36 protein-coding genes and 2 pseudogenes (1 of these 38 running past the window's edge) are annotated in these 57,671 nt (G+C 73.7%); 16 read left to right on the forward strand and 22 right to left on the reverse strand.

Features of this window, described 5'->3' with window-relative positions; translation table 11 throughout:
• Positions 1 to 362 (reverse strand): annotated as a pseudogene (locus tag ACF073_RS22180) (CTP synthase); the annotation flags it as partial.
• A gap of 41 nt (positions 363 to 403) precedes the next feature.
• Positions 404 to 1,375, reverse strand: a complete 972-nt coding sequence (locus tag ACF073_RS22185) for an Lrp/AsnC family transcriptional regulator (RefSeq protein WP_392072490.1) — start codon at positions 1,373 to 1,375, stop codon at positions 404 to 406.
• Positions 1,376 to 1,541: 166 nt separating this feature from the next.
• On the opposite strand from ACF073_RS22185, the gene ACF073_RS22190 reads away from it, so the two are divergent.
• The 6 genes from ACF073_RS22190 to ACF073_RS22215 all read left to right on the forward strand — a co-directional run bounded on the left by ACF073_RS22190 (position 1,542) and on the right by ACF073_RS22215 (position 6,595).
• A complete protein-coding gene (locus ACF073_RS22190) occupies positions 1,542 to 2,060 on the forward strand; it encodes a flavin reductase family protein (RefSeq protein ID WP_392072492.1) in 519 nt (172 codons plus the stop codon).
• Positions 2,061 to 2,302: 242 nt separating this feature from the next.
• A complete protein-coding gene (locus ACF073_RS22195) occupies positions 2,303 to 2,866 on the forward strand; it encodes a nucleoside 2-deoxyribosyltransferase (RefSeq protein ID WP_392072494.1) in 564 nt (187 codons plus the stop codon).
• A 51-nt stretch (positions 2,867 to 2,917) separates the two neighbouring features.
• On the forward strand, positions 2,918 to 3,799 hold the full coding sequence (locus ACF073_RS22200; protein WP_392072496.1) for a dihydroorotate dehydrogenase: 882 nt from the start codon (positions 2,918 to 2,920) through the stop codon (positions 3,797 to 3,799).
• Positions 3,796 to 4,662 (forward strand): creatininase family protein, encoded by an 867-nt coding sequence (locus ACF073_RS22205; RefSeq protein ID WP_392072498.1) that lies wholly within the window; start codon positions 3,796 to 3,798, stop codon positions 4,660 to 4,662. Before ACF073_RS22200 ends, ACF073_RS22205 begins: the two co-directional genes overlap by 4 nt.
• Positions 4,659 to 5,972 (forward strand): NtaA/DmoA family FMN-dependent monooxygenase, encoded by a 1,314-nt coding sequence (locus ACF073_RS22210; RefSeq protein ID WP_392072499.1) that lies wholly within the window; start codon positions 4,659 to 4,661, stop codon positions 5,970 to 5,972. The genes ACF073_RS22205 and ACF073_RS22210 overlap by 4 nt, the downstream gene beginning before the upstream one ends.
• Before the next feature lie 11 nt (positions 5,973 to 5,983).
• Positions 5,984 to 6,595, forward strand: coding sequence for a malonic semialdehyde reductase (locus ACF073_RS22215; RefSeq protein ID WP_392072501.1), 612 nt, complete (start codon positions 5,984 to 5,986; stop codon positions 6,593 to 6,595).
• 27 nt (positions 6,596 to 6,622) lie between these two features.
• Here the strand turns inward: ACF073_RS22215 and ACF073_RS22220 are convergent, their stop codons facing one another.
• Positions 6,623 to 6,988 (reverse strand): winged helix-turn-helix transcriptional regulator, encoded by a 366-nt coding sequence (locus tag ACF073_RS22220; RefSeq protein WP_392072503.1) that lies wholly within the window; start codon positions 6,986 to 6,988, stop codon positions 6,623 to 6,625.
• A gap of 89 nt (positions 6,989 to 7,077) precedes the next feature.
• Between ACF073_RS22220 and ACF073_RS22225 the strand changes: the two genes are divergently transcribed.
• Positions 7,078 to 8,673, forward strand: a complete 1,596-nt coding sequence (locus ACF073_RS22225; RefSeq protein ID WP_392072505.1) for an MFS transporter — start codon at positions 7,078 to 7,080, stop codon at positions 8,671 to 8,673.
• A gap of 222 nt (positions 8,674 to 8,895) precedes the next feature.
• Here ACF073_RS22225 and ACF073_RS22230 read toward each other — a convergent pair whose 3' ends face one another.
• From ACF073_RS22230 to ACF073_RS22240, 3 genes are all read right to left on the reverse strand, one after another.
• Positions 8,896 to 9,645 carry an SDR family oxidoreductase gene (locus ACF073_RS22230; RefSeq protein WP_392072506.1) on the reverse strand — a complete coding sequence of 250 codons (750 nt, stop codon included), beginning with the start codon at positions 9,643 to 9,645 and terminating at the stop codon, positions 8,896 to 8,898.
• Between the two features lie 83 nt (positions 9,646 to 9,728).
• Positions 9,729 to 10,388 (reverse strand): response regulator, encoded by a 660-nt coding sequence (locus ACF073_RS22235; RefSeq protein WP_392072509.1) that lies wholly within the window; start codon positions 10,386 to 10,388, stop codon positions 9,729 to 9,731.
• Positions 10,385 to 12,769 (reverse strand): histidine kinase, encoded by a 2,385-nt coding sequence (locus tag ACF073_RS22240; protein ID WP_392072510.1) that lies wholly within the window; start codon positions 12,767 to 12,769, stop codon positions 10,385 to 10,387. The genes ACF073_RS22235 and ACF073_RS22240 overlap by 4 nt, the downstream gene beginning before the upstream one ends.
• A 158-nt stretch (positions 12,770 to 12,927) precedes the next feature.
• On the opposite strand from ACF073_RS22240, the gene ACF073_RS22245 reads away from it, so the two are divergent.
• On the forward strand, positions 12,928 to 14,199 hold the full coding sequence (locus ACF073_RS22245) for a CPBP family intramembrane glutamic endopeptidase (protein WP_392072512.1): 1,272 nt from the start codon (positions 12,928 to 12,930) through the stop codon (positions 14,197 to 14,199).
• A gap of 258 nt (positions 14,200 to 14,457) precedes the next feature.
• On the opposite strand, the gene cpt is transcribed toward ACF073_RS22245, so the two are convergent.
• A complete protein-coding gene (gene cpt / locus ACF073_RS22250; protein WP_392072514.1) occupies positions 14,458 to 14,991 on the reverse strand; it encodes a chloramphenicol phosphotransferase CPT in 534 nt (177 codons plus the stop codon).
• 197 nt (positions 14,992 to 15,188) lie between these two features.
• Between cpt and ACF073_RS22255 the strand changes: the two genes are divergently transcribed.
• Positions 15,189 to 16,085, forward strand: a complete 897-nt coding sequence (locus tag ACF073_RS22255) for an NAD(P)-dependent oxidoreductase (RefSeq protein WP_392072516.1) — start codon at positions 15,189 to 15,191, stop codon at positions 16,083 to 16,085.
• A 471-nt stretch (positions 16,086 to 16,556) separates the two neighbouring features.
• Here the strand turns inward: ACF073_RS22255 and ACF073_RS22260 are convergent, their stop codons facing one another.
• The 4 genes from ACF073_RS22260 to ACF073_RS22275 form a co-directional block, all read right to left on the reverse strand.
• Entirely contained in the window at positions 16,557 to 17,171 is a 615-nt protein-coding gene (locus tag ACF073_RS22260; RefSeq protein ID WP_392072518.1) for a hypothetical protein, read from the reverse strand.
• 399 nt (positions 17,172 to 17,570) lie between these two features.
• Positions 17,571 to 18,215 (reverse strand): FMN-binding negative transcriptional regulator, encoded by a 645-nt coding sequence (locus ACF073_RS22265; protein WP_392072520.1) that lies wholly within the window; start codon positions 18,213 to 18,215, stop codon positions 17,571 to 17,573.
• Positions 18,216 to 18,328: 113 nt separating this feature from the next.
• Entirely contained in the window at positions 18,329 to 19,285 is a 957-nt protein-coding gene (locus ACF073_RS22270) for a MerR family transcriptional regulator (protein WP_392073143.1), read from the reverse strand.
• A 112-nt stretch (positions 19,286 to 19,397) separates the two neighbouring features.
• Positions 19,398 to 20,054, reverse strand: coding sequence for a maleylpyruvate isomerase N-terminal domain-containing protein (locus tag ACF073_RS22275; RefSeq protein ID WP_392072522.1), 657 nt, complete (start codon positions 20,052 to 20,054; stop codon positions 19,398 to 19,400).
• A 139-nt stretch (positions 20,055 to 20,193) separates the two neighbouring features.
• On the opposite strand from ACF073_RS22275, the gene ACF073_RS22280 reads away from it, so the two are divergent.
• The 3 genes from ACF073_RS22280 to ACF073_RS22290 all read left to right on the forward strand — a co-directional run bounded on the left by ACF073_RS22280 (position 20,194) and on the right by ACF073_RS22290 (position 22,815).
• The gene (locus tag ACF073_RS22280) at positions 20,194 to 20,661 is read left to right on the forward strand and encodes a hypothetical protein (protein WP_392072525.1); all 468 of its coding nucleotides are present in this window, start codon (positions 20,194 to 20,196) and stop codon (positions 20,659 to 20,661) included.
• Positions 20,662 to 20,808: 147 nt separating this feature from the next.
• Positions 20,809 to 22,044 (forward strand): glycoside hydrolase family 88 protein, encoded by a 1,236-nt coding sequence (locus tag ACF073_RS22285; RefSeq protein ID WP_392072527.1) that lies wholly within the window; start codon positions 20,809 to 20,811, stop codon positions 22,042 to 22,044.
• 144 nt (positions 22,045 to 22,188) lie between these two features.
• Positions 22,189 to 22,815 carry a pyridoxamine 5'-phosphate oxidase family protein gene (locus tag ACF073_RS22290; protein WP_392072529.1) on the forward strand — a complete coding sequence of 209 codons (627 nt, stop codon included), beginning with the start codon at positions 22,189 to 22,191 and terminating at the stop codon, positions 22,813 to 22,815.
• Between the two features lie 34 nt (positions 22,816 to 22,849).
• On the opposite strand, the gene ACF073_RS22295 is transcribed toward ACF073_RS22290, so the two are convergent.
• The 9 genes from ACF073_RS22295 to ACF073_RS22335 all read right to left on the reverse strand — a co-directional run bounded on the left by ACF073_RS22295 (position 22,850) and on the right by ACF073_RS22335 (position 36,192).
• A complete protein-coding gene (locus ACF073_RS22295; RefSeq protein ID WP_392072531.1) occupies positions 22,850 to 24,064 on the reverse strand; it encodes a M20 family metallopeptidase in 1,215 nt (404 codons plus the stop codon).
• Positions 24,061 to 25,116 carry a methyltransferase gene (locus ACF073_RS22300; RefSeq protein ID WP_392072533.1) on the reverse strand — a complete coding sequence of 352 codons (1,056 nt, stop codon included), beginning with the start codon at positions 25,114 to 25,116 and terminating at the stop codon, positions 24,061 to 24,063. The genes ACF073_RS22295 and ACF073_RS22300 overlap by 4 nt, the downstream gene beginning before the upstream one ends.
• The gene (locus ACF073_RS22305) at positions 25,113 to 25,868 is read right to left on the reverse strand and encodes a 4'-phosphopantetheinyl transferase family protein (protein ID WP_392072535.1); all 756 of its coding nucleotides are present in this window, start codon (positions 25,866 to 25,868) and stop codon (positions 25,113 to 25,115) included. Before ACF073_RS22305 ends, ACF073_RS22300 begins: the two co-directional genes overlap by 4 nt.
• Before the next feature lie 7 nt (positions 25,869 to 25,875).
• Entirely contained in the window at positions 25,876 to 26,796 is a 921-nt protein-coding gene (locus ACF073_RS22310) for a DMT family transporter (RefSeq protein WP_392072536.1), read from the reverse strand.
• On the reverse strand, positions 26,793 to 32,150 hold the full coding sequence (locus tag ACF073_RS22315) for an amino acid adenylation domain-containing protein (protein ID WP_392072538.1): 5,358 nt from the start codon (positions 32,148 to 32,150) through the stop codon (positions 26,793 to 26,795). Before ACF073_RS22315 ends, ACF073_RS22310 begins: the two co-directional genes overlap by 4 nt.
• On the reverse strand, positions 32,147 to 32,968 hold the full coding sequence (locus ACF073_RS22320) for an aminoacyl--tRNA ligase-related protein (protein WP_392072540.1): 822 nt from the start codon (positions 32,966 to 32,968) through the stop codon (positions 32,147 to 32,149). Before ACF073_RS22320 ends, ACF073_RS22315 begins: the two co-directional genes overlap by 4 nt.
• Complete coding sequence (locus ACF073_RS22325) at positions 32,961 to 33,227, reverse strand: acyl carrier protein (protein WP_392072541.1); 267 nt, start codon at positions 33,225 to 33,227, stop codon at positions 32,961 to 32,963. The genes ACF073_RS22320 and ACF073_RS22325 overlap by 8 nt, the downstream gene beginning before the upstream one ends.
• Positions 33,227 to 34,108 (reverse strand): diiron oxygenase, encoded by an 882-nt coding sequence (locus ACF073_RS22330; protein ID WP_392072543.1) that lies wholly within the window; start codon positions 34,106 to 34,108, stop codon positions 33,227 to 33,229. The genes ACF073_RS22325 and ACF073_RS22330 overlap by 1 nt, the downstream gene beginning before the upstream one ends.
• Positions 34,109 to 34,209: 101 nt before the next feature.
• Positions 34,210 to 36,192, reverse strand: coding sequence for an AMP-binding protein (locus ACF073_RS22335; protein ID WP_392072545.1), 1,983 nt, complete (start codon positions 36,190 to 36,192; stop codon positions 34,210 to 34,212).
• Positions 36,193 to 36,781: 589 nt separating this feature from the next.
• Between ACF073_RS22335 and ACF073_RS22340 the strand changes: the two genes are divergently transcribed.
• Both ACF073_RS22340 and ACF073_RS22345 read left to right on the forward strand, forming a co-directional pair.
• Positions 36,782 to 37,426 carry an HD domain-containing protein gene (locus tag ACF073_RS22340; protein WP_392072547.1) on the forward strand — a complete coding sequence of 215 codons (645 nt, stop codon included), beginning with the start codon at positions 36,782 to 36,784 and terminating at the stop codon, positions 37,424 to 37,426.
• An 83-nt stretch (positions 37,427 to 37,509) separates the two neighbouring features.
• Complete coding sequence (locus ACF073_RS22345) at positions 37,510 to 38,460, forward strand: GlxA family transcriptional regulator (RefSeq protein WP_392073145.1); 951 nt, start codon at positions 37,510 to 37,512, stop codon at positions 38,458 to 38,460.
• Here ACF073_RS22345 and ACF073_RS22350 read toward each other — a convergent pair.
• Together ACF073_RS22350 and ACF073_RS22355 are read right to left on the reverse strand one after the other, a co-directional pair.
• Positions 38,424 to 38,897: a hypothetical protein gene (locus tag ACF073_RS22350; RefSeq protein ID WP_392072549.1), complete on the reverse strand. Its 474-nt coding sequence runs from the start codon at positions 38,895 to 38,897 to the stop codon at positions 38,424 to 38,426. The two genes, ACF073_RS22345 and ACF073_RS22350, sit on opposite strands and share 37 nt — an antisense overlap.
• A gap of 353 nt (positions 38,898 to 39,250) precedes the next feature.
• Positions 39,251 to 40,465 carry a glycosyltransferase gene (locus tag ACF073_RS22355; protein WP_392072550.1) on the reverse strand — a complete coding sequence of 405 codons (1,215 nt, stop codon included), beginning with the start codon at positions 40,463 to 40,465 and terminating at the stop codon, positions 39,251 to 39,253.
• Positions 40,466 to 40,932: 467 nt separating this feature from the next.
• Between ACF073_RS22355 and ACF073_RS22360 the strand changes: the two are divergent.
• Positions 40,933 to 51,089: pseudogene (locus ACF073_RS22360) on the forward strand (SDR family NAD(P)-dependent oxidoreductase); the annotation flags it as partial.
• Between the two features lie 70 nt (positions 51,090 to 51,159).
• Positions 51,160 to 57,671, forward strand: the 5' end (the start) of a protein-coding gene (locus tag ACF073_RS22365; protein ID WP_392073147.1) for an SDR family NAD(P)-dependent oxidoreductase. Its footprint extends 8,887 nt past the window's final position; only the first 6,512 of its 15,399 coding nucleotides appear in the window; its start codon is at positions 51,160 to 51,162; its stop codon lies beyond the right edge, outside the window.

Below are 57,671 nucleotides of genomic sequence, written 5' to 3' on the forward strand. Positions count from 1 at the left end.
CCCAGGTACTCGCCGCGGCGCTCCTTGGCGATCACGGTGGAGTAGACCTGGCCGGTGGTGACGTTGGCCGAGCCGTCCAGGTCGCGGTCGAGGAAACGCTCGTAGTGGCCGATGTCCAGGTCGGTCTCGGCGCCGTCGTTGGTGACGAACACCTCACCGTGCTGGAAGGGGTTCATCGTGCCGGGGTCGACGTTCAGGTACGGGTCGAGCTTCTGCATCACGACACGCAGGCCGCGGGCCTTGAGCAGCATGCCCAGGCTGGAGGCGGTCAGACCCTTGCCGAGCGAGGAGGCGACACCCCCGGTGACGAAGATGTGCTTGGTCGTCGTGCTCGTTCGAAAAGCGGCGGGCGGCGTGGCCAAGAGGGGACTCCCGTGGTCGCGGTGATTCGAGGGGCTGGGACCTAGCGGCGCGGGGCGTCCGGGCCGGGGCCGTAGGTGTAGGTGCGGGTGACTATCCCGGTGTCCAGGTCGAGCACGTCCTCGGCCGGCCCGAGGACATCGACGAGGAAGCCGTAGACATCCGTCTCGTGCGGGAGGCACACCTCCGCGAGGAGGCCGTACGGTCCCGCCACGGCGGTACAGGAGTGCACATCCCGGTGCGCGGCCAGGGTCGCGCTCACCTTCTCCAGTCCCGCCGGACGGACCTTCAGCCGCAGCAGTGCCCTGGCCGGCCTGCCCAGCAGGGCCGGGTCAACCAGCGTGCGCAGGCGCAGCACCCGGCGTTCCAGCAGCGACGCGACCCGGCGGCCCGCCGTGGCCGTGGAGAAGCCCAGCTCTCTGGCCAGGTCGGTGAGGGAGGCGCGGGCGTTGTCCCGCAGCAGTCCGGCGACCCGCTGGTCGGTGGGCGTGAGCTGGTACCGGTCCGCGAGCGCGGGCAGGGGCTGGACCAGGCTGGCCCGCAAGAGCTTCTCCTCGTCGTCGGTGAGAACCGGGGCGTACCACTCGGCTCCGGTCTTGAAGGAACGCAGCGTGAGGCACACATCGAGCACCTCCGCGTCGGGGAGGTCCGGGACCCCTTCCGCCAGGGCGTGCAGGAGCGGCCGGGACGGCACCGCGAGTTCGCACCACAGAGGGCCCGTCGCACCGCTCACAGCGGCGACGTTAAGCGCTTCCGCGCGCCGCGCCAACGCGTCACCAACGGCTTCCGGACAACCGGACCGGGACCTCAGGCGCAGCCAGGCGGTATGGCCGAGGGGACAGCGCAATCGGTCGTACTCGGCCGTGAAGCGGATGATTTCCAGGGCCAGCAGGCGCTGGAGCCGACGGGCCACGGAGCGCTCGTGCTCGCCCAGGATGCGCCCGACCTCCGCCACACCGGCCCGCGGGTTGATCTGGAACGCAGCGATGATTCGATGGTCAACTACATCGAGCATGTCGGAATCATTCATCGGGACGCCATGATGGCAGGATCTTTATCAAGAAAAAAAGGGGTGTTGTCGCAACCGATCACATGGGACAGACTGTTGTATCGTCACCAATCCGTGACGCGTGGTGAGCTTCTTGTATCCGCACAGGCCGATCAGGCCGAGAGGACAGAGCTTGTTAGGCGAGAGCACCTCCGCAGCAGTCGACAACCCGGTCACCTCCCATCAGTTCCGCTCCGTGATGGGGCACTTCTGTAGCGGCGTCACCGTGGTCACCGGCATGGGGACCGAGGCGCCGATGGGTTTCACCTGTCAGGCGTTCTCGTCCCTGTCGCTCGACCCGCCACGCGTCGTCCTGTGTGTCAGCCGCACCTCGGCCAGCTGGCCCGCGATCAGCGGAAGCGGTTCCTTCTGCGTCAATGTGCTGGCACAGCAACAGCGGGGGCTCAGCGACCGGTTCGCCCGGTCCGGCGGCGACAAGTTCCACGACGTGGACTGGGATCTGTCACCCGAGGGCTCGCCCCGGCTCGTCGGCGCCTGCGCGTGGATCGACTGCACGGTGTACGCCGAGCACGACGGCGGCGACCATCTCCTCGTCATCGGTGACGTACGCCGTCTCGTCGCGCCGGCCGAGGACCGCCGGCCGCTGCTGTACCACCGGGGCCGGTACGCACGCCTCGACGACATCACATGACCTGACCATCGGTTCCCCGACGGATCCGGACCGCCGTCCGGTCCCGCGGCTCCCCGCGGGTGTCCCGGCGGCCGGCCGGCAGCGCGAGCTGCCCGCCGTGTGATCCACCGGTCCCCGGTGCCGTCGTCCCTCGGATCCTGCACCCCGCACCCCGCACCCCGTGCCGGGCCGCCCGCATGCGGCCCGGCCTCTCGACCAGCCCTTTCCCGGGGCTGTTCCATCCCTGAAGAGGAGCACCGCACATGGCGGAGAACATCGTTGTCAACGTGCCCGAGCCGGCGGACGGCGTCCTGAGCGGCCTCGACGTGTTCGTCGGCGGCCCGATCCAGCACGCCATCCTGAGCACCGGGTTCGTAGGAGGCTTACAGGACGCCATCACCACCGCCATCGGCACCGTCACCGAGCACGGTGCCACCGTCTTCTCGGCCCATGTCGTGGAGAAGTTCGGGGAGCAGACCGCGGCCTTCACCCCGGAGCAGGTGTCGGTGCGTGACTTCCGCTGGATGCGGAAGTGCGACGTCTTCGTCCCGGTCCTGCCGCTGCTGGACGACGGCACGCTGCGCCGCACGGACGGCACCCACGTCGAGCTGGGCTGGGCCACGGCGCTCGGCCGCCCGATCGTGATGATCACCAAGCAGCCGTTCGCCGAGTCCGCGAGCCACCTGCTCAAGGGCCTGCACCGGGTGGGCGCGGTCCAGGTCATCGACTTCGACGACTTCGTGCAGAAGCCCGCACTGCTGGTCGACGCCGTCCTCGCGGCCACCGAACGGCAGCGCGAGGCGATCGGCGCCAGCCTCGTCGCCTGACCCGCCCAGCGCCCCGCAACCATCCGCCGGACGGAGTGAGAAGTGCCCGACATGGCCGTACTGGGCCTGCCGATCGACAACCCCGTGATCGTGGGATCCGGGTTGCTGACGGACCAGGAACGCAACATCCGCAGACTGATCGAAAAGGGCGCGGGTGCCGTGGTCACCAAGACCATCCACCCCAGCCCGCCCACCGGACTCGACGAGCGCATCCTGCGACTGCCCGTCGGCATGCTGAACAGCACCACGTACTCCAAACGCCCCGTCAACCACTGGCTGGGAGTGCTGCGTTCGTTCGCCGAGGACGGCCTCCCCGTCATCGCCTCCCTGCACGCCGACAGCCCCGCCGAACTCGCCGCCCTCGCCAAGGACGTCGAGTCCACCGGCTGCCGGGCGCTGGAGCTGGGCATCTCCTGCCTGAACGAGGAGGACGGCCTCGACGACGACAACCCCGACCGGGTCTACGCCTACACCGCCGAGACCCGCGGCCGCACCAGCCTCCCGCTCGCCGTGAAACTGGCCATCGGCGAGGGTCTGCACGACCGGGTCCGCGCGGCCATCGCGGGCGGCGCGGACGCCATCACCGTCAGCGACACCATCGCCGGCGCCGCCGTGTCACCCGAGACCGGCGCCCTGGAACTGGACGGTGTCTTCGGCTACTCGGGCCCCGGCATCAAACCGCTGGTCGTCGCCGCCATCTGGCAGCTGCGCCGGCGCGGCTTCGACCTGCCGATCCTGGCCAGCGGCGGGGTCACCGGCGGCCGGGACGTCGCCGACTACCTCGCTGTCGGCGCAGGCGCCGCCCAGGTCTACACGGCCCTGCACACCGACATGTACGACACCCTCCAGCGCATCCTCGCGGAGACCCGGGATCTCGTGGGCCCCGGAAGCCAGGCACCGGTGTCCCCCGCGCCCGAGGAGGCCAGGGCATGAGCCACGACCGCACCGCACCGGCGCGGCTGACCGACCTGACGAGCACACAGGTCACCGACGCGGTACGGGGCCGCACGGTGGTGTGGCCCATCGGAGCCGTGGAACAGCACGGCCCGCACCTGCCGCTCTCCGTCGACCTGCTCCTCGCCGAGGCCGTCGCCGACGGGATCGCCCGGGAACTGGACGCCTTCACCCTGCCCGCGCAGGCCGTCGGCGCCCGGTCGCTCCCGCAGAGCGGCGGCGGCCTCTACTTCCCCGGCACCGTGCACGTCACCGGCGGCACACTGATCGACTTCCTGCGGGACACGCTCACCTCCCTGGCCCAGCTGCCCATGGCCCGCCTCGTCGTGGTCAACGGCCACTTCGAGAACGAGCCCTTCCTCTTCGAGGCGCTGGACCAGGTGCGCCAGCAGGGCCTGCTGGACAGCACCGAGGTGTTCGCGTTCAGCTGGTGGAGCCTGGTACGGGACACCTGGACCGACGCCGAGATCGCCGAGTTCCCCGGCTGGCACGCCGAGCACGCCGGCGTGACCGAGACCAGCCTGATGCTGCACCTGCACCCGGAGCTGGTCACCGAGGAGCGCCCGGACCACGACCGGCCGCCCCGGGCCGGTGTCTATCTGCACCCCGTCGACGTCGAGCAGATCAGCAACCGCGGCATCCTGTCCTCGACCTCGGGATCCAGTGCCGCGCTGGGCGAGAAGCTCCTGCGCCATGTGCTCGACGAGGCGGTCGGCCTGATCCGCGGGGGCGAGGGGCTGCTCTTCGCCCAGACCCGCCCCGACCGCCGCTCCCTGCCCAGCGACCGACGTTCCCGCGCCGCCGAGCGCCGCACCGCCCAGCCCGGAGGACAGCACCCGTGAGCCGCAAGTTCCACCTCGCCTTCATCTTCAACTTCACCCCGGACGACTGGCAGGGCCCCTTCGGCACCGGCGGCTCCCCCTGGGACGGCCGGTTCCACACCGAGGTCGCCCAGGCCCTGGAACGCGCCTGCTTCGACTATGTGATCGTCGAGGACAAGCTGATGGTCCCGGAGAGCTACGGCGGCACCTCGGAGGCCGCCCTCAAGCAGGCCATGGTCGTCCCCAAGCACGACCCGGTGCCGCTCGCCGTCGCCATGGGCCTGGCCACCACCCGCCTCGGCGTCGTGGCCACGCTGTCCACCCTGGCCTACCCGCCGTTCATGACGGCCCGGCTCTCCTCCACCATGGACAGCATGCTCGGCGGACGCTTCGGCTGGAACATCGTCACCAGCGCCGAGGACCTGGCCGCCCAGAACTTCGGCATGGACAAGCTGCCGCCGCGGGACGTCCGGTACGAGATGGCCGACGAGTACGTCGACGTCGTCAAGCAGCTGTTCGCGTCCTGGGACCCCGACGCGGTCGTCCTGGACCGGGAGAACGGCGTCTACGCCGACCACACCAAGGTCCGGCCCGTCCACTTCCAGGGCAAGTACTTCAGCGTGCGGGGCCCGCTCAACACGGTCCCCTCGCCCCAGCACCGGCCCGCGTTCGTCCAGGCCGGGGCCTCGCCGCGGGGCCGGGCCTTCGCCGCGCGCAACGCGGACTCCATCATCGCCATCGCCAGCGGCCCCCAGAGCATGAAGGAGTTCCGCGACGACGTACGGCGCAAGGCCGCGGAGAACGGCCGCGACCCGGACTCCATCAAGGTGCTGTTCTGCGTCACGCCGACGCTCGGCGAGACGGAGCAGGACGCCCGCGAGAAGCAGGCCCGCATGGTCTCCTCCCCGCAGTTCATCCAGGACATCCTGGCCCAGGTGTCGGCCCTCACCGAGATCGACTTCGCCCAGTTCGACCTGGACAAGCCCCTGCCGCACCAGCTCACCACCAACGGCGAGCGGGGCACCCTGGACAAGTTCCAGCAGTGGGGGAGCGGCAAGACCCTGCGGGAACTGGTCATCGACGGGGCCGGCGGGCTGGTGTCCTCCGTGGACCTGGTCGGCACCCCGGACCAGGTCGCCGAGCGGATGGGCGAGGTGATGGAGGAGGCCGGCGGCGACGGGTTCATGATCACCACACCGCTGCTCCGGCTCAACCGGCGCTACATCGCCGAGGTCACGGACGGCCTCGTCCCGGCGCTCCAGCGGCGCGGACTGACCCGGAGCGCCTACACACCGGGCAACACCCTCCGGCAGAACCTCACGGAATTCTGACCGGCACCGCGATGCCGACGCCCACCACACAACCGCTCGCGCTGCACCCGGCCGCCCAGGACCTCCTCTTCCGGCAGGCCCGCACCGCGGACCGGTTCACCGACGAGCCGGTCTCCGACGAGACGGTCAGGGCGGTGCACGAACTGGTACGCCTCGGCCCGACGGCGTTCAACCAGCAGCCGCTGCGCCTGCTCCTGCTGCGCTCGGCGGCGAGCCGCGAGCGGCTCGCGCCCCATCTCTCCCGGGGCAACCGGGAAAAGACCCTGCGGGCGCCGCTCACCGCGCTTCTCGCGGTGGACACCCGTTTCCACCGCAGACTGCCGGAACTATTCCCGGCGTTTCCCGGCGCGGCCGATCTGTACACCGGAAATGACGCCCTGCGGGAACGGTCCGCGCTGCTCAACGGTGCGCTCCAGGCCGCTTATCTCCTCATCGGCATACGCGCGGCCGGTCTGGCAGCCGGCCCGATGAGCGGATTCGACGAGGCGGGCGTCAACCGGGAATTCTTCCCGGAGGGCGACCTGCGCGCGCTGCTCGTGGTGAACATCGGCAGGCCCGCCGGGCCACCGCCCCGGCCGCGCGGGCCCCGGCTGTCGTACGAGGAGACCTGTACGACGCTGTGATCCCCGCGGACCGTCCGGCCCCCGCCCTCAGAGCGGGGGCCGGGAGCCGGCCGGTGCCGCCTCGCGCACCTGATCGCGGTACCACTGGCCCCACTTGTCCAGCTCGTCGGTGATGGCGTCCAGGCTGTGGCCGATGTCGGTGAGCGCGTACTCCACCCGCGGCGGCACCTCCCGGTACACCGTCCGGGAGACCAGCCCGTCCTCCTCCAGCTCGCGCAGCTGGCGGGTCAGCATGCGCTGGGTGACACCCGGCAGGGCACGCCGCAGCTCGCCGAATCGATGTGTCCCGGCCACCAGCTGTTTCAGAATGGCCAGTTTCCAGCGGCCCCCCAGAATCTCCATCGCGAACTCGACGGCGCACTGATCCGGTGATTCCTCGACCCTCGAACGCACCGTTGACCTCCATTGGTATACCCAGTGGCACTAGGCCACAGAAAAGACCGTACTTGCGGCCCGAGTCGGTACCTCCAGAAACTGAGAATATGTCACACAAGGAAGCGCCGGCAGCCCCGCGCACGGTCGGCGGAACGGCACAGACGGCAGAGTCGGAAGAGGCGGCCCGCATCCACCGAAGGCGCTGGCTGGTGCTCGCCGTGGTGTCGGGCAGCCTGCTGCTGTGCGGCACCGACCTCACGGTGCTGCATGTCGCGGTGCCCCGGATGAGCCAGGAGCTGGAACCGTCGCCCGCACAGCTGCTGTGGATCGTCGACGTCTACTCCCTCACGCTCGCCGCGCTGCTGGTGACCTGCGGCACGCTCGGCGACCGGATCGGCCGGCGCCGCATGGTGCTCAGCGGCTTCTTCACCTTCGGCCTCGCCTCGACGGCGTGCGCCTTCGCCGCGACCACCGCGCAGCTGATCGCGGCACGCGCCGCGCTCGGCGTCGGCGCGGCCATGATCATGGCGTCCACGGTGGCGATCATCCGGGTCGTCTTCGCCGACGACCGCGAACGGGCCGTGGCCATCGGCATCTGGACCGCCGCGCACAGTGTCGGCGCGACCATCGGCCCCCTGGTCGGCGGGCTCGTCACCGAGAAATGGGGCTGGGGCGCGGTCTTCCTGATCAACGTGCCCGTCATCGTCGTCATCCTGGCCGTCGGCGCCAAGGTGATCCCCGAGTCCCGCAATCCGCAGCCGCGCCGCTGGGACGTGGCGAGCGTGGCGCTCTCCGTCACCGGCCTGGCCGGCGTGGTCTACGCCCTCAAGCAGGCCGGCGAACACGCGGGCGTCGACGCCGTCATCCTCGTCACGGCCGTCGCGGGCGCCGCGCTGCTGTACGTCTTCGTGCGCCGCCAGCGCCGCATCCCCGAACCCCTGCTGGACTTCACCCTGTTCCGCGAGCGTCGGTTCACCACCGCGACCCTGTGTGTGATCGGCTGCTTCGGCAGCTATGTGGCGCTGCTGTTCTTCCTCACCCAGTGGCTCCAGCAGGTCGGCGAGTACTCCCCGCTGCGCGCCGGTCTCGCGCTCATGCCGCTGGCCGCCGCCAACGCGGTCGGCGCCGTCACGGCACCCTGGGCCTCCGGCCGCTGGGGCAACCGGTGGTCGCTCACGGCGGCGCTCGCGCTCTTCGCCCTCGCCATGGCCGTCATCGCCCTCACCGGAGACACCGGCCGGTACGTCGCCCTGCTGGCCCCGCTGGTCTGCGCGGGATACGGCGCCGGCATCGTGATGACCCTCGGCGCCGACTCCATCATGAGCGCGGCCCAGCCGGAGCGGTCCGGGGAGGCGGCGGCGATCCAGGAGACCTCCTTCGAACTCGGCGCGGGCCTCGGCGTCGCCGTCCTCGGCACGGTACTGACCGCCGCCTACCGCACCGGGCTGCCGTCCGTCCCCGGACTCGACCCCGGCGAACGGGCCACGGCCGAGAAGTCCTTCGCGGCGATGGAGGGACTGGCCCCGCACCTGCCGCAGCGCACCGCCGACACCTTGCTGCGCGCCGGACAGCACGCCTACGACCGCGGGTTCACCGCGGTGACCACCATCGCCGCGTTCGGCCTGGCCGGCACCGCCCTGCTGGCGGCCCTGCTCCTGCGCCCCCGCCCGGCCGACGACTCCGCGGCCGGCGGAGAGACCTGAGACCACCCTCCCGGGGTGCCGCACACGCGACGGCGGCACCCCGGCGGGCAACGCGCCTCCCGGCCTGTGACCTTCTGGAGGCCGGGAGCCGGAGGGGACACCCGGTCCGGCCTGTGGCGCCGGCCCCGCCCGGGTCGGGCCGCGTGCCGTAGCCGCCCGCCGCGTACCCGCCCCGGCCGCCTCGGTCAGGCCGAGCGTCGGTCTCCGTGAAGTGTCATCCCGTCAGGCCCCGTACCCCCCGTCCACCGAGAACTCCGCGCCCGTGACGTAAGCCGCGTCCGGACCCGTGAGGAAGGCCACCAGGGAGGCCACCTCCTCGGCCGTGCCGAAGCGGCCGAGCGCCGTCATGGCCGCCTGACCGGAGGCGTACGGGCCGTCCGCGGGGTTCATGTCGGTGTCGGTCGGGCCGGGGTGCACGACGTTCGCCGTGATGCCGCGACCGGCCAGCTCCCGGGCCAGCGCCTTCGTCAGCCCGACCATGGCCGACTTGCTCATCGCGTACAACGTGGCCCCGGGCCCCGGCACGCGCCCGGCGACACAGCTGCCGATGGTGATGATCCGGCCGCCGGGCCCCATGAGTCCGGCGGCGGACTGGGCGGCCAGGAACACTCCGCGCACGTTCACGGCGAGGAGCCGGTCGATGTCGGCGAGGGACAAGCCCTCCAGCGGCCCCATCAGTCCGACCGCCGCATTGCTCACCAGGACGTCAAGGCCGCCCAGTTCCTCCGCCGCGCGCCGCACCGCGCCCGCCGCCTCCGCCGCGTCGGCGGAGTCCGCGCGCAGCGCCACCGCCCGCCGCCCCAGCGCCTCGATGTCCCGTACGACCTTCTCGGCCGCGTCCTTGCCGTGCACATAGGTCACCGCCACGTCCGCGCCGTCGCGTGCCAGCCGCAGTGCCGTCGCCGCGCCGATGCCCCGGCTGCCGCCGGTGACCAGTGCCGTCCTGCCGTTCGGTTCAGTTCGTGAAGTCATGACCCCATCCCACCCGAGGGCCATGGCGGACACCGGCGGCGAACGGACGTCGACCTCGGCGGCCTCGGTGCGGTGGCGCCCGGTCAGCCCTGCCCCGCCCCGCGCGGGCTGATCAGTCCGGTGTCGTAGGCGAGGATGGTGGCCTGCACCCGGTCGCGCAGGCCGAGTTTGGACAACAGGGCGTTCACATGGCTCTTGACCGTGCCCGTGGTGACACCGAGTTCGGCGCCGATCTCGGCGTTGGTCAGCCCGGAGGCGATCTTCAGCAGGACCTCCCGCTCGCGCTGGGTGAGCTGACCGAGGGGCCCGGCGGCGGACGGCGGGGGCGGGGCACTGCGCGCGAAGGTGTCGATGAGCCGGCGGGTCACGGCGGGTGCCAGGATGCCTTCGCCGTCCGCGACCACCCGGATCGCGGACAACAGGTCCTCGGGCCTGGCGTCCTTCAGCAGGAACCCGGACGCCCCGGCACGCAGCGCCTCGTACACGTACTCGTCCAGGTCGAACGTGGTGAGCACCAGGACCCGCGGGCCGCCGGCCGACGCCGTGATCAGCCGGGTCGCGGTGAGTCCGTCCATGCCAGGCATCCGGATGTCCATCAGGACGACATCGGCCTCCCGGGCCGCGGCGAGCGACACGGCCGTCGCCCCGTCGCCCGCCTCGGCGACCACCGTCAGATCGGGTTCGGCGTCCACGATGGCCGCGAACCCGGCCCGGACCACGGCCTGGTCGTCGACGACGATCACGCGTATGGCGACGGGAACACCTCCTGGACGGGGGCCGGAACGGCTCCGGCCGGCAACGACACCCGTAGCGTACCGGCCGGCTCGCACTGGATCCGCCCCTCACCGGCGGCGACCTGCACCCGCAGGCGTTCGGCGACCGGGCCCGCGACGGCGAGCCGGACGCCCTTCACGGTGATCCGCAGTGTGCCCCGGCGGCGCCGCAGGCTCACCCGGGCCGGTCCGGGATCGCCCGCGCCCAGCGCCGCTTCGACGATCCGGTAGACCGAGACCTGCACGGACGGCGGCAGGTCCCGGGCGGCCTCGGGCAGGCCCCGCAGCCGTACGTCACGCCCGCCGCGGCACAGCGCGTCGCACAACGCGTCCAGGTCGGCCGCTGTCGGCGAGGGGGCCAGCCGGCCACCGGGCCCCGTGCCGCCGCCGTCGCCGTCGCCGTCCGCACCCGCGTCGCCCAGGCTGTGCAGCATCTCCCGCATCGCGGCCAGCGCCGCCCTGGCCGTGCCGGCCACCTCCGCCAGGTCACCGCGCCCGGCCGCGCCCATGAGGGCCCGGGTGTGCGCCAGCACGGCGTCGTGCAGCGTCGCCGCCAGCCGCTGCCGTTCGGCGGCGGCGGCCCGGTCCGCGTGCCACATCGAGCTGGCGAACGCGAAGTCGTCGTAGGCCAGGGCGCGCAGCCGCCGGCGCCGGACGATCAGCCCGGCACCCCACAGGGCCGCGAAGAGCGGGGCGGTCAGGACGGACAAGAAGCAGGCCAGCAGCACGGCCTCGCCCGGGCCCGTGGGCTCACCCGCCATCGAACCGTCGGCGTACGACGCGAGCGTCAGGGAACCGGCCGCACTGAACGCCGCGACGAGCGGCACGGGCCAGGTGCGCCCCGCCCCCTGCCCGAAGGCGGCGATCGCGTACACGGCCAGTGTCTCCACGAGCAGCCCGCAGGCGAGGAACTGCGCGGCGTGGGACGGAAGACGCAGCGCCGAGACGGCCACCGGCCCCAGCCAGGCCGTCGCCAGTACGGCGAGGAAGGCGGCCCACGGAGCACGCCTGCGCCACAGCAGCGGCAGCGCGTGCAGCACCAGAAGTCCGCACACCACCAGCAGCGCCGGGAGCGCGGCCCTGCGCATGGCGGCCGACCAGTCCTCGGTGAGCCCGAGTATGCAGGACACGGGCAGGATCATCGCCGCGAAAGCGAGGGCGGGATCGGCGAGCCGCTGCTCGCGCAGCACATCACGCCGCCAGCCGTGCTCGTCGGGCCGTCGTGGTGCGGCGCCGTCGGGCAGCGTCGCGCGGACCAGCCAGCCGCCCTCCCGGGTGGGGCCTGCGGTCAGTTCGCCCCCCGCCGCGGCGGCCCGCTCCCGCATCCCGGCCACTCCGCGCCCTCCGCCGAGGTCCCCGGAGCCCTGCGGTGCGGTGCGCGGCGGCGCGTTCTCCACGGTCAGTTCGAGCAGGCCGTCCGTCCGCCGCACCAGCACCCGCGTGGCGGCGCCCGGCGCGTACCGCAGCGTGTTGGTGAGGGCCTCGCGGACGATGCCGTGGACCGCCTCGGCAGGCGGACCGGCCAGGTCGTCGGGGAGCTGTGCGGTGACCGGCCGCCCCAGCCTGCCGAAACCCGCGACCAGTTCCTCGATCCGCCCGCTCATCGGCCGGTGGTCAGGGCGGTCGGCCACCCACAGCAGTCCGACGAGGCGTTGCAGCGCCGTGAGGGTCTCGGCACCGGTGCGTTCCGCGAAGGACAGCGCCTCGGCGGCCAGGTCGGGCCTGCTGTCCTGCAGCCTGCTGGCGGCATCGACTGTCACCACGACCGAGGTGAGGTGATGGGCGCTCACATCGTGCAGCTCCCGGGCGAGACGCCGGCGTTCGTGGTCGCCCGCCAGCCGGCGGGTGTGCTCCGCCCCGGCCAGCCGCCGGGTCGCCGTCAGCCGTCCGGCGAGCCACTGCCGCCGGGTCTCGCCGAGCCCCGCGCACAGCACGTACACGCCCAGGGCGACCGCCATGGACGACAGCAGCGGGGCCCGCGGCCCCTCCTGCACGGCGGACAGCAGCCACTCGACGCCCACGGCCCCGGCGAGGGCGCGCACCGTCACCGGTACCGGGCAGCGCACGGCGACGGAGTACAGGGCGATCAGCGGGCCGATGCCGAGGTAGCCGTCCGGCCGGACGAGCCCGCCGAGCACCAGGGCGGCCAGGGTGCCGGCCAGCGCCCGCAGGGGAGCGCTGCGGCGCCACCCCAGCGCGACGGCCTCCACGGCCGACGCGCTCACCAGGCCGAGCATGCCGAGAAGGCCCGGCGGGCCCGTCGGGCCGTCCGGGCCGACCCCGGACCAGAGCAGGGCGCCCTGCCCGGCCGCCAGCAGCAGGGGCAGAAGCCAGGTGCGTGTCGTCTCCATGTCACCCACGAGCGTAAAGTCCGGCTCGTGCGGCAGGCACCGGGCCTGAGGCCGAGGTCCGTCTCCACCCTGGGATAGAGACACCACCCGAGGATGGAGACACCGGATCATGCCGGGGGTCGATGGCGCGCGGGGGCGTCTTCGGTCAGGCTGACGGCATGACACAGCCACTGCTCGCCGAGCAACTCCCGTACCACCGCCTGGCCCGCCTGGCCCGCCTGGCACCGCGCTACCGGTGGTGGCGCCCCCTGCTCGGGACCGTGGTCGTGGCCGTGGCATACATGATCACTCTGATCGTGCTCATGATCGTCGTCGCGGCCCTGGGGGCCGGCATGGGCTACGCGGAAGACGCCGACGGCTGGCCGGAGTTCGGCCCCGTCGCCGGCACCGCGGTGGACCTGCTCACGATCGCGGCGGGCATACCCGTGCTGCTGCTGATCGTGCGCTGGATCGGCGGCCGGCCCGCCGGCACGGTCTCCTCCGTGACCGGGCGGCTGAGATGGCGCTGGCTGGCGCTGTGTGCGCTGACCGCCGTGCCGATCCTCGGCCTGGCGATGGGCGCCATGTTCCTGCTGCCCGCTGAGCCCGGTGACCCGGAGGGCCAGTGGGTGGGGTGGTCCGCCTTCGTACGGGCCCTCGCCATGCTGGTGGTACTGGTGCCGCTGCAGGCAGCTGCCGAGGAGTACGTCTTCCGCGGCTGGCTCACCCAGACCGCCGGGGCGTTCCTGCGCTCACCCTGGATCGCGCTCGTACCCCAGGCGGTCCTGTTCGCCGCCGCCCACGGCTGGGGCACCGCCTGGGGCTTCGTGGACCTGGTGGTGTTCGGAGTGGCCGCGGGCTGGCTGACCTGGCGGACGGGCGGCCTGGAGGCGTCCATCGCCCTGCACGCGGTCAACAACGTCCTCGCCTTCGGTGTCTCCGCCGCCGTCGTCGACGGGCTCAGCAGCGACGAGACGGCGGCCGACGCGAGCTGGCAGCTGGTCGTGTTCGACGTAGTGGGCATCGCGCTGTACACGGCGGCCGTGGCCTGGTGGCTGCGCCGCCGGCGACTGCAGCGGACGGCCGCGGCCCCGCAGCCACCGGCCTTCCCTGCGGCCTACGCCGGCGTCCCCATGCCGCCGCAGTGGCCCGGGTACCCGGCTCCCGGTGCGTCGGTACCGACACCGTGGCCGGTCCATCCCGGCGGCCATGGGCCGTACGTCGCTCCGCCGGGGGCGGGCGGGCCCGGGCAAGGCTCGTTCGTAACTCCGCCGGGGGCGGGCGGCCCTGGGCAAGGTTCGTTCGGTGCTCCGTCGGCGGCGGGCGGGCCGGGGCAGGGTAGGTCCGCTGCCGCGCCGTGGCCGGGTGAGTCTGGTCAGGGTGCGGCCCTTCCGCCATCGGCTCCGAACGCGGGCGGGGGTGAGGGCGGGGGCAGCTCGGCTCGCGCTTGAGCCAGGGCGCCTGCCGGTGTCGGCGCCGCGGCGGTCTGCGGGGAGGTGCGCCGCGTAAGGGTGGCCAGGGTGGTGACGGCGTCGGTGGCGTCCGTGCCGCGCGGGCGAACTCCCGGTCCACGGCCGCCAAGTGCGGACAGCAGTCTGCGCGGCGTGCCGAAGGACGTCCACGATCCGGGTCATCCGCACCGCTCGTCCTGCCCGCACGGCCCGTACGGCCCACCCCGCCCGTACAGTCCGCACAGCCCGCTCTGCCGGTCAACCGAGGCGGGTGGCGATGATCCGCGCGCATGCGAGGGACTCCTGGTGGGGCGTGTCGACCTCCAGGTCGTACTCCACGCCCTCGTGCACCACGTCGGCCTGGGAGGCGGCCATGCCCTGGTCCCGGTCTCCTCGGGCGATCTCACGTTCCGCGGCGACCGAGGCCGCACAGCGGACACCGACCCACAGCACCTCAAGCCCGTCCAGGGCCTTCCACCACCGCCGCTGGGAGGCCGCGCCACCGAGGAACACGTCGTCGACGACGACCCTGGCGCCGGCGCGTGCCGTCGCCGCGACGCCTGCCATCCAGGCGGCCTCCAGCGTCCGGAAGTCGGCCCCGACGCGTACCCCACCGTCCGTGGCGAACTCGATCCCGCCGTCCGCTCCCCTGAGCTTCGCGGGCAGCGCGTCGACGAGCGAGTCGATCCCGAAGGCCAGCCAGGGATCGGGCAGCAGTGTTTGCAGACAGCGCACGATCCCGGACTTCCCGGAGCTGGAACCACCGTTGAGAAGGATCACCTGAGTCGTCACCGTGCCACAGTACGGAACCTTCGCCGACCACCGTGGTCGGTCTGGCAGGACGGCACGCCGGAGCGGCGGCTCGACGTGCCGCGCGCCCGGCTGGTGGAAGATCTTTCCGGCGGCCGGGGGTCCGTGTCCTCACCCGGGTGACGCGGATCGACCGGACCGACAAGCCTGAGTCCCGTAAATTGCAGGGAGTTGACGTCATGACCGACAAGCTCACCGTGAGTGTCCTGGGCACCGGCATCATGGGCGCCGCGATGGCCCGCAACCTCGTGCGTGCCGGACACACCGTCCGCGCCTGGAACCGCACCCGTGCCAAGGCCGAACCGCTCGCCACCGACGGCGCACACATCGCCGGTACGCCCAGCGAGGCCGTCGAGGGCGCTGATGTCGTCCTGACCATGCTCTACGACGGCCCAGCGGCCCTGGACGTCATGCGCGAGGCGGCTCCCGCGCTGCGTCGGGGCGCCGCCTGGGTGCAGTCCACCACCGCCGGGATCGAGGCCATCGGCGAGCTGGCCGCGTTCGCCCGCGAGCACGGCCTCGTCTTCTTCGACGCGCCGGTGCTGGGCACGCGCCAGCCGGCCGAGGCCGGGCAGCTCGTCGTCCTCGCCGCGGGTCCTAGCGAGCACCGGGCCGTCGTGACCCCGGTGTTCGACGCGGTCGGTTCCCGGACCGTGTGGACCGGCGAGGACGGTGCGGACGGGGCCGCGACCCGCCTGAAGCTGGTCGCCAACAGCTGGGTCATCGCGGCCACCGCTGCGGTCGGCGAGGTGCTGGCCCTGGCGCAGGCGCTCGACGTGGAGCCGCAGAGCTTCTTCGACACCATCGCGGGGGGTCCGCTGGACATGGGGTATCTGCACGCCAAGGCGGGGCTCATCCTCAACGGCCAGTTGTCCCCAGCCCAGTTCGCGGTGGCGACGGCGGCCAAGGACGCCCGGCTGATCGTCCGGGCCGGCGAACGGAACGGCGTACGCCTGGACGTGGCCGCCGCGAGCGCGGAGCGCCTGGAGCGCGCCGCCGCGCAGGGTCACGCCGAAGAGGACATGGCCGCCGCCTATTTCGCCAGCTTCGACGCCACCGGCGGCCCGTCCGCCTGACCCGCATCGGCTCGTCCCGTCAGCGCTCGGGAAGCCATCGGCGGGCCGGTCCGGTGGGCCGGCCGTCGCCGGGTGCTGACGCGACGGCCCCGGGTCGCGGCCTCGGCCGCCGTACGGCGCGAGGCCGTCCCGGGAGTGCCGCGGCCGTCGCGGCGACCGCCCCGGGCATCCGAGGATCCGGCGGCGCACCTACGACGTGCCCGACACCCGGCCAGCGGCAGAGCGGCTGAGGACGACACCCATGGAGCCCGCTTGCGCGTACACCCGGCATCGGGCGTGCGAGGCCGCTCCGAACCGGATGCCGGGCACACCGGCCCCGCGCCTGCCGTCCGGAGGGCCTGCGGCTCAGCAGCCGCCACCACCCGCAGCAACAGCTCGCACGGCGGCACACCCCCGCGCCGGGCACCCCGCACCTCGCCCCCGACGACACCCTCGTCGGTGTACGCGCGCGCGTGTCCGAGGCGGCCAGGATCATGTGACGGTGTCGGGCTCCTTCGCCGGTGCCTTCGCCGGTTCCTCCGGCATCGTGTAGAAGACGGACGAACCCTGCTTGGTGCGTTGGGCGCAGTTCCGCGCCACGAGGTTCTCCAGAGTCGTGCGTACGACCTTGGTCTGGACCCCGCGGTCCGGGTGTGCCTGGCCCAGCGCCTCGGTGACCTCCGCGGCGGACCGCGGTTCACTCTGCTCGGACAGGTACCGGCGGACGAGTTCGATCAGCGTGGGCGCAGTGGCCTCCGACGCGGCCTTCTTGGGCGTGGACTTGGCGCTCGCCCCCTTCTTGGCCGCCGGCTTCTTCGCGTCGGTCCGCTGTGTGCCGCCGCGCTGTGTGCTTCCGCCCCGTGTGCTGCCGCGCCGCGTGCCGGCGTGCTGTGTGTCGCCGCTCTTGTTGCGCGGGGCGGGAACGACCGCGCCGCCGGCCGGTGCGGCGACGCCGAGAGCCTGCTGCATGCTGAGCAGAATGGTGTGGTCGTGCTGGAGTCCGGCCAACTGCTCCTGCAGCGCGGTGATTTCGGCCGTGACGCGTTCCTGCTCCTTGAGATTGTGTTCGAGGTCGTTGGTTACTTGGCTGACGTACTGAGAGGCCAATTCGGTAACGGCCCCAGGGGTTTCCGGCATGTTTCCCTCCGCTCCTGACGGTGCGACACCTGGATGATACGGGCGGGTCGACCGGTTTTCACCGTTGACGAGGCAGTAATAGCCGATCGAGGCCCGCTCCAGCCCCAGGTACCCGCCGTGTCGGCATCGAGTCGGGGGCGCCATGTTCCCCTGGTGGCGGGACATGCACGGCCCGCCGTCAAGGGAGTTGCCGTCCACGGAGTCGCCCCGGGCGGCACACATGGCTGGCACATATGTCCGACGCCGATGTCCGCAAGATGCCGCCCTTCTGTGGCGACTGGCTCGCCGCACCCCCCTCCTGAGCGGATACGGCCACCACGTCCCCGTGTGGACGACCCGCGCGAGAGCGGCCTCGGTGGCCTGTGTCTATCAGGACATGTCCGGCGCATCGTTGTGGGCGCGGATCGCCGCCGCGAGCGCGGTGTCATGGCTTCGTCCGCGCGCCGACAGGCCCGCGACGACTCCCTCGACGTTCTCGCGAGGCTGGTTCTGGCTGAGCTTGAACTTGGCCTCGATCCGGCTGATGACCAGTTCGATGCCGACGATCGCGCGGAGCCGGCCCTCGACGTACCTCGCCGGGGCCTGGTCGACGGACCACGGTTCGGCGGAGCCCGCTTCATGCCGGTCGGTCAGCCGGCGCAGCTGCGCGGCGGTCCAGTCGGGATCGTCGTGGACGACCAGTTCCCCGTACACATGGGCCACTATGTAGTTCCAGGTGGGCACCACCCGGTGGTGCTCGGCCTTGGCCGGGTACCAGGTGGGCGTCACATAGCCGTCGGGTCCGCGCACGATCGCCATGGCGTCGCCCCGCACCGGCTCCCGCCACTGGTCGTTGCCACGGGCCATGTGCCCGATCAGGGAACCGTGTGCACCGGCCTCCGGGTCGTACACGAACGGCAGCACCGTCGCCAGCAGGCCCTGCGGGGTCATGGTGACCAGGTCGGCCGCGCCGTGGTGGGCGAGCAGGTCATGGACGGCGGCCTCGTCGGCCGTGAAGTGCTTCGGCAGGTACATCAGTACGTCTCGGTCCTCGGGTATCTCGGTCCCTGGGCCCTTGGATCCCTGGATCCCTGGGTGGCTGGGTGTCTGGATTTCTTGGTCGCCGGCAGGGGATGGGATCGCCCGGCTCACATCGGGTTCTCGCGCAGCCAGGCCAGCACCTGCCCGGCGTGCGCGTTCGGCGGGAAGACCGGGTAGAAGGCGTGCTCGATCTCCCCGTCGCGGACGATCAGCGTCAGCCGGCGGAACAGCCGCCTCCCGTCGGCCTCGAAGGTGGGCAGGGCGAGGGCGTCGGCCAGGTGGAGCGCGGGATCGGAGAGCATGTCGAACGGCAGTCCGAGCCGCTCCACGACCTCCCGCTGGTACGCCGAGTCCTGGCTGGACAGCCCGTACACGCGCCCGGCCCCGGCGTCGAGCAGCTCCTGGAAGTGGTCGCGGAAGCCACAAGCCTCCGGGGTGCAGCCACGGGCCCCGGGGATGGCGTTCCAGCCCTCCGGCAGATCGGTGCCGGGGCGGCCGGTGAGCGGATAGAGGTACAGGACCGTCCGCCGGGGTCCCAGTGTGTCCAGCCTGACCTCCTTGCCCGCCGTCGTGGGCAGGGTCAGGCGGGGGACCCTCGTGCCGGGCAGCTGGGACGCGGCGCCGTCGTCCGCGGGGACGGGCAGGTCGGCGGGGAGGGTCAGATAGTCCTCGTCGGGTGTTGCGGTCCGTGCGGCCGGTGCCGCCGAGCTGCCCCGGTGTGCGGCCGTGTGCAGGTGGGTGATGAGTGTCGTGCGGCGGGCGGCGAGGGCCTCGATGCGCTCGGTCAGCTCGTCGATGGCGGCGCGGTAGCTCGCCAGCGAGGCCGGGCAGTCGTCGGCGTACTGCCGTCCGGCCGCCAGGCACTCCAGGAAGGGCCGGGTGCCCTCGGCCGGGATCCCCAGCCGCTGGAGCGCGCGGATCTCGCGCACGAGGCGGACGTCGTCCTCGGTGTAGGTCCGGTAGCCGTTGGCGAGCCGCTCGGGCGTGATCAACCCGAGCGATTCGTAGTACCGCACCGCCTTGGTCGTCGCACCGGCCCGGCGTGCCAGTTCGCTGATCTTCATGTCGTTCACCACCGACCACGCTAAACCTTGCCCCGGGGGGCAAGGTCAAGCGTGGGCCCCGGGGACCCATGGGCCTTACCGGTGCCGCCCCCGCGCGCTCATCCCCGCACGCTCAGCCGAGAACGAGCGGGATCCTCTCGGCGAGACCGCCCAGTTCGGCCCGCTCCCCGGCGGTGGGGGCCCGGCGCCCCGTGCCGATCCGCAGCGCGTCCTGGTCGGACCACGACGTGGGGAACGACGCCCCGGCGATCTTCTCCAGCAGGACGCGCGCTCCCGCGAGGGTCTCGGCGGGCGGCTGGGCCGCGTCCGGGAGGTGGGCGATCAGGTCCAGGTGGTGCAGGGTCCACTCCAGGACGTACGCGTGCAGGTAGTCGCCCGCGGTGAGGACCATGTCCTGGGTGCCGACCAGCAGCCCAGGGTCGGCCAGCTCCGCCGCGCGGCCGGCGGCGGAACCGACGTCGTCCAGGTGGAACTTGAGAAGGCCCGGCTCCTCGTACGCCGCGGCCAGCCGCACGGTCAGCGCGTCCAGCGGATCGTCGCCCGCGGGCGGCGTGTCCGAGACGTGCCAGTAGGTCACCGCGTCGTGGGTCGGCTCCGCCGAGGCGGGTGTCACCAGGGTGATCAGTACGTCCTGGGCGTCGATGACCAGATGGCACACCAGATCCCGGACCTGCCAGCCGCCGCACCCCGACGGCAGCGCGAAGTCCTCGTCGGAGAGTCCGGCGACCGTCGTGCGCAGCGCCGCCCAGGAGCGCGAGAAGAGGTCCACGGCCGCAACCTAGCAGTGGCCGTCCGGCGCTTCGATCGATTTCCCGTGGAGCGGGCGGTGGCCGCAGGGGGGAGAAACCCACTACCCGACCGGGTGGTCGTGCGGCATGATCGGGTCATGTCCGACCAGCGAAAGGGCGATGCCGCGTAGGCAGCCCGGCGCCCTGCGCGCCCGACAGGTTCCCCGTGTCCCGCGCGGCCTGCACGTCGAGCGGATCCATGGACTCTCCCTCCGGACCAGCCTGGCGATCGAGCGCGTGGAGAGGCTCTCCGGCGACTACTACCTCTACGCAGGCGCCACCGACCGCGCCCTGCGCCGCTACCGGCAGTTCCTGCGACCGCCCGGACGCCGGCCCAGGTATCCGCAGGAGGAGGGGTGCGGCTGCCGGGGCTGTTCCTTCCGCGACGTACGGCACGCCCGTGACGTGCTGGACGACGTCCTGCGGCGGCTGCCGCCCGGCCCGCGTGCCGAACTGGGGCACCGCGTGAGGGCGCTGGACGCCGAGTACGTCGCGCGCACCCTCCCGGACCCGCTCGCCGAAGGGCGCCGGTGGCGGGCGGACCTGTGGTGGCGGCGCCGACTGGCGAACGGCCCCGAAGGCACGTGACCGCGGTGGCCCGCGTCGTGCTCAGGGAAGGATCCCTCGATCCGCCGTTCACATGGATGAACCTTGCTCACGTGGGTGTACATGTGTGCGTGTGGTGTGCGAAGCTCAGCCAACTTCCCGTCCGCACGGCCCAGTTGGAGAGCGAGTATGAGCGTTTCCCGGCGTACGGTGCTGGCGACGGCGGCCGGTGCCGCGGCCGTAGGTGTCTCGGCCGTGCCTGCCGCCGCGGCGGACCGCACGGACACGGAGGCCACCCTGCGGACGCTCCGCGCGGCGGCGGACTACGCCGTGGAGAAGGTCCGTGCCGTCGCGCCCGGCGTGACGGGCTACCCGGTCGGCACCAAGTTCGAGAAGTGGACGTACTCGCGCAACGGGGACTGGGTGGGCGGCTTCTGGCCCGGGACCCTGTGGATGGCCTGGCTCCACAGCAGGGACGACGCCTTCCGCGCCTGGGCCGTCGAATCCGCCCGGAATCTCGCGCCTCGCCAGTACGACACGAGCACCCACGACCTCGGCTTCCTCTTCTACCCCTCCTGGGTCACCGCCTGGCGGCTGACCGGCGACGACATGTGGCGGGCCGGCGCGATACGGGCCGCCGACTCCCTGATCCAGCGGTACAACCCGCGCGGGAGGTTCATCCGGGCATGGGGTGCGCTGACCGACACCGCCAACGCCGGCCGGGTCATCATGGACACGATGATGAACCTCGACCTGCTGGCGTTCGCGAGCCGGCAGACCGGGGACAGTACGTACCTCGACATCGCCGTGGAACACGCCAGGACCGCCCAGCGCGTCTTCCCACGCCCGGACGGATCCACCCCGCACGTCTTCGACTTCGACCCGGACACCGGTGCGGCCGTCGGCCCCGGCACCGTCCAGGGCTACAGCCCCGCCTCCTGCTGGTCGCGCGGACAGGCATGGGGGATCTACGGGTTCACCACCATGTACCGCAGGACCGGCGACACCGGGTTCCGGGACACCGCGCGCAGACTCGCGGACTTCGCCGTCGCCGCGCTCGGTCCGGACCATGTGCCGGTCTGGGACTACCGCGCGCCCCAGCAGCCGTACGACATCAAGGACGCCTCCGCCGGGGCCATCATGGCGTGCGGTCTCCTCGACCTGCACGCGGCGACGGGCCGGCACACCTACCGCGAGGTGGCGCTGCGCCTGCTCACGGCTCTGGCGGACACCTGCCTCACGAAGGACTCGGCCCGCGCCGAGGCGGTCGTGGCCCGCTGCACCCGCAACCGCCCGGCCGAGGACGGCATCGAGGTCTCCCTGCCCTACGCCGACTACTACCTGCTCGAAGGCATCCTGCGGGTACTCCGCCCCGCGGACGTCGACCGCGCGATCGACCTGTCCGCCCGGCCTCGAAAGGAATGAGCCGAACGCCGCCGCCACCACGCCCGGTGCGCAACACGGTGTTCACGGAACTCATGGAGACACCCAGGACGTCTGAACTAAACTGTCCGTAACCGCTCTTTCCGCTTGCCGAGCTGTTGTTCTTCCGAATGGAGGCAGCGCCGCATGAGCCGTTACGCCCACGTGGCCTTCACCGATGACGTCCGACGCGTGCAGGAAGAGCGGGGAAGCGCCGCCGCCATGGAGCGGCTGCTCGGCACGGACGCCGGGCGTGCCGATCGGCTGGGGCCCGCCGAGGCCGGGTTCATCGGGGCTCGTGACGGGTTCTACCTGGGCACCGTGAGCGAGACCGGGTGGCCGTACATCCAGTTCAGGGGCGGCCCGCCGGGATTCGTCCACGTCCTGGACGAGGAGACGCTGGCCTTTCTCGATGTGCGCGGCAATCGGCAGTACATCACGGCCGGGAATATTCGCGGCAATGACCGCGTCTCGCTGTTCTTCATGGATTACGCACACCGGACCCGGCTGAAAGTCCTCGGCCGGGCCGAGATCAGGGACGCCGGCGAATTCCCCGGGACGGGGGGCCGGCCGGAGGACGTGCGGACCGAGGGGCATGAGGAGTGGCTGATGGTGGTGCGGGTCGAGGGCCTCGCCTGGAACTGCGCCAAACACATCACTCCCCGCTTCTCGGAGGCCGAACTCGCGGACGCGCTCGCAGGGGTGTACGAGCGCATCGCGGAACTGGAGGAGGAGAACAAGGAGCTGCGGTCGCGGCTCGGGGCGCGCGACTGATCCGCGCCCCGGGCCGCCACGGCGTTCCGGGCCGTCAGCCGGCCGAGGCCAGCCGGTCCTCGGCGAGGCAGGCGAGGAGCAGGGCACCGTCGCCGAGCACCTCGCTGCCGAAGGCCGCGTCGGCACTGTGGTTGAAACTCGCCGTCCCCGGATCCCGGTCGGGCGGGCAGGCGCCCAGGAAGAGCATGGCCCCCGGCACCTCGCCCAGGACGAACGAGAAGTCCTCCGAAGGGCTCAGCGTGTTCGGCGCCCACAGGAACCTGCCCGGCCCGAGCACCCGCTCGACCGTGCCGGCCGCGAAGTCCGCCTCCGCCGGGTCGACCACCGTGACCGGGTAGTCCATGGAGTGGTCCACCGTCACCGACACCCCGTGAGCCGCGGCGATCCCCTCCAGGACCCGCGTCACCCCCTCGATGACCTCGGCCTTGGCACCCGGCCCGAAGGTGCGGACACCGATCTTCAACTCCGCCTCGTCCGGGATGATGTTGGCCGAGGTGCCCGCGTGGATGCTGCCCACCGAGAGCAGCACCGGATCGAACGGGTCGAATCCCCGGCTCGCGTACGTCTGCAGCGCCAGGGTCATCTCGCACGCGGCCGGCACCGGATCCCTCAGCAGCTGGGGCTGGGAATCGTGGCCGCCCCGGCCCCGGACGGTCACCCGGAGCACATCACCGCCCGCCAGCAGCGGGCCCTTACGGGTCAGCACCCACCCGGCCGGCAGCATCGAGGAGGCCACATGCACCGCGTACGCCGCCACCGGGCGCCGACCGGCCGCGTCCAGCACCCCTTCCTCGATCATCAGCCGCGCACCGTGGTGTCCCTCCTCTCCCGGCTGGAACATGAAGACCACGTCACCGCGGAGCCCGCCCCGGCCCTCGGCGAGCAGCCGGGCGGCGCCGACCAGCATGGCCGTGTGCAGATCGTGCCCGCAGGCATGCATACGGCCCTCGATCTTGGAGGTGTACGGGACACCGCTGCTCTCCGTGAGCGGCAGCGCGTCCATGTCGGCGCGCAGCAGCACGGCGGGACGGTCGCCGTCCCGGTCGTCCCCGGCCCCGCCGCGCAGCACCGCGGTGACGGAGGACAGCCCCCTTCCCGTCGTGATCTCCAGGGGCAGTCCGTCGAGCGCCGCCAGCACCTTCGCCTGGGTCCGCGGCAGATCAAGCCCCAGCTCCGGCTCCCGGTGGAGATCCTCGCGCAGCCGCACGAGGTCCTCCACCAGGGCGGGATCGAGCTGCCGGCCGGTCACTTGACCGCCGTGATGATGCCGTGCGGGGTGATGGCCTCGGTGCAGCGGGTACGCCGCACCCGGTCGAACCCGACTTCCTTCAGCGACTTCTCGTAGCCCTCCCAGGAGTAGATCATCCCGCCCTCACCCGCCACGGCGGCGAAGAACGGGCTGGCCAGGGCGGCCATGAGCGGACCGTCGTAGTCGTCCTCCGACATCGAGTTCAGGATCAGCGCCCGGCCGCCCGCGGGCAGCACGGCGTGGGCGTGGCCCAGCAGCACGCGGATCCGCTCCTGGGGCCAGATCTGCAGCTGGTGCACGAACATCACGGTGTCATGCCCCTCGGGGTAGTCACCCGCGAAGATGTCCCCCTCGACGACCCGCACCCGGTCGCTGAGCCCCGCTTCCTCGACCCGCTTACGGGCGAGGTCGACCACCTTCGGGATCTCCAGCACCGTGACCTCGACGTCCGGGTGCGCACCGGCCACCGCGATGGCCATCGTCGCGTCCCCGCCGCCGACGTCGAGGACGCGCCGGGAGGAGCTGAAGTCGCCGTACTTGATGAGGTGCTTGCTGGCGACGGCCGACCAGGTGCCCATGAAGTGGTAGAAGACCTTGAGCAGTTCGGGATCCTCGCTGAGCCGGTGGTAGACCGTGGCGCCGTCGCCCGGATAGCGCCGCAGCCCGATGTTGCTGTTGGCCCGCAGCGACTCGGTGAAGTCGACGAGGCCCGGATAGGTGACGTACGCCTCGAAGCCGACGACCGCCTTGACCAGCTCCCAGTGGCCGCCGGTGAACAGGTCCGAGATCGACTTGGCGTTGACGTACCCGTCCTCGGTGCGCTCGACCAGCCGGAGCGAGGTGACGCCGAGCAGCAGGATGTCCAAGGAACGTTCCGCGAGCCCCAGTTCGGCGCCGATGCGCGCACGCGGTGTGCCGGGGTCGCGCTCCAGCAGGTCGAAGAGGCCGAGTTCGACGCCCGCGCGCGTGAACTGGAAGGCGTTGTGGCCGAGCAGCACGGTGGTCAGGGCGTCGGGGACGACGCTGTCGGGCCTGGTGGGTACCTCGCTCATGGTGCTTCTCCCTGGGATGAGAGGGTGTCGATCAGGTCGTCGAGGGTGAGTGACCGTATGCCGGAGGCGGCCGGGCAACCGCGGCCGGCCGGATGGCCGGGGGCGGTGACGGCGACCGCGCCGATCACGTCGGACCCCGTGCCGGACAGGTCGTAGAGGAGCAGCCGGCCGATCCGGTGCGGTCCGCCCGGGCCCGCCTCGCACAGCGGCAGCTGCGCGAGGTCGATGCCGGCCATGCCGGGCAGGCCCGCCGCGGTCAGTTTGACCAGTGCCTCCTTCCGTACCCAGATGCGCAGGAACGCCGAACGGGGAGCGGGGGAACCGCGGACGCGGTCCAGCTCGCCGCGGGTCAGGAACTGCCCGGGCCGGCCGAAGCCGGGGCCCGGGTCCGGTCCTGGCAGCCGCTCGATGTCGATGCCGACGGGGTGATCCGCGGCCGAGGCGGCCACCACCCCGTCCGCGTACGCGAGGCTGACCCCGCACCGCGAGCCCCGGACGCGCGGCCGGCCGTGCGGCCCGGCGCAGCGCGGGCACCGCTGCTCCAGTACGACGTCCCGCACGGCGCCGCCGGTCCGCCACGCGACACACAGCCGGGCCAGGAGGCGGGCGGCGACGAAGTCCGCGCGCGCCCGCTCGGTGCGCACGGCGGCGAACCGGCGCCGCTCGGCGGCGCTCAGCACCGACGCGCCCGCACCCGGCAGGGCCAGGAGGCGGTCCGTCTCCGCGACCGCGACGGTCAGGGCCGCCGGCACGGATGCCTCACTTCTTGCGCTGGCTGTAGACGACACCGGCGAGCGACAGCGCACCGCCGGCCACCGCGAGCCACGGCGGCGTCTCGTCGAGGATCAGCCAGGCCAGGGTCACCGCGATCGGCGGGGAGAGGTAGGTGAGCGCGCCCATCTTCCCCGCGGTGGACCGGGCCAGGGCGTATCCCCAGGTGGTGAAGGCGACCGAGGTGGGGAAGACACCGAGGTACAGCGTCCAGCCGATCGCCTTGCCGCTCGCGTGCGAGAGGTTGTCGATCAGCTGGGGCAGGAACGGCAGGCAGAGCACGGCGCCGACGACACAGGCCAGCCAGGTGATGACGAGGGCCGAACTGTTGCCCAGCAGCGGCTTCTCCGTGACGACGCCGCCGGCGTACGCGGCGGCCGCCAGCAGCGCGAGCGCACTGCCCGTCCCCGCCTCCACTCCCTTGCTCGACGTCGCGAGGCCGATCAGCAGCACACCGACGAGCGCCACGACGCCGCCGACGACCAGCGGACGCGGGAAGCCCTCCTTGAGCAGAAAGGCGGCCAGCACGGCGATCAGCACCGGACCAAGACTGATGATCATCGACGTGGTGCCCGCGTCGATCCGCTGCTCGGCGGCGTTCAGCGCGACGTTGTACACGCCGAACCAGAGCAGACCGCACAGGAACAGCCGCGGCAGGTCGGCGCGGGGCGGCAGCGGAACCCTGCGGATCAGGACGACCACTCCCAGCAGCACCGCACCGATGAACAGCCGCGCCAGCGTCAGCGCGCCGGGATCGAGGTCCTTGCCGGCCGCGCGGATGCCGATGAACGCGGAAGCCCACAGGAAGACGGTCAGCAGTCCGGCCGCGACGGCGAGCGGCGGCGTGCCCGAGGACGGGGCGGGAGACTCCGGTGAAGCGGTCCCCTGATTGGCTTGCGCAGAGGTCACGGATGTTCACTTCCTTGTCGGTCTACGGGGACGGTTCGCTCAGCCGTGTCCAGGGCCGCCGCGAGCCGCTCGGCGACCTGCGCGACATGGGGCGGGCGGAGCAGGGTGAAGTGGTTGCCGGGGAGGGCGGCCTCCGTACGGACACCGCCGCGGGTCTGCCGTGCCCAGGAGGTGTCCGCCTCGCGGAGCCGGTCGCGGGCCCACCACAGCGTCAGCGGGGCGTCGATCACCGAAGGCTGATGGGCCAGCACCAAGCGCTCGTGCCGCTCGGCCAGTTCCGCCTCCCGGAGCAGGGCCTCGGACGGCGGCACGCGCGAACCGCGCTCCTCGGCCCAGCTGATCATCAGCTTCAGCCGCTCCGCCAGCGGCAGTCCGCGCACCCGGTCGCGGAGCGCCGCGGTGTCGGCGGCCGTGACACCGAGCCGGGGCAGGGAGTCCGCCAGGGCGACGGCCGGGGCCAGCAGCGGATCGGGGACGCCCGTCCCGGGGACGGCGGAGTCGAGCAGCGCCACCAGCGCGACCCGCTCGCCCGCCGCCTCCAGACCGGCCGCCACCTCGACCGCCAGGGCACCGCCCATGGACCAGCCCGCGAGATGGTACGGTCCGGACGGGCGGCGCTCCCGGATGAGATCCACGTACCGGGCGGCCATGGCGGCGAGGCTGTCCGCCTCGGCCTCGCCGGACAGGGCGCGGGACCGGATGCCCAGCACCTCCCGGCCCGCGGGCAGCAGCGCGACCAGCCGCCGGTACGCCATGACGTCGCCGCCCGCGGGATGCAGCAGGAACAGCGGCGCCGGCGTGAGCGGGGCACGCAGCGGCACGATCAGCGAGTGCTCGGACCCCGCCGCGACCAGCTCGGCGAACCGGGCCACCGTGGGCGCCTCGAACAGCGCGGTGAGCGGCAGCCGGACCCCGAAACGGCGGGCCACCGCCGCCATGAGGCGGGCCGCGAGCAGCGAGTGGCCGCCGAGTTCGAAGAAGTCGTCGTCGGCGGAGACGGTGTCCGCGTCCCGCCCCAGCAGCTCGGCCCACAGCCCGGCGACGGTCCGCTGGAGCCCGGTGTGCGCCGGACGGACCCGGGCCGCTGCGGCGGGCGGGCCTGGCTGCGGCAGTGCCTTGCGGTCGAGCTTGCCGTTGGCGGTGACGGGCAGGGCGGCCAGGGGGACGAAAGCGGCGGGCACCATGTGCTCCGGCAGGGAGCGTGCCAGGAAGGCGCGCAGTTCGCGCGGTCCGGGCGGCTCGGATCCGCCGGCCGGGACGACGTACGCGACCAGCCGCTCCTCCCACACCCGCACGGCGACGGCCTGCACCGAGGGGTGGGCGGCCAGCCGTGTCTCGATCTCGCCGAGTTCGATGCGGTAGCCGCGCAGCTTGATCTGGCCGTCCGCGCGGCCGAGGAACTCCAGGGCCCCGTCCGGGCGCTGGCGCACCAGGTCGCCGGTCCGGTACAGCCGCCCGCCGGGCCGGCGCGGATCGGGCACGAAGCGCTCCGCGGTGAGGTCGTCGCGGCCCCGGTACCCGGCCGCGAGCTGCACCCCGCCGATGTGCAGTTCACCGGCGATACCGAGGGGGAGCGGGGCCAGCCGGTCGTCGAGCACGTCGAGCGTGGTGTTGGCCACCGGGCGGCCGATGGGCACGGAGCCGTCGGCGTCCTCGGGCCCGCACCGCCACGCCGACACGTCGACGGAGGCCTCCGTGGGGCCGTACAGGTTGTGCAGCTCGACGGCGGAGGGCGGGAAGACCTGGAAGAACCGCCGGACGAGGTCCCCGGGGAGCGCTTCGCCGCTGGCGATCACCCGCCGCAGCGAGCCGCAGCGCCCGGCCGCCGGGTCGGCCAGGAAGACCCGCAGCATGGACGGGACGAAGTGCGCGGTCGTCACCGACGCACGGCGGATCACCTCGGCCAGATAGCCCGGGTCCCGGTGTCCGCCGGGGCGGGCCACGACCAGCCGCGCCCCCGTCATGAGCGGCCAGAAGAACTCCCACACGGACACGTCGAACGTGTACGGCGTCTTCTGCAGCACCGCGTCTGCCGAGGTGAGGCCGTAGGCGTCCTGCATCCACAGCAGGCGGTTGCAGATGCCCCGGTGGGTCAGCATGACGCACTTGGGCGTGCCCGTGGAGCCCGAGGTGTAGATGAGGTACGCGAGCTGGCCGGGCGCCACCGCGACCTCGGGTTCCGGGCCCTCCGGCTCCGGCTCGCCCGCCTCGTCCAGGTCCGCCCGCAGGACCGGTACGTCGTCCGGGAGGCCGTCGGGTGGTCCGGTGGTGAGGAGCAGAGCGGTGCCGGCGTCGGCCAGCATGAACGCCAGGCGCTGCGCCGGGGTCGCCGGATCGAGCGGGAGATAGGCGCCGCCCGCCTTGAGGACCGCGAGCAGGCTGACGACCAGCTCCAGGGAGCGTTCCATGTGCACGGCCACCGTCGTACCGGGCTCGAAACGGTCGTCCCCGACGGCCCGGCGGATCCGCCGGGCCAGCCGGCCGGCCGCCGCGTCCAGCTCCGCGTAGGTGAGGGTGCGGTCCTCGAGGACGACGGCGGTCGCGTCGGGGGTGCGCCGGGCCTGGCGCTCGATGTGCGCGTGCAGCGGCAGGTCCAGGTCGTAGGGGCGCGCGGTGTCGTTGAAGGAGTCGAGCTGCTTCAGTTCCTCGTCCGACAGCATCCCGGGGGCCGCGACCGCCTCGTCGGGGCGGCTCAGCAGGGCGTCCAGCAGGGCCAGGTAGTGCCCGGTGGTGCGGTCGCGCTGGACCTCGCCGAAGCAGGCGGTGTTGAAGTCGAAGTCGAGCACGAAGCGGGGTGCCGCGCCCGGCTCCGGGCGCAGCTCACGGACCTGGAGGGTGAGCCGGTCGGGGGAGTGCCCGGTGTCGATGAGGTCGAAGCCGACCGCCCCGCCGAAGCCTTCGAAGACGGCGTTCTGATAGTTGAGGTAGACGTCGTAGAGCCGGGCGCCGCCGCGATGCCGTGGCACATGGTCCTGGTGGCGGGCGGCCTGCAGGAAGGACCGCTGTGTCTCCCGGGCGAGAAGCCGGAGCGAGGTGTCCCCGGCGACCCGCAGCTGCAACGGCAGTACGTTCATGAACAGGCCCGCCGTGCCGCGGAACTCGGCGGGGCGGCTGGCGAACGGTGTGCCCACGCGCAGGAGTTCGCCGCCACCGACCCGGTGGAGGTAGGCGAAGAGTGCCGTGGCGAAGGTGACGGCGGGTGAGGTGTGGCCCTCCTGGCGGGTGAACTCGGCTATGCGGGCGCTGCGTTCGGCGCCGAGGTCGACGGTGCGCCGGTCGGTGCGGGTCGTGCCCGCGACCTCGTCCTCCCTGCCGTAGAACGCAAGCCGCTCGACCGGGGTGGCCAGTGTGTCGCGCCAGTGGCGTTCGGCCCTGCTCCGGCGGCGCGCGCCGGTCGGCGACCGCTCGTGGTCGACGTACGCCTGGAACGGCGGCAGCGGCGCGGCCTCGTCGAGGGTGCCGCGCCGGTCCAGCTCGTAGTACGCGGACAGGGTACGCAGGAACAGGGACATCGACCAGGCGTCGCAGACCAGGTGGTCCACGTTGAGGTACCAGGCGAACGCGGTGTCGCCGAGCCGGAGCAGCGCGGAGTCGAAGACGGACCGGGCGGGGTCGGGTGCGCGGCCGCCGCGCCGCCGGGCCCAGCGCCGGGCGGCCTCCCGGGGGTCCGGCTCGCCGGCGAGGTCCACCAGGTCCACCGGTGCCGGGACGGTCGCGGCCACCCGGCGCAGCGGGATGCCGTCCACCTCGTGGAAGGTGCTGCGCAGCGCGTCGCTGTGGTCCACCAGCTTCTGGAAGGCCCGCTGGAAGCGGTCGTGGTCGAGCGGGGCGGCGATGGTGTAGAGCGCGGTGACGTTCTCGTAGTACAGCCGTACGTCCCCGGCCGTCTTCTTGCCGAACCACAGGGCGAGTTGACTGTCCGTCAGGTTTGTCTCGGTCTGCTGTGCGCCGGTGACGGCGGTCGCCTCCGGTGTGCGGACGGCCTCGCGGACCGCCTCCTGGAACGTGTCGGCCCATCGGGCGACGGTGCCGGCGTCGAACAGGTCGGTGCGGTACTCGAAGCAGCCGAGCAGCTCGCCGTCCTGCTCGCGCAGGTGCAGGCTGAGTTCGAGGGGCGCCACACCGAGGCCGAAGTCGTCCGGGGCGGCCGGGGTGAGGGTCAGCCGCCCCGCCTGCCGGCCTCCGGTGACGGCGGGCTGGAGCGAGAAGGCGGTCTGCCGCAGCACCGCGCGGCCGGGCAGCCGGGGCGGGTTCGTCTCCCGCACGATGTCCCCGAACGGGAGGGCGTGCGCCAGCGCGTCGCCGAGCACCTCGGCCGCCTGCCGAGCCGTCTGCGCGAACGTGCCGCCCGGTCGCAGGCGCAGCCGCAGCGGCAGCGTGTTCACGAAGAAGCCGATCAGCCCCTCCTCGTCCGGGCCCCGCCGCTCGTCCACGGGGGCGCCGACGACGAAGTCCGCCCCGCCGGTGATCCTGTGCAGCGTGACGGCGTACGCGGCGAGCAGCAGGCCGTAGACGGTGGAGCGGTCCCGGCCGGCCGCCGTGCGCAGCTCCTGGTGCGGGCCGGCGGGGATCCGGAAGCCGTGCCGGGCGCCCGGGAACGTCTCCTGCGCGGGCCGCGGGCGGTCGGTGGGGAGGTCGAGGACGGGCAGTGCGCCGGAGAGCGCGCCGCGCCAGTGCGCGACCGACCGCTCGCGCTCGGCGTGGGCGACGGCGTCGCCGGCGGGCCGCCGCCCGCCGGCCGGCCGGGCGGCCGGGGCCGGCAGGGGAGACGGCCGCCCCTGGGAGAAGGCGTCGTAGAGCGCGGCGAGTTCGGTGGTGAAGACGGCCGTCGACCAGCCGTCGCAGACCAGATGGTGCGCGACGACCGTCAGTACGTGCCGCTCGGCCGCGAACCGGTAGAGCGTGAAGCGGACCAGCGGGGCCAGGTCCAGCGCGAAGGGGCGCCTGCCGCTCTCCGCGTGCAGCTCGCGTGCCCGGCGCTCCCGCTCCGGCGACGGCCGGTCGGCCAGGTCCACCAGGGGCAGTTCCACGGGCCCGGGCGCGATGACGTGCCGCACCGGGCGCCCGTCCTGCTCGCTGAAGGCGCTGCGCAGCGCCTCGTGCCGCGCGGTGATCTCGGTGAGGGCGGAGCGCAGGGCCTCGGTGTCGAGCGGTCCGTCCAGGTGCAGGGCGGCGGAGAGGTGGTGCGCCGGGCTGCCGGGGTCCAGGCGCTGGAGCAGCCACAGCCGCTGCTGCGCTTCGGAGACGGCGCCGGGGCCGGCGGGCCGCTCGGCAGGCCCCTGACGCAGCCGGGCCATCACCTGGGCCCGTTCCGCTCCGCTCAACCCCGCCAGGCGGCCGAGGAGATCGCTCACGGACCCGCCTCCGCCACCCGTTCGGCGATCTCGTCGACTCCGGAACACGTCTCCAGGAGCGCAGCTAGCCACCGCTCCAGACCGAACGCGACACATCCGGTGTAGGCGGGGCCGCCGTCGGCCAGGGAGATGTCGCACCGCTCGCCGAAGAAGTTCCGGTGGAAGTTCAGGGAGCCGATGGCCAGGGAGCCGCCGTGCACGAACTCCTCCTTGACCGGGAAGAGCTGCGCCAGCAGCGCCCGCCCGCCGTCCTTCGCGAAGAAGGGGTCCGACGCGGGCTGTACGGCGAGTTCGAGCCCGAGCCGTGCCGCGAACTCCACCACCTTCGGCCGGAACGCGGCCAGGTGGTCCAGAACGGCCTCGCGCGGCCCGAGGCACACGATCTCCCGCATCGTGAAGCCGTGCAGCCGGCGCAGTCCGTCGTAGTGGTCCTCGTTGCGGAAGCACTTGGCGACGGTGGTGATGTACCGGGGAGCGGCGAGGGCGGTGGAGCGGTGGTGCAGATAGACGTTGTAGCAGGCGGCGGAGACCAGCCCGTACGCGCTCGCGCCGAGCCGCTCGGCGGCCAGCGGCGCCTCGCCGTCCGTCTTGTCCGCCGGAAGCCGCAACGGGGCCGTCATCAGGGCGAGATGGGGGAAGTTGTCGAAGTAGTCGATGGACGCGAGGTCCGCGGTGCTGAGCAGCGGCGGGAAGAGCATCGGGGCGGCGCCGCACTCGCGGGCCCAGTCCTGGAAGCGCTGGTCCAGCAGGTCCATGAGCCGGACGAGCTCCGGACCGAGGACGACGAGTCCGCCGCGCGCCGTGTAGAGGTCAGTCATGGCTCACCGCGTCGGCGCCGGGGGTGTCCGCCAGAACCGTGTCTCGTATGCCGCGCAGGGTGCGGAACCCGACCACGTTCTCGGGGGTGAGTTCCAGCTCCCGGCCCGCCAGTTCCTCCAGGAGGAGCAGCAGCTGAGGGAAGTCGAGGGAGTCGATGAACCTGCTGTCGATGAGGTCCTCGTCCCAGCCGATGGCGGAGACCTCCGGATTGCGCGCCAGCAGCCATGTGCGCACCTGCTCGATCACGTCCGCCGCCATCAGGCCGCCGCCCCCTGGAACGGGGACGCGCTGATGATGTCCTGGCTCACCAGGAACCGGATGACGCGTTTGAAGAACGTCTCGTGGTACGCGACGCGCGCCGGGTCGCGCAGCAGCTCCTCGCGGAGGGCGAAGGGCTCCGCGATGCCCGCGTCGCGGTAGACGGTGGGGTTGTAGAGCGACTGCGCGCTCGCGGTGATGTAGCGCCGGAGGTAGACGTCGAGCCGGTCGAGCAGTTCCTGGTCCCCGCGCTCGCGCAGCGGCGCGTACAGGAGCCCGACCAGCTTGCGGCCCATGATGATGTGCCGCCACTCGTCGTCGTGATGCACCTGGTTCACCTCCCTGATCAGGGGGTGCAGCGCGGCATCGCGTCCCATCCGGATGTTGAAGTGGTCCACCAGCTCCTCGAAGACGAGGATGCGGGCGAAGACGAGGAAGTTGGCGACGGCGGCGTCCTCCTCCGCCGTGGGCACCGGAAGCGACTTGTCCGGGTAGATCTTGCCGCCGTAGCGCCGGCAGAACTGGGCGAAGAACCACATGTGCCCGTTCTCCTCGCCCAGGAAGCGGTGGAAGAACTCGGAGGGCAGCTCGAAGCCCCGGGTGTGGATGCGCCGGGTCACCTCGATGAGCAGCTCGCGTATGCCGTGGATGTTGAGGCTGAAGAAGTTGACGCTCTCCCACTTGCTCAGCCTCATGAGGAGCTTCTCGTCCAGGGCGCGCGCGTGCCGGGTGCCCGCCACGGTGAGCAGGTCGGGTGTCATCCACCACTGTTCCTCGGCCAGCTCGTCGACCCAGTCGAACCGTGTGTAGGGGCTGTAGTGATGGTCCGTCGCGTCGGCGACCAGATGGCCGAGCGTTTCCACCACGTCCGTTGTGTCCATGCGTCCCCCTGGGTTCGGCGTGCGTCCGGAACGGTGAGGCCCTCGGTCGAAGGAGTGCGGTGTGTGCTGTCCAGCCGTTGAGGTTCGGCGCGTGTGCGTGTTCAGCCGTTGTCGCGTGCGATGAGTCCGGCGATCTGCTCGTCGTCGACGGTGAGCGGTCTGCTCTCCAGCAGCTCGGCCAGTTTCGCGACGGTCGACGCCTGGAAGAGGTCGCCGGCCGTGACGCGTACCGGCAGCTCCGCCTCGATGCGTACGGCGAGCTGGGAGAGGAGGAGGGACTGCGCGCCGGAGGCGAAGAAGTCGTCGTGGACGCCGACTTCGGCCTGTCCGAGCAGCTCCGCCCAGATGCCGGCGATCAGCGCCTCCAGCGGCGTACGCGCGGGTGCGGATACCGGAGCACCGGAGGCCGCCGGCGTGGCCTCGGGCCGCCAGCCGCCGGTCCGGGACAGCGTCCCGGACAGGTACGCCTCGCGGGTCGCACGCCGCTGGATCTTGCCGCTGGAGGTCTTGGGGATGGTGCGGGGCGGGATGAGGACCAGTTCATGGAGGTCGGCGTCGCACTCCTCGCGCACCGCGCGGCGGCAGGCGAGGGCGACGGCGCCGGTGTCCGCGCCGTCCGCGACCTCGCACACCAGGACCAGCCGCTCCTCGTTGTCCACGGGGACGGTGAAGGCCGCCCCGCAGCCCGGGCGCAGGGCGGGGTGGCCGCGCTCGGCGGCACTCTCCACGTCGTCCGGATACACATTGCGGCCCCGCAGCACCAGCAGGTCCTTGAGCCGGCCCGTGACCGCGAGCGCGCCCTCCCCGTCCAGCGCGCCGAGATCGCCGGTGCGCAGATAGGGGCCACGGCCGTCCGGCAGGGTGGCGCCGAACAGCGCCGTGCTCTCGGCGGGGCGACCCCAATAGCCCGTGGAGACACTGGGACCTGACACCCAGATCTCACCGACGCGTCCCGCCTCGGCCGGTGCCAGCGTGCCCGTGTCCACCACGACGACGGACTGGGCGCCGCGAGCGGTCCCGCAGCCGATCCTGGAGACACCCTCGACCGGGAAGCGGCGTACGCTCTCGCCGACCGGGTCGGCCGTCACCAGCAGGGTCGCCTCCGCCAGTCCGTAGCTGGGGCGCATGGCCGCGGGAGCGAAGCCGGCCGGGGCGAACCGCTGGGCGAACCGCTCGACCGTCTCCACCCGCACCGGTTCGGCGCCGTTCACCGCCGCACGCCAGGAGCCGAGATCGAGAGAGGCCCGCTGCGCGTCGTCGATCTTCCGCAGGCACAGCTCGTATCCGAAATTCGGGGATGGACTGATCGTGCCCCGGTGTACAGAGATCGCCCGCAGCCAGCGGTACGGCTTCTGCAGGAAATGCAGCGGTGACATCAGAATGCCCGGAAATCCGCCGTAGAGCGGTTCGAGGATGGCGCCGATAAGTCCCATGTCGTGATACGGGGGAAGCCAGCTGACCATGACGTCGTGAGCGGTCCCGGCAAACGCCTGATAGATGGCCGCCAGATTGTGCATGAGGTTCGCGTGCGTCAGCATGACGCCGCGGGGAAGCCGGGTCGAGCCGGAGGTGTACTGGAGAAAAGCGAGATCTTCGGACGCCGCCGTGACGGGGTGGGTGCCGGCCGCGCCCGCCGCCGGCGGCGCGGCGTCGGCCGCCGGCGCGTCGGTGGCGATCCACGTCAGCGGGGCGTCCAGCGCCGACCGTGCGAGCGGCAGCAGATCGTGTGTGGTCAGAGCGGTGGCCGCGCCCGCGTCGGCCACGATGGCGTCCAGTCGGCCGAGGCTGCGCGCGTCCTGCGGCGGGTAGGCCGGTACGGCCACGACCCCCGCGAGCAGGCAGCCGAAGAACGCGGTGATGTAGTCGAGGCCCGGCGGGAACAGCAGCAGCGCCCGCTCGCCCCGCTCGCCGAGCGCGCCCGCCACGTCGGCGGCGCCGGCGAACAATTCCCGGTAGCTGATCGTCCGTACGTCGTCCTCGCCGTCGGCGAGAAAAACGTATGCGGTGGCGTCGGGCTTTTCCTGCGCTCTGTGCTGAAGTAAATGAGCGAGAGTGGGGGGTGCCGGCGACGAGATTGCGGGCATACTGACCGCTCCTCCGGGCGCGAATGAGATTGTTTCGTTCAGCTACCTGCTGGCCGCACGAGGGGCAACACTAAAACCAGGTCCAGGCCGCGTCAATCCAGTCGTCGGAGCCCGTGAACAGCGGTCGCCGATATTCTGCCACCGAGGCGGGGGAATAGATCTTGTTTTGGCATTGCCGAAATGTTTCGACGTGCCCGGCGGAGCGGCGAGGCGCGTTCCGGCGCGGGCGACGGCGGCTGGCGGCCTGAAGAACCGTTCCCGCAGGCAGGGCGAGCGGACCGCACCCCCGGCACGGGCGCACCAGCCGCTTCCCTGGCACCGCGCTACGGCCCCGCCGGGCGCGGGGGCGGCGCGGTCGGGACCCGGCCCCGCGCAGATGGTCGTGTCTTAAACATGACAGGAGACCGATGGGTTTCGGCCCTGTACACCGGGGCGCTCGGCGGGCACGGCGCGGGCCGCGTGTCCGGTGGGTGTCCGGATGTGTGGGCTGCCTGTCCCCGCGGACATGGTGCCGCCGTGCCGCGCGGCGAACACTGGGATGACAGCGCGACCGCGCTCGTACCCCTGGCAGACACGAGGTGCAAAAGCGATGACGGACGAGTTCGCAGTCGGCGGCGTCAGCGTGCCGGACACCAAGCTGGCGCGGGAGGCGACCCAGCTGGTGCGGGACGAGACGAACGATCTGATCTACCACCACTCACGCCGTGTCTATCTGTTCGGCGCGCTGCAGGGCCGCCGACGCGACCTCGGCTTCGACCCGGAGCTCCTGTACATCGGCGCCATGTTCCACGACCTCGGCCTCGGCGAACGCTTCCACGACAGCGGCCGGCGCTTCGAGGTCGACGGAGCGGACGCGGCCCGCGCCTTCCTCCGGGACCACGAGGTCCCCGAGGACAGCATCCGGCGGGTGTGGACGGCGATCGCCCTGCACACCACGCCGGGCGTCCCGGAGTTCATGGAGCCCGAGGTGGCGCTCGTCACCGCGGGCGTGGAGTACGACGTGCTCGGCATCGGATACGCGGACCTCCCCGCCGCCGACCGCGAGGCCGTCGTCCGGCTGCACCCGCGCCCCGACTTCAAGCGGCGGATCCTCGACGCCTTCACCGCGGGCATCCGCCCCAAGCCCGAGACCACCTTCGGGAACGTGAAGGCGGACGTGCTGGAGCACTATGTGCCAGGATTCGAGCGAGGTGACTTCGTGCGGACCATCCTTGAATCGCCGTGGCCGGAGTGAGCGACACGCGACACGGCGCGGCCCCGGTGAGCGACACGCGACACACCGCGGCCCCGGTGGGCGGCCCCCGCCCACGGCACGTCGTGGCGGTCCTCACCTTCCCGGGCGTACAGCTGCTCGACGTGGCCGGACCCGCCGAGGTCTTCACGACGGCGAACACCTATGGCGCCCGGTACGACGTCCGGATCGTCTCCGCCACCGGCGGATCGGTGGCCACCTCCGCCCAGGTGCTGCTGGACGCCAGCACCCGGTCGCAGGACCTGCCGCGACGGCTGGGCACGCTCGTGGTGCCGGGCCGGCGGAACTGGCGCGAAGCCGTCGCCGACCCGGCCCTGGTCGCCGGTACGGCGGAACTGGCCGGGCGGGCCGACCGCGTGGCCTCGGTCTGCGCCGGCGCCTTCATGCTGGCCGCGGCCGGCCTGCTCGACGGCCGCCGGGCGGCCACGCACTGGCGGCTGGCCCGGGAACTGGCGCTCGCCTACCCCCTGGTGACCGTGGAGAGCGACGCGCTGTTCGTCCGCGACGGCCATGTGATCACCTCGGCCGGAGTGACGGCGGGCATCGATCTCGCCCTTGCCCTGGTCGAGGAGGACCACGGCCCCGACATGGCCCGCGAGGTGGCACGGGAACTCGTGGTCTTCATGGCACGGCCGGGCGGCCAGTCCCAGTTCAGCGCGCGGCTGACGCTGCGCGAATCCACACACCCCGTCGTCCGGCAGGTGATGGACTTCGTCGGCACCGACCCGAGCGCGGCCCATGACCTGACCGCTCTGGCGCGCATGGCCGGCGTGAGCGTACGCCACCTGAGCCGGCTGTTCCGGGCGCACACCGGGATGACGGTCGGGCGCTACGCCGAGTCGGTCCGCCTCGAAGCGGCACAGGCCCTGCTGGAGGCCGGCACCGAGCCGGTCGACACCATCGCGGCGCGGGCCGGCTTCGGTTCGGCGGAGGCGATGCGGCGGACGTTCCAGAACGCGCTGGGCATCTCGCCGACCGTCTACCGGGCGCGCTTTCGGACGACGGCTCCGCGGTGACGCGCACGGCAACTCCGCGGTGGAGACGCTCCGTCGGCGGCCCGGCGGCCCGGCAGCCCGGCAGCCCGGTTGTCGGCACGGTGGGGGATCAGCCGCGCACCCGCGCCGGGCGGAGCGCTCAGGCGCGGCGACGGCCTGAGGCCCCGCGCCCTGGCCGGGGAGGGGGCGGGGCGGTCGGGGCGGCGGTCGAGGAGAAGCACCCCGGCGACGACCACGGCACCGCCGAGGACCTCCACGACCCGCGCAGTCTCGCCGAGCCGGACGAACGACACGACCAGCGCCGCGGGCGGCACGAGGTACAGGGCGCCCGTGGACACGGCGAGCGGCAGCCGCGCGACGGCGCAGCCCCGGACGGCGAAGCCCAGCGCGGACGGCAGCGGCCCGAGGGACCCGAGGGAGAGGACCGGCGGCAGCGCGCCCGCCGGGGCATGGGCCACGGCACCGAACGTCGTGGGCACGAGCGGCCCAAGGCGAACCGGCGCCCGCCGCCGTGGCGTACGCGGCGGCCTCCACGCCGGTGTACCGCGGCGGCGGCTTGCCCGCGAAGTGGTGGACGCCCTGGACGACAGCGGCGGCCAGGACCGCCGGCGAAGCCGCCGTGCAGCCGGACACCCCGCCGGCCAGGGCGACCGCAGCGGTCCCGGCGAGCGCGACGACGCTGCCGACCACGTTGGTCCGGGTGCGGGGCTCGGCCAGGAAGGCACTGCCCGGCAGCACGCCGAACCAGGGCGCGACGGCGATCAGGAGTGTCGCACCCGCCCGCGGAGCGCCGCGCGGACTTGGGCGGCCGTCAGCGGGCGGCCGTGTCGAGCAGGAGTCTCGCGGCCACCGCAGCCCCGTCGGTACGGATCCGGGCGGCCACGGTGGTCGCGCGGGCGCGGGTCGCGGGGGCCAGCGCCGTGCGGAGAGCGGCCGACAGGGACTCCACGGTCGGGGCCGGGCCGTCGTGCGCCGCGCCGATGCCCAGCGCGGCCACCCGGCCGGCCCAGTACGGCTGGTCCGCGATCTGGGGCACCACCAGCTGCGGCGCACCGGCCACGGCGGCCGTGGTCGTGGTGCCGGCGCCGCCGTGGTGCACGACGGCCGCCACCCGGCGGAACAGCGCCTGATGGTTGACGTCACCGACGACGAAGCAGTCGTCCCGGTCGTCGATCAGGGACAGGCCGGCCCAGCCGCGGGCCAAAAGGACCCGGCGGCCCTGCGCGCGGACCGCCTCGATGGCCACCCGGCCGAGGTCCGGCGAGGTGTGCAGGGCCATGCTGCCGAAGCCCACGTACACCGGGGGCGCACCGGCGTCCAGGAACGCCTCCAGCTCCTCGGCGAGCGGGCGTTCGTCCGGCAGGATCCACGGTCCGGTCGGTACGAGGTCGAGCTCCGTCATGCCCTGCCACGGGGCCAGGACCGGGTCCGCCGCCAGCCAGGGCCGGTCGGTGAGGACGTGGTCGCGGACGTTGTCCACCGGTGGCAGTCCGATCGCCGCCCGGTGCCGGTTGAGCGCCCCGCCGTACAGCGCGTCGACGCGTTCGGCGTCCTGCCGCCACAGCACCTTGAGGTCGGTCTCCTCCGGTGCGGACGGCAGTCCGGGCCGCCGCCCCGGAGGGAAGCGCCGCGAAGGCAGCCCGAACGTGTGGAAGACCGCGAGCACGTAGGGGATGCCCAGCTTCTCGGCCACCGAGCGCGCGCCGGCCGGCATCAGGCCGGTCGCCAGCAGCGCGTCGCACCCCTCGGCCGCCGCGGTGAGCGTGTCGAACCGCGCGGCGACCAGCTCGGCCGCGAGCCGGAACGCGTCCTCCGTCGTCGGCGGGCGCTCGCCGCCCACCACCGAGCGCACCGTCGGACCGAGCGGCACCAGCGGCACCCCGACCCGGTCGAGCAGCGCCGCGAACTCCTGGTCCGGCGGGGCGCACACCCGCACCTCCGCGCCGAGTTCCCGCAGCCGCACGGCGAGTCCCGCCACCGGTTCGACATCCCCGCGCGATCCCCATGTAGACAACACCACACGCACGTTGCAAATCTCCGATTTCCCCAGGTTCTGGCTTCGGCCGCCCATCTTGAGGCACGACGGGGGCCTTGCCGCAAGCCCCCCGGTGCGCTATAGGTTGATAGTGGCAAGGAGTGGGAACTCCTTGCCTTTGTCGTGCGCCGCGCGGAGTCACCCGGCCCCCGACACCCCCCGCGGGCCCGTGATGCCTTCCGAGACCTCCATGCGATCCCCCCGCCCCCCGGCCCCTGGTGAGCCCCCCGTAGGGGTACCCGCCCCTTCCCCCCACCCCGGAACAGCCGTTCAGGGGGACCCCTTAGCAGTCGCCGGGGCCCCCTGGGGGCCGTAGGGGTGTCTTGCGTCATCGCCGCTTGCCTAGCCTCCGACAGCGGAGGGGAAGCGGACCGGAATCCGTCCGGAGGCTGTCCGCACGGCCGAGGCCCTCACTTCGATCTCGATCGGATGGCGCGCTGGTGACTAAAGAAGAGCAACTGCTCGACTACCTCAAGCGGACGACCGCGGACCTGCGGGAGGCGCGGCGACGGCTGCGCGAGAACGAGCAACGCGCGCACGGCCCGGTCGCCGTCGTCGGCATCGGATGCAGGTACCCGGGCGGCGTCACCACCCCCGAGGAACTGTGGGACCTGGTCGCGTCGGGCACCGACGCGGTGTCGGACTTCCCCGCCGACCGCGGCTGGGACGTGGACGCCCTCTACGACCCCGACCCGGCGCGGCCCGGCAGGACCTACGCCCGCACCGGCGGATTCCTGCACGACGCCGCCGACTTCGACTTCGACTTCTTCGGCATCAGCCCCCGCGAGGCCCTCGCCATGGACCCCCAGCAGCGGCTGCTGCTGGAGACCTCGCACGAGGCCTTCGAACGGGCCGGAATCGTCCCCGCCTCCCTGCGCGGCAGCCGCACCGGCGTGTTCGCCGGCGTCATGTACAACGACTACGCCACCCGCCTCGCCTCCGTACCCGACGACCTCGACGGCTACCTCGCCAACGGCAGCGCCGCCAGCATCGCCTCCGGACGCGTCGCCTACACCTTCGGCCTCGAAGGCCCGGTGGTCACCGTCGACACCGCCTGCTCCTCCTCCCTGGTCGCCCTGCACTGGGCGGTGCGCGCGCTGCAGTCGGACGAGTGCTCGCTCGCCCTGGCCGGCGGGGTCACCGTGATGTCCACACCGGAGACGTTCGTCGACTTCAGCCGACAGCGCGGACTCGCGGCCGACGGCCGCTGCAAGGCGTTCGCCGCGGCGGCCGACGGCACCGGCTGGGGCGAGGGCGCCGGCATGCTGCTGCTGGAACGGCTCGCCGACGCACAGCGCAACGGCCACCCGGTGCTCGCCGTCATCCGGGGCAGCGCGGTCAACTCCGACGGCGCGAGCAGCCGGCTGACCGCCCCCAACGGACCGTCCCAGCAGCGCGTCATCCGGCAGGCACTGGCCGGCGCCGGCCTCACCCCCGCCGATGTCGACGTCGTCGAGGCACACGGCACCGGTACCTCGCTCGGCGACCCCATCGAGGCCCAGGCGCTGCTCGCCACCTACGGCCAGGACCGTACGGAGCCGCTGCTGCTGGGCTCGGTCAAGTCCAACCTCGGGCACACCCAGGCCGCCGCGGGCGTGGCCGGCGTCATCAAGATGGTGCTGGCCATGCGGCACGGCGAGGTGCCGCCCACCCTGCACGTCGACAGCCCCACCGATCAGGTGGACTGGAGCGCGGGCGCCGTCGAACTGGCCCTGGAACGACGCCCGTGGCCCGACGCCGGACGGCCCCGCCGCGCCGCCGTCTCCTCCTTCGGCATCAGCGGCACCAACGCCCACGTCGTCCTGGAGCAGCCGCCCGCCCAGGAGCAGGAGACGGCGCGGGAACACGACGCGGACCACCCGCCCGTACGGGAGGGCGGTCACGTCCCCTGGATCGTCACCGGCCGCACCCGCAAGGCCCTCGCCGGGCAGATCGCGCGCCTGCGCGACCACCTCGACACGCACCCCGGCGCGCGCCCGGCCGACCTCGGTCTCGCGCTGGCCACCACCCGCGACCGCTTCGAGCACCGCGCGGTCGCCGTCGGCCGCGCCACCGGCGAACTGATCGCCCAGCTCACCGCCGCCGCCCCGCTCACCCGGTCCGCCGGCAGGACCGCCTTCCTGTTCACCGGCCAGGGCGCCCAACGGCTCGGCATGGGCCGGACCCTGCACCGGACGTTCCCCCGGTACGCGGAGGCCTTCGACGCGGTGTGCGCGCTCGCCGACCCGGACCTGGAGCGACCGCTCGCCGACGTGATCGACACCGACGCCGGCCTGCTCACCCGCACCGACTACGCGCAGACCGCCCTCTTCGCCACCGAAGTCGCCCTGTACCGCCTGCTGGAGTCCTGGGGCGTGACCCCCGACTTCCTGGCCGGGCACTCCGTCGGCGAGCTGGCCGCCGCCCATGTCGCGGGGGTGCTGTCCCTGCCGGACGCCGTCCGGCTCGTACGGGCGCGCGGCGCCCTGATGGCGGCCCTTCCGGCGGGCGGCGCCATGGCCGCGCTGCGCGCCACCGAGGACGAGGTGACCCCCCACCTGGACGACCGGGTCGGTCTGGCCGCCGTCAACGGTCCCCGGTCCGTGGTGGTCTCCGGTGCCGAGGACGCCGTCGACGCGCTCGCCGCCCGGTTCGACAAGAGCAAGCGGCTGAAGGTCTCGCACGCCTTCCACTCGCCGCTGATGGAGCCGATGCTGGCCGACTTCGCCGAGGCCGCCGCCCAGTGCTCCTTCGCCGAGCCCCGCATCCCGATCGTCTCCACGCTCACCGGCGCCCTCGCCGGACCCGGCGAACTGGCCACGCCCGGCTACTGGGTGCGCCACGCGCGCGAGGCCGTACGCTTCGCCGACGCCGCCGCCACCCTGCACGAGCTGGGCGCACGGACGTTTCTCGAAGTCGGCCCGGACGCCGCCCTCACCGCCCTGGCCGCGGACTGCCTGCCCGAGGACGCCGTGACCGTCGCCGGGCTGCGCCGCGACGGCGACGAGGAGCACGACCTGGTCACCGCCGTGGCCCGGCTGCACGCGGCCGGCACCGCCGTCGACTGGGCGGCGTTCTTCGCCCCGCACGGCGCCCGGCCGACCGCTCTGCCCACCTACGCCTTCCAGCGCGAACGCCTCTGGCTGGAGGCCGCCGCCGGCAGCGGCGACGCCGACGGGCTGGGCCAGAGCGCCACCGGCCATCCGCTGCTGACCGCCGCGACCGACCTGCCCGACAGCGGGGGAGCGGTCCTCACCGGACGGCTCTCCCTCGCCTCCCACCCGTGGCTGGCCGACCACGCCGTGCACGGCACCGTGCTGCTGCCCGGCACCGCCTTCGTGGAGATGGCCCTCCAGGCCGCAGAGCGCACCGGCTGCGCCACCATCGGCGAACTCACCCTGCACGCCCCGCTGATCCTGCCCGAGCAGGGCGCACTCGCCGTCCAGGTCGCCGTCGGCGGCGAACGGGACGGGCGCCGGGAGCTGAGCGTCTGGTCCCGCCGCGCCGACAGCCCCGATGCCCCGTGGACCCGCAACGCCGCCGGCATCCTCACCTCGGACGACGACACCTCGGACGACGACACCGGCGCGGCGGACCTGACCGCCTGGCCGCCCGCCGACGCCGAACCCGTCGACCTGGACGGCCTCTACCCCGGCCTGGCCCGCACCGGCTACGGCTACGGCGAGGTCTTCCAGGGCCTGCGCGCCATGTGGCGCCGCGGCGACGAGCTGTTCGCCGAGGCGGCGCTGCCCGAGAGCGCCCGCGCCGGCGCCGCCGCGTTCGGCGTGCACCCGGCGCTCCTGGACGCCGTCCTGCACGTCAACCTGCTGGACCTGCCCGGCGGGCAGGCCGTGCTGCCGTTCGCCTGGGGCGGCGTCACCCTGCACGCGGCCGGCACCGACGCCCTGCGCCTGCACCTGGCCCCGTCCGGCGCCGACGCCGTCACCCTCGCCCTCGCCGACGCCGCCGGGGCACCCGTCGCCACCGTCCGCAGCCTCGTGGCCCGCCCCGTCTCCGCCGAACAGCTCGCCGGGGACGGCGACGACCCGCTGTACCGGGTCGACCTCGTCCCGGCGGCCGGCCCGGTGGCCACCGGCCTGCCCGCCCTGGCCGTGTGCGGCCCCGACGACCTCGGGCTCGACGCACCCCGGTACCCGGACCCGGCCGCCCTCACCGCCGCCGGCCCGCTGCCCGGCCTGGTGGTCCTGTCCGTACCGGCCGCCCCCGACACCGTCGCCGACCTGCCCGCCGTGGTCCGCGAGCGGCTGAGCGCCGCCCTGGATACCCTGCGCGACTGGTCGGCCGACGAACGCCGCGCGGGCAGCCGGCTCGCCGTGCTGCTGCGCGCCGGCGACCTCACCCACGCCCCGCTGTACGGGCTCGTACGGGCCGCGCAGGCCGAGAACCCCGGCCGGTTCCTGCTGATCGACAGCGACGGCAGCGCCGCCCCCGGCCCCGCTCTCGCGACCGCGCTCGCTGCGGACGAACCGGAGGTGGCGGTCCGGGACGGCGAGGTCCGGGTGCCGCGGCTGGCCCGAGCCAAGCCCGGCGGCCCGCTCTCCTGGGACCCGGACGGCACCGTCCTGATCACCGGAGGCACCGGCGGCCTCGGCGCCCTGATCGCCCGTCACCTGGTCACCGAGCACGGCGTACGGCGGCTGCTGCTGGCGGGCCGGCGCGGCGCCGACGCCCCCGGAGCCGCCGAACTGCGCCGCGAACTCGCCGAGTCGGGCGCCGAGGTGACCCTCGCCCGGTGCGACGCCGCCGACCGGACCGCCCTGGCCGCGCTGCTCGACGAGCACGGGCACGGCCTCCGGGCCGTGGTGCACGCCGCCGGTGTCGTCGACAACGGCGTGCTGGCCACCCTCGGCGCCGACCAGGTCGACCGGGTGCTGCGGCCCAAGGCGGACGCCGCCTGGAACCTGCACGAACTGACCCGCGACAAGGACCTCACCGCCTTCGTCCTGCTGTCCTCCACCGCCGGACTGCTGGTCGGCGGCGGCCAGGCCAACTACGCCGCCGCCAACACCTTCCTCGACGCTCTCGCCGCCCACCGCCGCGCGCTCGGCCTGCCCGCCGTCTCCCTCGCCTACGGCCTGTGGTCCGGCTCCGGCGGCATGAGCGCCGGCATCGACGCCGCCGACCTCGAACGGCTGCGCCGGCTCGGCCTGCCGCCGCTGACCCCGGCCCAGGGACTGCGCACCTTCGACGCCGGCCTCGCGGGCGAGGACGCCGTACTGGTGCCCGTACGCCTGGACGCGGCCGCGTTGCGCGCCCGGCCCGACGGCGTGCCCGCGCTGCTGCGCGGCCTGGTGCGGCCCGCCAGGCGGCGCGGCGCCGAGACCGTCGCGGGCGCCCCCGCCGACTCCTGGCGCGAGCGCCTCGCGGGGCTCGCCGACGACGAACGGGACCGCGCCCTGCTGGAACTGGTCCGCACCCATGTCGCCGCCGTGCTCGGGCACCCCTCGCCGGAGTCGGTGGACCCCGGGCGCGCGTTCCAGGAGATGGGCTTCGACTCGCTCGCCGCCGTCGAACTGCGCAACCTCCTCGCGGGCGCCACCGGCCTGACCCTGCCGGCCACGCTCGTCTTCGACCAGCCCACCCCCCGCACCCTCGCCGCCCGCCTCAAGTCCGCGCTCGTGCCCGGACCGGCCGACCTCACCCGGTCCGCGCTCACCGAGCTGGACCGCCTCGAAGCCGCCCTGCACGGCCTGCCCGACCAGGACGGCAGCCACGCCCGCGTCACCGCGCGCCTCGAAGCGCTGCTGCGCAGCTGGCAGGACACCCACGGACGCACCGGCACGCCCGAGGCGCCGCAGGACTTCCGGGAAGCCAGCGACGAAGAACTCTTCGCCAGGATCGACAACGAACTGGGAGCCCAGTGATGGAAGACTCGGCCACGGCCGGCAAGCTCCGCGACTACCTGAAGCGGGCCACGACCGAGCTGGAGCGCAGCCGCCGCCGCGTACGGGAGCTGGAGGAGCAGGACCGCGAGCCCGTCGCCATCATCGGCATGGGCTGCCGCTACCCCGGCGGGGTGCGCACCCCCGAGGACCTGTGGCGCGTCGTCGACGAGGGCATCGACGTCGTCACCGAGTTCCCCACCGACCGCGGCTGGGACGTCGAGGCGATCTACGACCCCGAGCCCGGCGCCCCCGGCAAGTCCTACGTCCGGCACGGCGGCTTCCTGCACGACGCGGCCGAGTGCGACCCCGCCTTCTTCGGCATCAGCCCCAAGGACGCGCCCGGCACCGACCCGCAGCAGCGGCTGCTGCTGGAGGTCACCTGGGAGGCGTTCGAGCGGGCCGGCATCGACCCGGCCACCGTGAAGGGCACCCCGACCGGCGTCTTCGTCGGCCTGATGCACCACGACTACGTCGGCGGCACCATCTCCGGCAGCATCGTCTCCGGCCGGATCGCCTACACGCTGGGCCTGGAGGGCCCCGCCGTCACCATGGACACCGCCTGCTCCTCCTCGCTGGTCGCGCTGCACTCGGCGATCCAGTCGCTGCGCAAGGGGGAGTGCTCGCTGGCGCTCGCGGGCGGCGCCGCCGTCATGGCGAGCCCCGAGATGTTCATCGAGTTCAGCGAGCGTCGCGCGCTCTCCCCCGACGGCCGCTGCCACTCCTTCTCCGACGACGCGGCGGGCGCCGCCTGGGCCGAGGGCGCCGGCATGCTGCTCGTGGAACGGCTGTCCGACGCCCTGCGCAACGGCCACGAGGTGCTGGCCGTCGTCCGCGGCTCCGCCGTCAACCAGGACGGCGCCTCCAACGGGCTGACCGCGCCCAGCGGGCCGGCCCAGATCCGCGTCATCCAGCAGGCCCTCGCCGACGCGCGGCTCGCCCCGCATCACATCGACGCGGTCGAGGCGCACGGCACCGGCACCACCCTCGGCGACCCCATCGAGGCCCAGGCCGTCATCGCCGCCTACGGGCAGGACCGCCCGGAGAACCAGCCGATCCGGCTCGGCTCCATCAAGTCCAACATGGGCCACCCGCAGGCCGCCGCCGGTGTCGGCGCCGTCATCAAGATGGTCATGGCGATGCGCCACGGCACCCTGCCCCGCACCCTGCACGTCGAGCGGCCCAGCACCGCCGTCGACTGGAGCGCGGGCGACATCCAGCTGCTCACCGAGGCCCAGCCCTGGGACACCCCCGACGGACGCCCCCGGCGCGCGGGTGTGTCCTCGTTCGGCATCTCCGGCACCAACGCGCACACCATCCTGGAGCAGGCACCCCCCGCGGACGCCGGGCAGCCGGTCCCCGAGCGCGCCGCGCTGCCCGTGGTGCCGTGGGTGCTGTCCGGCAAGGGCTCCGACGCCGTCCGGCGCCAGGCCGAGCGGCTGCTCGCGGTCGCCGGCGACCTCGACCCGTACGACGTGGGCTTCTCGCTGGCCACCACCCGCGCCCGGTTCCCGCACGGCGCCGCCGTCACCGGCCGCGACCGGGACGAGCTGCTGGCCGGTCTGCGGGCCGTCGCCGACGGCAGCCGGGCGGCCGTGGTGGCTCCCGAACCCGGCCGGCTCGGCATGCTCTTCTCCGGCCAGGGCTCCCAGCGGCCCGGCATGGGGCGCACCCTGCACGCCGCCTTCCCGGTGTTCGCCGCCGCCTTCGACGAGAGCTGCGCCGCCTTCGACGCCCACCTGGACCGCCCGCTGCGCGAGGTGATGTTCGAGGAGGCCGCCGACCCCGCCGCGTCCCCGCTGAACCAGACCGTCTACACGCAGGCGGCCCTGTTCACCTTCGAGACCGCCCTGTACCGGCTGCTGGAGCACTGGGGCGTCCGCCCGGACCTGCTCGCCGGGCACTCCATCGGCGAGATCGTCGCCGCGCACGTCACCGGTGTCCTGGACCTGAAGGACGCGGTCGCCCTGGTCGCCGCCCGGGGCCGGCTGATGCAGGACCTGCCGGCCGGCGGGGCGATGGTCTCCTTGCTGGCCTCGGAGGCCGAGGTCGCACCGCTGCTCGTCGACGGCGTCGACATCGCGGCCGTCAACGGCCCCCGCTCGGTGGTGATCTCCGGTGACGAGGAGGCCGTACTCGCCGTTGCCGCGCAGGTGGAGAAGTCCACCCGGCTGAAGGTGTCGCACGCCTTCCACTCCCGTCGCATGGACCCGATGCTCGACGCCTTCCGCCAGGTGCTGGCGGGCCTCACCTTCCACGAGCCCGCGCTGCCGGTCGTCTCCAACGTCACCGGGCGCATGGCCGACGCGCTCACCTCGCCCGACTACTGGGTGCGGCACGTCCGCGAGGCCGTCCGCTTCCACGACGGCGTCACCACGCTCGCCGCCGAGGGCGCCACCCGGTTCCTGGAGGTCGGCCCCGACTCCGTGCTCACCACCATGGCGCAGGACGCGGTGCCCGAGGCCATCGGCACCCAGCGCCGCGACCGCGCCGAGGACGCCGCCCTCGTCGACGCCGTCAGCCGCCTGCACCTGACCGGCACCGGCCCGGACTGGAAGGCCGTGTTCGCCGGGGGCCGCAAGGTCGACCTGCCCACCTACCCGTTCCGCCGCGACCGGCACTGGGAGGACGCCCCCATCCTCCAGGCCGAGCGCTCCGCCGCCGCCCGCGCGGGCGGCGACGCGGCCGACCCGTTCTGGGAGCTGGTCCGGGACCAGGACGTGACCGCCGTCGCCGCCACCCTCGGAGTCGACGACGAGACGTCCGTCGCCGCCGTCGTCCCCGCCCTGGCCGCCTGGCACGAGCAGCGGCAGGCCCATGCCGCCGCCGACGGATGGCGGTACCGCGTCGGCTGGGAGCCGCTGGCCCCCGCCGCCACCCCGGCGCTCGGCGGCCACTGGCTGGCCGTCGTCCCCGCCGCCGACGACCCGTGGACGACCGCCGTCCTCGCCGGACTCACCGACCGCGGCCTGCGCCTCGACATCCTCACGGCACCGGAGTCCGCGGACCGCACCGGACTGGCCGCGCTGCTCGCCGGCCGGGACGGCGTCGACGGTGTGCTGTCCCTGCTGGCGCCCGCGACCGGAGCGGCCGCCACCGCGGCCCTCGTGCAGGCCCTCGGGGACGCCGGGATCACCGCCCCGCTGTGGTGCGTCACCCGCGACGCCGTCGCCCACGGCTCCGCCGACGAGGTCACCGGCCTCGCCCAGGCCCAGGTGTGGGGCCTCGGCCGGGTCGCCGCCCTTGAGCACCCCGACCGCTGGGGCGGCCTGGTCGACCTGCCCGCCGCGATCGGCCCCCAGACCCTCGCCCGGCTGGCCGCGCTGCTCGGCGACGCCGGCGGCGAGGACCAGGTCGTCGTCCGCGAGTCCGGCGCCTACGGCCGGCGCCTCGAACACGCCCCGGCCCGCGCCGGCGCCCCCTGGAAGCCGTCCGGCACGGTGCTGGTCACCGGCGCCACCGGCGCGGTCGGGGCGGCCGTCGCCCGCTGGCTGGCCGCCGAGGGCGCCGGGCATCTGCTGCTGGCCTCCCGGCGGGGCGCGGACGCGCCGGGCGCCGCCGACCTCGTCGCCGAACTCACCGGCACCGGCACCCGGGTGACCCTCGCCGCCTGCGACGTCGCCGACCGGGCCGCGCTCGCCGCGCTGCTGGACTCCGTACCGGACGAGCACCCCCTCACCGCCGTCATGCACCTGGCCGGCGTCCTCGACGACGGCGTGCTCGACGCCCTCACCCCCGAGCGGTTCGCCGGCGTCCTCGCCCCCAAGGCCGACGCCGCCCGGCACCTGCACGAACTGACCGCAGGCCGGGACCTGTCGGCGTTCGTCCTGTTCTCCTCCCTCACCGCCACCGTCGGCGGCGCAGGACAGGCCAACTACGCCGCCGCCAACGCCTTCCTCGACGCCCTCGCCGAGCACCGGCGCGCGGCCGGACTGCCCGCCACCTCGGTGGCCTGGGGCCCCTGGGGCGGCGACGGCATGGCCGCCCACGGCACCGTCCGCTCGGCCGCCCGCGCGATGGGCATGTCCCCGCTCGACCCGCAGCGCGCCCTCACCGCACTGCGCCGGGCTCTGGACGGCGGTGACACCACCGTCACCGTCGCCGACGTCGACTGGTCCGTGTTCGCGCCCGGGTTCACCTCGAGCCGGCCCAGCGCCCTGCTGTCCGCGCTGCCCGAGGCCCGGCGCGGCACGGGCGGCGGCGCCGAGGCGAACGCGGCCGACGGCTTCGCCGAGAAGCTCGCGGGACTCACCGGCGGCGAACGCGACCGCGCCCTGCAGGACCTGGTCTGCGGCCAGGCCGCCGCCGTCCTCGGCTACGGCGGCGCCGACGCGGTCGAGCCGACCACCGCCTTCCGCGACCTGGGCTTCGACTCGCTCACCTCGGTCGACCTGCGCAACCGGATCAGCGGCGCGGCCGGGGTGCCGCTGCCGGCCACGCTCATCTTCGACTACGCCACCCCCGCCGCCCTCGCCAAGCACCTGGGCACCGAACTCGCGGGCGCCGACACCTCCGTGGACTCGGTCGTCGCCGAACTCGAACGGGTCGCGGCCCGGCTCGGCGACCTCACCGCCGAGGACATCGAGCAGGGCCGCATCACCACCCGCCTGCAGGCCCTGCTGGGCGACCTCGGCAAGACGCTCGGCCAGGACGCCGAAGCCGTCGCCGGACGGCTGGAGGACGCCTCCGCCGACGACGTCTTCGCCTTCATCGACAACGAGCTCGGCTCGGCGTGACCCCACCCTCCCACGAGCCCCCGGCCCCACCGCAGTCCACCTCTTCGCACAGGAGTGGCGACACCCGATGACCAACGACGAAAAGCTGCTCTCCTACCTCAAGCGGGTCTCCGCCGATCTCGCCCAGACCCGTCAGCGGCTGCGCGAGGTGGAGACACAGGACCGGGAACCCATCGCCATCGTCGGGATGAGCTGCCGCTTCCCCGGCGGCGTGACCACTCCGGAGGAGTTCTGGCGGCTCGTCCACGACGGGACCGACGCCATCGGCGACTTCCCCGGCGACCGCGGCTGGGACGTCGACGCGCTCTACGACCCGGACCCGGACGCCGCGGGCAAGACCTACCTCACGCGCGGCGGGTTCCTGGCCGACGCGGCGGGCTTCGAGCCGGACTTCTTCGGTATCAGCCCGCGCGAGGCGGTCGCGATGGACCCGCAGCAGCGGCTGCTGCTCGAGGTGTCGTGGGAGGCCCTGGAACGGGCCAGGATCGCCCCCGACTCGGCGCACGGCGGCCGGATCGGGGTCTTCGCCGGCACCAACGGGCAGGACTACAAGGACCTGCTGGCGCGGATGCCGCAGGACAGCGAGGCGGCACTCGGCACCGGCGTGCTGGCCGCCGTCATCTCCGGCCGCATCTCCTACACCCTGGGCCTCGAGGGCCCGGCCGTCACCATCGACACCGCCTGCTCCTCGGCGCTCGTCGCGGTGCACCTGGCCGTCCAGGCGCTGCGCGACAAGGAGTGCACCCTGGCCCTCGCGGGCGGTGCGACCGTGATGGCCACGCCGGGCAACTTCATCGCCTTCTCCCGGCAGCGCGGCCTCGCCCAGGACGGCCGCTGCAAGTCCTTCGCGGACGCCGCCGACGGCACCGGCTGGAGCGAGGGCGCCGGCATGCTGGTGCTGGAGCGGCTCAGCGACGCCCGCCGCAACGGCCACGAGGTGCTGGCCGTCGTGCGCGGCTCCGCCGTCAACCAGGACGGCGCCTCCAACGGCCTGACCGCGCCCAACGGGCCCTCCCAGCAGCGCGTCATCCGGGCCGCGCTGGCCGGGGCGCGGCTCGGCCCGGCCGACGTGGACCTGCTGGAGGCGCACGGCACGGGCACGACGCTGGGCGACCCCATCGAGGCACAGGCGCTCCTGGCCACCTACGGACAGGACCGCGCCGCGGACTCCCCGCTCTGGCTCGGGTCGGTGAAGTCCAACATCGGGCACACCCAGGCCGCGGCCGGTGTCGCCGGCATCATCAAGGCCGTCATGGCGATACGGCACCGGGTCCTGCCGAAGTCGCTGTACGCCGACGAGCCGTCCGCCAAGGTCGACTGGAGCCAGGGCCAGGTCCGGCTGCTGACGGAGAACCGGCCCTGGGCCGACCCCGGCCGGCCGCGCCGGGCCGCCGTCTCCTCCTTCGGCGCCAGCGGCACCAACGCGCACACCATCCTGGAGGAAGCCCCCGCCGGGGAACCGGCCGAGCCCGCACCCCGCACGGCGCCGCCGCTGGTGCCGTGGGTGCTCTCCGGCCGCACCGAGCGCGCCCTGCGCGAGCAGGCCGCCCGCCTGGTGGCCCTGGCGGGCGCACCGGACCCGGTGGACGTCGCCCACTCCCTGGCCGCCACCCGCACCGCCCACCCCTACCGGACCGTGGTCCTCGGCGCCGACCGCGACGCCCTCGTGGCGGCCACGGCCCGGGTCGCCGAGGGCGGCCAGGGCGCCGCCTCGGGCCGGGTCCGCAAGGGACAGACCGCCTTCCTCTTCACCGGGCAGGGCGCGCAGCGGCCCGGCATGGGCCGCGCCCTGCACGCGTGCTTCCCGGTGTTCGCCCGCGTCTTCGACGAGATCTGCGCGCTCTTCGGCGACGACGAGCTGCGCGACCTCGTCCTCGGCACCGACCCCGAGCCGCTCGACCGCACCGCCCGCACCCAGACCGCGCTGTTCGCCTTCGAGGTCGCCCTGTACCGGCTGGTGGAGTCCTGGGGGCTCACCCCCGACTACGTTGCCGGGCACTCCATCGGCGAGATCGCCGCCGCCCACGTGGCGGGCGTCCTGGACCTGAAGGACGCCACCGCACTGGTGGCCGCGCGCGGCCGGCTCATGCAGGCGCTGCCCGAGGGCGGCGCCATGATCGCCGTACGCGCCACCGAGGACGAGGTCCGCCCGCATCTGACCGGGCGGGTCGGCATCGCCGCCGTCAACGGCCCCGGCTCCGTGGTGATCTCGGGCGACGCCGACGAGGCCGAGGCGATCGCCGCCCGCTTCGAGAAGAGCCGGCGGCTGAAGGTCTCGCACGCCTTCCACTCCCCGCTCATGGAACCGATGCTGGCCGCGTTCCGGACGGTCGTGGAGTCCCTGACCTTCCACCGGGCCACCGTCCCCGTGGTCTCCAACGTCACCGGCGCCCTCGCCGGCCAGGACCTCGCCACCCCCGGGTACTGGGTGCGGCACGTGCGCGAGGCGGTCCGCTTCCACGACGGGATACGCGCCCTCGCCGCCGAGGGCGTCACCCGCTTCCTCGAAATCGGCCCGGACGCGGTGCTGACCGCGATGGCCCGCGAGTGCCTGGCCGCCGACGGCACGGACACCGACGCCGTCCTCGCAGCGGCCACCCGCCGCGAGCGCGACGAGACCGAGACCCTGCTCACCGCCGTGGCCCGGCTGTACACCGGCGGCGCCGCCGTGGACTGGACCGCGCTGTTCACCGGCGCCCGCACGGTGGACCTGCCCACCACCGCCTTCCAGCGCGAGCGGTTCTGGCCCGAGACCGCCACCACCGTCGGCGACGTCGGCTCCGCCGGCCTGGACTCCGCCGACCACCCCCTGCTCGGCGCGGCCACGGTGCTTGCGGACTCCGACGGCGCCGTGCTCACCGGCCGGCTGTCGGTACGCACCCACCCCTGGCTCGCCGACCACGTGGTCGGCGGCTCGGTCGTCGTCCCCGGCACCGCCATGGTCGAGCTGGCCGTCCGCGCGGGCGACCAGGTCGGCTGCGGGCGCCTGGAGGAACTCGCCCTGGAAGTACCGCTGGTGCTGCCCCCGGACGACGGTGTGCGCGTCCAGGTCGCCGTCGGGGCCCCCGACACGTCCGACGCCCGCACGGTGCAGGTGTACGCCCGCGCCGAGAGCCTGCCCGCCGACGAGCCGTGGACCCTGCACGCCTCCGGACTCCTCGCCGCCGGCACCGGCACCCCCGGCACCCGCCTGGACGAGTGGCCCCCCGAGGACGCCGAACCGCTCGACACGGACGGCCTGTACGAGCGGCACGCCGCCGCCGGACTCGACTACGGACCCGCCTTCCAGGCCCTGACGGCCGCCTGGCGACGCGGCGAGGAGCTGTTCGCCGAGGTACGGCTGCCGGAGCGGCCCGCCGCCGACGCACCCCGCTTCGGCCTGCACCCGGCCGCCTTCGACGCCGCCCTGCACGCGCTCGCCCTGCTCGGCGACGGTTCCGCCGACGACACCGCGCGGCTGCCCTTCATGTTCGGGGACGTCACCCTGCACGCCGTCGGCGCCTCCGTGCTGCGCGCCCGGCTGCTGCCCACCGGCCCGGGCGCCTTCGCCGTGGACCTGGCCGACGCCACCGGCGCCCCCGTCGCCACGGTCGGCTCGCTCGCCTCCCGCCCGCTCACCAACCTGCGGACCGCGCGCGACAGCGCCGCCGACGCCCTGTTCGCCCTCGACTGGCAGCCGCTGCCGCCGGCGGCCGACGCCCCCGACACCGACACCGACCACCGGGTGCTGCACAGCGCACCGGGGACGGACGCCGCCGCCGTACGCGAGGCGCTGCACACCGCGCTCGCGGCCCTCCAGGACGACGACCCGCGCCCGCTGGCCGTCGTCACCCGGGGCGCGGTGAGCGTCGCGGGTGAGGGCGTGGCCGACCTGGCGGGTGCCGCCGTATGGGGCCTGGTGCGGTCCGCGCAGTCCGAGAACCCGGACCGGTTCGTCCTGCTCGACCTGGAACCGGGCGCGGACGCGGACGACGTACTGCCCGCCGTCCTCGCCTCCGGCGAGCCGCAGATCGCGGTGCGCGCCGGCACCGCCCGCGCCGCCCGGCTCATCCGCGCCGAACTCCCCTCCGATCAGCCTGAGTTGACCCTCGACCCGGCAGGCACCGTCCTGCTGACCGGTGCGACCGGCGGCCTCGGCCCGGTGCTCGCCCGCCACCTGGTCACCACCCACGGCGTCCGTCACCTCGCCCTGCTCAGCCGGTCCGGCGACTCCGCGGAACTGATCGCCGAACTCGCCGCACTCGGTGCCACCGCCACCGCGCACGCCTGTGACGTCGCCGACCGCGACGCCCTCGCCGCCGCCCTGGCCGCCCTCCCGGAAGCGCACCCCCTCACCGCGGTCGTCCACGCCGCCGGCGTCCTGGACGACGGCGTGGTCTCCTCGCTCACCCCCGAGCGCATCGACACGGTCCTCGCACCGAAGGCGCTCGGCGCCCTGCACCTGCACGAACTGACCTCCGGCCTCGCGGCGTTCGTGCTGTTCTCCTCCGTCGCCGGCACCGTCGGCGCCCCCGGCCAGGGCAACTACGCCGCAGCCAACGCACTGCTCGACGCCCTCGCGGCGCGACGCCACGCCCAGGGCGCCCCCGCGCTGTCGCTGGCCTGGGGGCCCTGGGCCCCGTCCGGTGGCATGACCAGCTCCCTCGACGAGTCCGACCGCGCCCGCATGGCGCGCGGCGGCATGACGCCCCTGTCGGCCGAGGAGGGCACCGCCCTGTTCGACCGGGCGGTGCGCGCGGGACGTCCCGCCCTGGTACCGGTGCGGCTCGGCCTGCCCGCGCTGCGCGCCCAGGGCGCCGGCCTCGCGCCCGTCCTCCGCGCGCTCGCGGGCCGCCCCGCGCGCCGGGAGGCCGCCGCCGGGAGCACCGCCACCGGCTTCGCCGAGCGCATGGCCGCCCTCGGGGACGAGGAGCGCGCCGAGGCGCTGCTCCACACGGTCCGCACGCACGTCGCCGCCGTCCTCGGGCACACGAACCCCGACAGCGTGGAGTCCGACCGGGCCTTCAAGGACCTCGGCTTCGACTCGCTCGCCGCCATCGAGCTGCGCAACTCCCTCTCCGCCGAGCTGGACCAGCGGCTGACCGCCACCCTCGTCTTCGACCACCCCTCGCCCGAGGCGCTCGCCGCCCACCTCGGCACCCTCGTCGGCGGTGCCGGTACCCGAGCGCGCCGCGGCTCCCGTACCGTGCGGGCCCGCGCGGACGAGCCGCTCGCGATCGTCGGTCTCGCGTGCCGCTACCCGGGCGACGTCCGCACCCCGGACGACCTCTGGCGGCTGGTCGCCGACGGCACCGACGCCATCACCCCGTTCCCCGCCGACCGGGGCTGGGACGTGGACCGGATCGTCGACCCCACCCGGCAGCGCCCCGACACCTCCTACGTCGGCGAGGGCGGATTCCTGCACGACGCTGGCGAGTTCGACGCCGCGTTCTTCGGCATCAGCCCCAAGGAAGCCCTCGTCATGGACCCGCAGCAGCGGCTGCTGCTGGAGGCGTCCTGGGAGGCGCTGGAGAGCGCGGGCATCGACCCGCACACCCTCAAGGGCAGCCGCACCGGCGTGTTCGCCGGCGTCCAGTACCACGACTACTTCGGCAGCTTCGGCTCCGGCAGCATCATCTCCGGCCGGGTCGCCTACACCCTCGGCCTGGAGGGGCCCTCGCTGTCCGTCGACACCGCCTGCTCCTCCTCGCTGGTGGCGCTGCACCTGGCCGCCCAGTCGCTGCGGCGGGGCGAGTCCGGACTCGCGCTGGTCGGCGGCGTCGCCGTGATGGCCACCCCGGAGACCTTCATCGAGTTCAGCCGGCAGGGCGCGCTCGCTCCCGACGCCCGCACCCGCGCCTTCGCGGACGCGGCGGCCGGCACCGTGTGGGGCGAGGGCGTCGGTGTCCTGGTCGTGGAGCGCCTCTCCGACGCCCGCCGCAACGGCCACGAGGTCCTCGCCGTCGTGCGCGGCACCGCCGTCAACCAGGACGGCGCCTCCAACGGCCTCACCGCCCCCAACGGCCCCTCCCAGGAACGCGTCATCCTCGAAGCGCTGGCCGACGCCCGCCTCACCACCGCCGACGTGGACGTCGTGGAGGCGCACGGCACCGGCACCACCCTGGGCGACCCGATCGAGGCGCAGGCGCTGCTGGCCACCTACGGCCGGGACCGCGAGGAGCCCCTCTGGCTCGGCTCGGTCAAGTCCAACATCGGACACACGCAGGCCGCCGCCGGTGTCGCCGGGATCATCAAGATGGTGCAGGCCATGCGGCACGGGATCCTGCCGCGGACCCTGCACGTCGACGCGCCGTCCAGCAAGGTCGACTGGGACGCCGGGAACGTGCGCCTGCTGACCGAGCGTCGGGACTGGCCCGCGGGGGACCGGCCGCGCCGTGCCGGTGTCTCCTCCTTCGGCATCTCCGGCACCAACGCCCACGTCATCCTGGAGCAGGCCCCGGCCGCCCCCGCCGCCCCGGAGCGCACCGGACCCCAGGACCCCGCCGTCCCCTGGCTGCTCACCGCCAAGACGCCCGCCGCCCTCGCCGGACAGGCCGCGGCCCTCCTCGGCCACCTCGACACCCACCCCGGCCTCGACCC

This window comes from Streptomyces sp. NPDC015171 (assembly GCF_043079545.1).
Lineage (GTDB): Bacteria > Actinomycetota > Actinomycetes > Streptomycetales > Streptomycetaceae > Streptomyces.

What these genes read in the sequence shown, in the direction of transcription:
- ACF073_RS22255 (WP_392072516.1), top strand. Translation starts at nt 15,189, where the DNA reads ATGACCGACAAGCTCACCGTGAGTGTCCTGGGCACCGGCATCATGGGC.
- ACF073_RS22335 (WP_392072545.1), bottom strand. Translation starts at nt 36,192, where the DNA reads ATGCCCGCAATCTCGTCGCCGGCACCCCCCACTCTCGCTCATTTACTT.
- ACF073_RS22285 (WP_392072527.1), top strand. Translation starts at nt 20,809, where the DNA reads ATGAGCGTTTCCCGGCGTACGGTGCTGGCGACGGCGGCCGGTGCCGCG.
- ACF073_RS22185 (WP_392072490.1), bottom strand. Translation starts at nt 1,375, where the DNA reads ATGCTCGATGTAGTTGACCATCGAATCATCGCTGCGTTCCAGATCAAC.
- ACF073_RS22225 (WP_392072505.1), top strand. Translation starts at nt 7,078, where the DNA reads ATGTCACACAAGGAAGCGCCGGCAGCCCCGCGCACGGTCGGCGGAACG.
- ACF073_RS22290 (WP_392072529.1), top strand. Translation starts at nt 22,189, where the DNA reads ATGAGCCGTTACGCCCACGTGGCCTTCACCGATGACGTCCGACGCGTG.
- ACF073_RS22270 (WP_392073143.1), bottom strand. Translation starts at nt 19,285, where the DNA reads ATGAAGATCAGCGAACTGGCACGCCGGGCCGGTGCGACGACCAAGGCG.
- ACF073_RS22205 (WP_392072498.1), top strand. Translation starts at nt 3,796, where the DNA reads ATGAGCCACGACCGCACCGCACCGGCGCGGCTGACCGACCTGACGAGC.
- ACF073_RS22325 (WP_392072541.1), bottom strand. Translation starts at nt 33,227, where the DNA reads ATGGCGGCGGACGTGATCGAGCAGGTGCGCACATGGCTGCTGGCGCGC.
- ACF073_RS22195 (WP_392072494.1), top strand. Translation starts at nt 2,303, where the DNA reads ATGGCGGAGAACATCGTTGTCAACGTGCCCGAGCCGGCGGACGGCGTC.
- ACF073_RS22215 (WP_392072501.1), top strand. Translation starts at nt 5,984, where the DNA reads ATGCCGACGCCCACCACACAACCGCTCGCGCTGCACCCGGCCGCCCAG.
- ACF073_RS22240 (WP_392072510.1), bottom strand. Translation starts at nt 12,769, where the DNA reads ATGGAGACGACACGCACCTGGCTTCTGCCCCTGCTGCTGGCGGCCGGG.
- ACF073_RS22300 (WP_392072533.1), bottom strand. Translation starts at nt 25,116, where the DNA reads ATGAGCGAGGTACCCACCAGGCCCGACAGCGTCGTCCCCGACGCCCTG.
- ACF073_RS22265 (WP_392072520.1), bottom strand. Translation starts at nt 18,215, where the DNA reads ATGTACCTGCCGAAGCACTTCACGGCCGACGAGGCCGCCGTCCATGAC.
- ACF073_RS22320 (WP_392072540.1), bottom strand. Translation starts at nt 32,968, where the DNA reads ATGACTGACCTCTACACGGCGCGCGGCGGACTCGTCGTCCTCGGTCCG.
- ACF073_RS22230 (WP_392072506.1), bottom strand. Translation starts at nt 9,645, where the DNA reads ATGACTTCACGAACTGAACCGAACGGCAGGACGGCACTGGTCACCGGC.
- ACF073_RS22200 (WP_392072496.1), top strand. Translation starts at nt 2,918, where the DNA reads ATGGCCGTACTGGGCCTGCCGATCGACAACCCCGTGATCGTGGGATCC.
- ACF073_RS22245 (WP_392072512.1), top strand. Translation starts at nt 12,928, where the DNA reads ATGACACAGCCACTGCTCGCCGAGCAACTCCCGTACCACCGCCTGGCC.
- ACF073_RS22340 (WP_392072547.1), top strand. Translation starts at nt 36,782, where the DNA reads ATGACGGACGAGTTCGCAGTCGGCGGCGTCAGCGTGCCGGACACCAAG.
- ACF073_RS22280 (WP_392072525.1), top strand. Translation starts at nt 20,194, where the DNA reads ATGCCGCGTAGGCAGCCCGGCGCCCTGCGCGCCCGACAGGTTCCCCGT.
- ACF073_RS22330 (WP_392072543.1), bottom strand. Translation starts at nt 34,108, where the DNA reads ATGGACACAACGGACGTGGTGGAAACGCTCGGCCATCTGGTCGCCGAC.